Annotated in this window: 65 protein-coding genes; 11 read left to right on the forward strand and 54 right to left on the reverse strand. The window is 23.8% G+C overall.

Annotated features, from left to right (window positions below; genetic code table 4):
* Positions 1-258 precede the first annotated feature (258 nt).
* Entirely contained in the window at positions 259-1194 is a 936-nt protein-coding gene (locus AACK83_RS10000; protein ID WP_338958223.1) for a rolling circle replication-associated protein, read from the reverse strand.
* A 562-nt stretch (positions 1195-1756) separates the two neighbouring features.
* Positions 1757-3151 carry a peptidase M17 gene (locus AACK83_RS10005; RefSeq protein WP_338958225.1) on the reverse strand — a complete coding sequence of 465 codons (1395 nt, stop codon included), beginning with the start codon at positions 3149-3151 and terminating at the stop codon, positions 1757-1759.
* 145 nt (positions 3152-3296) lie between these two features.
* Between AACK83_RS10005 and pepF the strand changes: the two genes are divergently transcribed.
* From pepF to AACK83_RS10020, 3 genes are all read left to right on the forward strand, one after another.
* On the forward strand, positions 3297-5135 hold the full coding sequence (gene pepF / locus AACK83_RS10010) for an oligoendopeptidase F (RefSeq protein WP_338958228.1): 1839 nt from the start codon (positions 3297-3299) through the stop codon (positions 5133-5135).
* A 129-nt stretch (positions 5136-5264) separates the two neighbouring features.
* A complete protein-coding gene (locus AACK83_RS10015) occupies positions 5265-6254 on the forward strand; it encodes a GMP reductase (RefSeq protein WP_338958230.1) in 990 nt (329 codons plus the stop codon).
* A 474-nt stretch (positions 6255-6728) separates the two neighbouring features.
* On the forward strand, positions 6729-8123 hold the full coding sequence (locus AACK83_RS10020; RefSeq protein ID WP_338958233.1) for a hypothetical protein: 1395 nt from the start codon (positions 6729-6731) through the stop codon (positions 8121-8123).
* A gap of 144 nt (positions 8124-8267) precedes the next feature.
* Here AACK83_RS10020 and AACK83_RS10025 read toward each other — a convergent pair whose 3' ends face one another.
* Together AACK83_RS10025 and AACK83_RS10030 are read right to left on the reverse strand one after the other, a co-directional pair.
* Positions 8268-9230, reverse strand: a complete 963-nt coding sequence (locus tag AACK83_RS10025; protein ID WP_338958236.1) for a hypothetical protein — start codon at positions 9228-9230, stop codon at positions 8268-8270.
* A gap of 124 nt (positions 9231-9354) precedes the next feature.
* Positions 9355-9504 (reverse strand): hypothetical protein, encoded by a 150-nt coding sequence (locus tag AACK83_RS10030; protein WP_338958239.1) that lies wholly within the window; start codon positions 9502-9504, stop codon positions 9355-9357.
* Positions 9505-9795: 291 nt separating this feature from the next.
* Between AACK83_RS10030 and AACK83_RS10035 the strand changes: the two genes are divergently transcribed.
* Entirely contained in the window at positions 9796-11415 is a 1620-nt protein-coding gene (locus AACK83_RS10035) for a DEAD/DEAH box helicase (protein ID WP_338958240.1), read from the forward strand.
* Between the two features lie 11 nt (positions 11416-11426).
* Here AACK83_RS10035 and AACK83_RS10040 read toward each other — a convergent pair whose 3' ends face one another.
* From AACK83_RS10040 to AACK83_RS10050, 3 genes are all read right to left on the reverse strand, one after another.
* The gene (locus AACK83_RS10040; RefSeq protein ID WP_338958242.1) at positions 11427-11813 is read right to left on the reverse strand and encodes a hypothetical protein; all 387 of its coding nucleotides are present in this window, start codon (positions 11811-11813) and stop codon (positions 11427-11429) included.
* 23 nt (positions 11814-11836) lie between these two features.
* Positions 11837-12457: a ribonuclease H family protein gene (locus AACK83_RS10045; RefSeq protein WP_338958244.1), complete on the reverse strand. Its 621-nt coding sequence runs from the start codon at positions 12455-12457 to the stop codon at positions 11837-11839.
* Between the two features lie 159 nt (positions 12458-12616).
* Positions 12617-13585: a BspA family leucine-rich repeat surface protein gene (locus tag AACK83_RS10050; protein WP_338958246.1), complete on the reverse strand. Its 969-nt coding sequence runs from the start codon at positions 13583-13585 to the stop codon at positions 12617-12619.
* Between the two features lie 547 nt (positions 13586-14132).
* Here AACK83_RS10050 and AACK83_RS10055 point away from each other — a divergent pair.
* From AACK83_RS10055 to AACK83_RS10065, 3 genes are all read left to right on the forward strand, one after another.
* Positions 14133-14282, forward strand: coding sequence for a hypothetical protein (locus AACK83_RS10055; RefSeq protein WP_281748502.1), 150 nt, complete (start codon positions 14133-14135; stop codon positions 14280-14282).
* A gap of 82 nt (positions 14283-14364) precedes the next feature.
* Complete coding sequence (locus AACK83_RS10060) at positions 14365-14691, forward strand: hypothetical protein (RefSeq protein ID WP_338958249.1); 327 nt, start codon at positions 14365-14367, stop codon at positions 14689-14691.
* Positions 14692-14912: 221 nt separating this feature from the next.
* Positions 14913-15362, forward strand: a complete 450-nt coding sequence (locus AACK83_RS10065) for a hypothetical protein (protein WP_338958251.1) — start codon at positions 14913-14915, stop codon at positions 15360-15362.
* A gap of 57 nt (positions 15363-15419) precedes the next feature.
* On the opposite strand, the gene secA is transcribed toward AACK83_RS10065, so the two are convergent.
* The 10 genes from secA to AACK83_RS10115 form a co-directional block, all read right to left on the reverse strand.
* Positions 15420-17804: a preprotein translocase subunit SecA gene (gene secA / locus AACK83_RS10070; RefSeq protein ID WP_338958253.1), complete on the reverse strand. Its 2385-nt coding sequence runs from the start codon at positions 17802-17804 to the stop codon at positions 15420-15422.
* Between the two features lie 335 nt (positions 17805-18139).
* Positions 18140-18481, reverse strand: coding sequence for a hypothetical protein (locus AACK83_RS10075; RefSeq protein WP_338958256.1), 342 nt, complete (start codon positions 18479-18481; stop codon positions 18140-18142).
* Positions 18460-19974 carry a hypothetical protein gene (locus AACK83_RS10080; RefSeq protein ID WP_338958258.1) on the reverse strand — a complete coding sequence of 505 codons (1515 nt, stop codon included), beginning with the start codon at positions 19972-19974 and terminating at the stop codon, positions 18460-18462. The genes AACK83_RS10075 and AACK83_RS10080 overlap by 22 nt, the downstream gene beginning before the upstream one ends.
* A 158-nt stretch (positions 19975-20132) precedes the next feature.
* Positions 20133-20813 (reverse strand): DNA alkylation repair protein, encoded by a 681-nt coding sequence (locus AACK83_RS10085; RefSeq protein ID WP_252319372.1) that lies wholly within the window; start codon positions 20811-20813, stop codon positions 20133-20135.
* Between the two features lie 28 nt (positions 20814-20841).
* On the reverse strand, positions 20842-21558 hold the full coding sequence (locus AACK83_RS10090; RefSeq protein ID WP_338958263.1) for a hypothetical protein: 717 nt from the start codon (positions 21556-21558) through the stop codon (positions 20842-20844).
* Positions 21559-21660: 102 nt separating this feature from the next.
* Positions 21661-23718, reverse strand: a complete 2058-nt coding sequence (locus AACK83_RS10095; protein ID WP_338958265.1) for a PTS transporter subunit EIIC — start codon at positions 23716-23718, stop codon at positions 21661-21663.
* A 47-nt stretch (positions 23719-23765) separates the two neighbouring features.
* Positions 23766-24311: a hypothetical protein gene (locus tag AACK83_RS10100; protein ID WP_338958267.1), complete on the reverse strand. Its 546-nt coding sequence runs from the start codon at positions 24309-24311 to the stop codon at positions 23766-23768.
* 105 nt (positions 24312-24416) lie between these two features.
* Complete coding sequence (locus AACK83_RS10105; protein WP_338958200.1) at positions 24417-25322, reverse strand: hypothetical protein; 906 nt, start codon at positions 25320-25322, stop codon at positions 24417-24419.
* A gap of 11 nt (positions 25323-25333) precedes the next feature.
* Positions 25334-26272, reverse strand: a complete 939-nt coding sequence (locus tag AACK83_RS10110) for a hypothetical protein (protein WP_338958277.1) — start codon at positions 26270-26272, stop codon at positions 25334-25336.
* A gap of 335 nt (positions 26273-26607) precedes the next feature.
* Positions 26608-27726, reverse strand: coding sequence for an Mbov_0401 family ICE element transposase-like protein (locus AACK83_RS10115; protein WP_338958279.1), 1119 nt, complete (start codon positions 27724-27726; stop codon positions 26608-26610).
* 298 nt (positions 27727-28024) lie between these two features.
* On the opposite strand from AACK83_RS10115, the gene AACK83_RS10120 reads away from it, so the two are divergent.
* Both AACK83_RS10120 and AACK83_RS10125 read left to right on the forward strand, forming a co-directional pair.
* Entirely contained in the window at positions 28025-28435 is a 411-nt protein-coding gene (locus AACK83_RS10120) for a hypothetical protein (protein ID WP_338956698.1), read from the forward strand.
* Between the two features lie 24 nt (positions 28436-28459).
* Positions 28460-28666 (forward strand): hypothetical protein, encoded by a 207-nt coding sequence (locus AACK83_RS10125; RefSeq protein ID WP_338956696.1) that lies wholly within the window; start codon positions 28460-28462, stop codon positions 28664-28666.
* Positions 28667-28745: 79 nt separating this feature from the next.
* Here AACK83_RS10125 and AACK83_RS10130 read toward each other — a convergent pair whose 3' ends face one another.
* The 31 genes from AACK83_RS10130 to upp all read right to left on the reverse strand — a co-directional run bounded on the left by AACK83_RS10130 (position 28746) and on the right by upp (position 51188).
* Complete coding sequence (locus AACK83_RS10130; RefSeq protein ID WP_338958282.1) at positions 28746-30773, reverse strand: hypothetical protein; 2028 nt, start codon at positions 30771-30773, stop codon at positions 28746-28748.
* Positions 30715-31965: a hypothetical protein gene (locus AACK83_RS10135; RefSeq protein WP_338958285.1), complete on the reverse strand. Its 1251-nt coding sequence runs from the start codon at positions 31963-31965 to the stop codon at positions 30715-30717. The genes AACK83_RS10130 and AACK83_RS10135 overlap by 59 nt, the downstream gene beginning before the upstream one ends.
* An 18-nt stretch (positions 31966-31983) precedes the next feature.
* Positions 31984-32106 (reverse strand): hypothetical protein, encoded by a 123-nt coding sequence (locus AACK83_RS10140; protein ID WP_255495924.1) that lies wholly within the window; start codon positions 32104-32106, stop codon positions 31984-31986.
* A 4-nt stretch (positions 32107-32110) separates the two neighbouring features.
* Complete coding sequence (locus tag AACK83_RS10145; protein WP_338956685.1) at positions 32111-34390, reverse strand: hypothetical protein; 2280 nt, start codon at positions 34388-34390, stop codon at positions 32111-32113.
* 3 nt (positions 34391-34393) lie between these two features.
* On the reverse strand, positions 34394-36091 hold the full coding sequence (locus AACK83_RS10150) for a hypothetical protein (RefSeq protein ID WP_338958287.1): 1698 nt from the start codon (positions 36089-36091) through the stop codon (positions 34394-34396).
* 191 nt (positions 36092-36282) lie between these two features.
* Positions 36283-37287, reverse strand: a complete 1005-nt coding sequence (locus AACK83_RS10155) for a hypothetical protein (protein WP_338958289.1) — start codon at positions 37285-37287, stop codon at positions 36283-36285.
* A gap of 18 nt (positions 37288-37305) precedes the next feature.
* Entirely contained in the window at positions 37306-37683 is a 378-nt protein-coding gene (locus AACK83_RS10160; RefSeq protein ID WP_286641354.1) for a hypothetical protein, read from the reverse strand.
* A gap of 16 nt (positions 37684-37699) precedes the next feature.
* Positions 37700-37888: a hypothetical protein gene (locus tag AACK83_RS10165; protein WP_338956674.1), complete on the reverse strand. Its 189-nt coding sequence runs from the start codon at positions 37886-37888 to the stop codon at positions 37700-37702.
* Positions 37889-37906: 18 nt separating this feature from the next.
* Positions 37907-38095: a hypothetical protein gene (locus AACK83_RS10170; protein WP_338956672.1), complete on the reverse strand. Its 189-nt coding sequence runs from the start codon at positions 38093-38095 to the stop codon at positions 37907-37909.
* A 16-nt stretch (positions 38096-38111) separates the two neighbouring features.
* The gene (locus AACK83_RS10175; protein WP_338956670.1) at positions 38112-38930 is read right to left on the reverse strand and encodes a hypothetical protein; all 819 of its coding nucleotides are present in this window, start codon (positions 38928-38930) and stop codon (positions 38112-38114) included.
* A 1-nt stretch (position 38931) separates the two neighbouring features.
* The gene (locus AACK83_RS10180) at positions 38932-39177 is read right to left on the reverse strand and encodes a hypothetical protein (protein ID WP_338956669.1); all 246 of its coding nucleotides are present in this window, start codon (positions 39175-39177) and stop codon (positions 38932-38934) included.
* Complete coding sequence (locus AACK83_RS10185) at positions 39177-39431, reverse strand: hypothetical protein (RefSeq protein ID WP_338956667.1); 255 nt, start codon at positions 39429-39431, stop codon at positions 39177-39179. Before AACK83_RS10185 ends, AACK83_RS10180 begins: the two co-directional genes overlap by 1 nt.
* 103 nt (positions 39432-39534) lie before the next feature.
* On the reverse strand, positions 39535-39660 hold the full coding sequence (locus tag AACK83_RS10190; RefSeq protein WP_338956665.1) for a hypothetical protein: 126 nt from the start codon (positions 39658-39660) through the stop codon (positions 39535-39537).
* A 140-nt stretch (positions 39661-39800) separates the two neighbouring features.
* On the reverse strand, positions 39801-40094 hold the full coding sequence (locus AACK83_RS10195) for a hypothetical protein (protein ID WP_338958291.1): 294 nt from the start codon (positions 40092-40094) through the stop codon (positions 39801-39803).
* Positions 40084-40521, reverse strand: a complete 438-nt coding sequence (locus AACK83_RS10200) for a hypothetical protein (protein WP_338956661.1) — start codon at positions 40519-40521, stop codon at positions 40084-40086. Before AACK83_RS10200 ends, AACK83_RS10195 begins: the two co-directional genes overlap by 11 nt.
* 3 nt (positions 40522-40524) lie before the next feature.
* Entirely contained in the window at positions 40525-40932 is a 408-nt protein-coding gene (locus AACK83_RS10205; protein WP_338956660.1) for a hypothetical protein, read from the reverse strand.
* Positions 40933-40948: 16 nt separating this feature from the next.
* Complete coding sequence (locus tag AACK83_RS10210; protein WP_338956657.1) at positions 40949-41101, reverse strand: hypothetical protein; 153 nt, start codon at positions 41099-41101, stop codon at positions 40949-40951.
* A 14-nt stretch (positions 41102-41115) separates the two neighbouring features.
* On the reverse strand, positions 41116-41259 hold the full coding sequence (locus tag AACK83_RS10215; protein ID WP_338957035.1) for a hypothetical protein: 144 nt from the start codon (positions 41257-41259) through the stop codon (positions 41116-41118).
* A gap of 733 nt (positions 41260-41992) precedes the next feature.
* Positions 41993-42502 carry a hypothetical protein gene (locus tag AACK83_RS10220; RefSeq protein ID WP_338958294.1) on the reverse strand — a complete coding sequence of 170 codons (510 nt, stop codon included), beginning with the start codon at positions 42500-42502 and terminating at the stop codon, positions 41993-41995.
* Positions 42503-42577: 75 nt separating this feature from the next.
* Positions 42578-42928 carry a hypothetical protein gene (locus tag AACK83_RS10225; RefSeq protein ID WP_338958296.1) on the reverse strand — a complete coding sequence of 117 codons (351 nt, stop codon included), beginning with the start codon at positions 42926-42928 and terminating at the stop codon, positions 42578-42580.
* 340 nt (positions 42929-43268) lie between these two features.
* Complete coding sequence (locus AACK83_RS10230) at positions 43269-43499, reverse strand: hypothetical protein (RefSeq protein WP_174480957.1); 231 nt, start codon at positions 43497-43499, stop codon at positions 43269-43271.
* Positions 43500-43504: 5 nt separating this feature from the next.
* Positions 43505-43822 (reverse strand): F0F1 ATP synthase subunit epsilon, encoded by a 318-nt coding sequence (locus AACK83_RS10235; RefSeq protein ID WP_174480958.1) that lies wholly within the window; start codon positions 43820-43822, stop codon positions 43505-43507.
* 14 nt (positions 43823-43836) lie between these two features.
* Positions 43837-45399 carry a F0F1 ATP synthase subunit beta gene (gene atpD, locus AACK83_RS10240; RefSeq protein ID WP_338958299.1) on the reverse strand — a complete coding sequence of 521 codons (1563 nt, stop codon included), beginning with the start codon at positions 45397-45399 and terminating at the stop codon, positions 43837-43839.
* Positions 45400-45416: 17 nt separating this feature from the next.
* The gene (gene atpG / locus AACK83_RS10245; protein ID WP_338958301.1) at positions 45417-46268 is read right to left on the reverse strand and encodes an ATP synthase F1 subunit gamma; all 852 of its coding nucleotides are present in this window, start codon (positions 46266-46268) and stop codon (positions 45417-45419) included.
* A 27-nt stretch (positions 46269-46295) separates the two neighbouring features.
* Positions 46296-47879: a F0F1 ATP synthase subunit alpha gene (gene atpA, locus AACK83_RS10250; RefSeq protein ID WP_338958303.1), complete on the reverse strand. Its 1584-nt coding sequence runs from the start codon at positions 47877-47879 to the stop codon at positions 46296-46298.
* An 11-nt stretch (positions 47880-47890) separates the two neighbouring features.
* Positions 47891-48433 carry a F0F1 ATP synthase subunit delta gene (locus AACK83_RS10255; RefSeq protein WP_252319360.1) on the reverse strand — a complete coding sequence of 181 codons (543 nt, stop codon included), beginning with the start codon at positions 48431-48433 and terminating at the stop codon, positions 47891-47893.
* 12 nt (positions 48434-48445) lie between these two features.
* The gene (gene atpF, locus AACK83_RS10260; protein WP_281749184.1) at positions 48446-48973 is read right to left on the reverse strand and encodes a F0F1 ATP synthase subunit B; all 528 of its coding nucleotides are present in this window, start codon (positions 48971-48973) and stop codon (positions 48446-48448) included.
* A gap of 33 nt (positions 48974-49006) precedes the next feature.
* On the reverse strand, positions 49007-49300 hold the full coding sequence (gene atpE, locus AACK83_RS10265) for an ATP synthase F0 subunit C (protein WP_281749185.1): 294 nt from the start codon (positions 49298-49300) through the stop codon (positions 49007-49009).
* Between the two features lie 26 nt (positions 49301-49326).
* The gene (locus AACK83_RS10270) at positions 49327-50133 is read right to left on the reverse strand and encodes a F0F1 ATP synthase subunit A (protein ID WP_338958309.1); all 807 of its coding nucleotides are present in this window, start codon (positions 50131-50133) and stop codon (positions 49327-49329) included.
* Positions 50134-50490, reverse strand: a complete 357-nt coding sequence (locus AACK83_RS10275) for a hypothetical protein (protein ID WP_174480965.1) — start codon at positions 50488-50490, stop codon at positions 50134-50136.
* 53 nt (positions 50491-50543) lie between these two features.
* Positions 50544-51188: a uracil phosphoribosyltransferase gene (gene upp, locus AACK83_RS10280; RefSeq protein ID WP_308699596.1), complete on the reverse strand. Its 645-nt coding sequence runs from the start codon at positions 51186-51188 to the stop codon at positions 50544-50546.
* Between the two features lie 449 nt (positions 51189-51637).
* Here upp and AACK83_RS10285 point away from each other — a divergent pair, with 449 nt between their 5' ends.
* Positions 51638-52045 carry a hypothetical protein gene (locus tag AACK83_RS10285; RefSeq protein WP_338958313.1) on the forward strand — a complete coding sequence of 136 codons (408 nt, stop codon included), beginning with the start codon at positions 51638-51640 and terminating at the stop codon, positions 52043-52045.
* A 70-nt stretch (positions 52046-52115) separates the two neighbouring features.
* Here AACK83_RS10285 and AACK83_RS10290 read toward each other — a convergent pair whose 3' ends face one another.
* The 5 genes from AACK83_RS10290 to AACK83_RS10310 form a co-directional block, all read right to left on the reverse strand.
* A complete protein-coding gene (locus AACK83_RS10290; RefSeq protein ID WP_338958315.1) occupies positions 52116-52712 on the reverse strand; it encodes a hypothetical protein in 597 nt (198 codons plus the stop codon).
* A gap of 82 nt (positions 52713-52794) precedes the next feature.
* Positions 52795-53493, reverse strand: a complete 699-nt coding sequence (locus tag AACK83_RS10295; protein WP_338958318.1) for a hypothetical protein — start codon at positions 53491-53493, stop codon at positions 52795-52797.
* A gap of 51 nt (positions 53494-53544) precedes the next feature.
* A complete protein-coding gene (locus AACK83_RS10300) occupies positions 53545-53802 on the reverse strand; it encodes a hypothetical protein (protein WP_338958321.1) in 258 nt (85 codons plus the stop codon).
* An 83-nt stretch (positions 53803-53885) separates the two neighbouring features.
* Complete coding sequence (locus AACK83_RS10305) at positions 53886-54494, reverse strand: hypothetical protein (protein WP_338958323.1); 609 nt, start codon at positions 54492-54494, stop codon at positions 53886-53888.
* Positions 54495-54530: 36 nt separating this feature from the next.
* Complete coding sequence (locus AACK83_RS10310) at positions 54531-55076, reverse strand: L-threonylcarbamoyladenylate synthase (protein ID WP_338958325.1); 546 nt, start codon at positions 55074-55076, stop codon at positions 54531-54533.
* A 240-nt stretch (positions 55077-55316) separates the two neighbouring features.
* On the opposite strand from AACK83_RS10310, the gene AACK83_RS10315 reads away from it, so the two are divergent.
* Positions 55317-55607, forward strand: coding sequence for a hypothetical protein (locus tag AACK83_RS10315; RefSeq protein ID WP_252319341.1), 291 nt, complete (start codon positions 55317-55319; stop codon positions 55605-55607).
* Positions 55608-55777: 170 nt separating this feature from the next.
* Here the strand turns inward: AACK83_RS10315 and AACK83_RS10320 are convergent, their stop codons facing one another.
* A complete protein-coding gene (locus AACK83_RS10320; RefSeq protein ID WP_338958329.1) occupies positions 55778-57103 on the reverse strand; it encodes a hypothetical protein in 1326 nt (441 codons plus the stop codon).
* Between the last annotated feature and the right edge of the window lie 568 nt (positions 57104-57671).

The raw sequence follows: 57671 nt of genomic DNA on the forward strand, positions 1-57671 counted from the left end.
TAAAAAGTTCTTATATTAATATTTAACTATTCCTGGTAGGGAATTGTAAACCAATTCAAATAAGTTAAATATAATTTAAAAACTAATCTAAAATATATTTACTTATAAGTAGATAATATCATAATTAAATAAAATATCAATAAATATAAAACAAAAAGTAAAGACATTTACTACCTACCAGAACAGCAAATATCTTTACCACAATTAAAGTATAACAAATGTACCAAAAAATACAAATATTACAAAAAAAATATAAAATTAATGTAAAATCCGTTTATTTAAAAATATTTTTTGAATTTTGCTTTTATCAAAAATTTTATAAATAAAATCTAAAATATCATTTTTATTAAATGTATTTTTTAATCAATACCTAAATCGTAAACTTTCTAAACTAACATAATAATTAAAGTCTTTAAAATAATCACAATTTGCAACATAATCATAACTTCCACCAATTAAATTGGTAACACCTTGTTCATTTGGTTTAGTTTTAAATAAATAAAATTCTTTTGCTTTTGCACATGCTTGTACTAATTCTTGTAAACTTAACATTTTAGTTCCGCGAACTACAAGCGGATTTCTACAATTTCTACTAAATGAATATGCTTGAACACCAACATCTTTTTGATTTAATGATTTAATATTTTCTTGTACTTTTGTTACATATTTACTCAAATATTTAACTACAAATTCATTTGTTCCTTTATGTACAACCTTTAAATCAATACCTTTATTATTACCAGCATGTGTTCATCATGTAGTTATCATACTATATGGTATTTTACGATTAAATAATATATGAAAATGAACTGCACCACGCTTTTGATATTCATAAACATAAAAATATCTTAATTCACCCAAATGTTTAGCACGTTTAGGGTCATTTCATCAACGTTTTAAACGTTTAAAGAATAATTGTAAATCATGTTTTGCTTTTTTAATATCAGTTTCATTTTTATGATAAGTTAAAGTTAAAAAACTCAAAACTCTTGCATTATAAAAATTATGTAATGCTTTTTGAACTAATTTACATTTAGTACGAACATTATTATTTCTTAATTTAGTATTATTACCAATATTCTTTATACCTAATTTATTTCTCTCATTTTTTAAAATATCAATAGGCAAAACAACATTCTTAACATAACAAGCATAAAAAATTTTTTTAACATAAAAATTGTATGAAATATTCATCTATAATCAATCCTGGTAGGAATTTTTGATAAAATTGAATGATTTATAAATAAATATAAATCTTTATATATATTATCATAAAAAATAAAAAAAAGTATCAAATTTGACACTTGCGGTGAAAAATGATACTTAACTAAACTTAATATTACTGATTTTTGTTGAGAAAAATTTAAAAATACATATACTTGTCAAGCATTAAGTTATATATGTAATTTTCCTAAAAAATATTATCAGTCTGTTTACTCAAACAATTCAATTTTCCAATTAAATTCAAATATTACTGAAGAAAATTTAGAAAAATTAGTCAAAAATTATTATGAAAAATTTGATAAAAACATTAAAATCTTAGAAAAAATAAATATTAAATTAAATGATACTATTGATACAAGTAATCGATTAAATATTAATAAAATTAATAATTCTCAACTACCACCATTATTAAAAACACTACAAAAAATAGAATCAAATATTATTTCAACACCAATTAACTAAAAATATTGTTAAATAACTTTTTTATAAAATAAAAAAGGAATAATTGTTATGATTATTCCTTTTTATAACTTTATTTACTTGTACTATAATTTTTCATATATTGAACTAATGTTTTAATTAATACACCCATACCACGATCATTTTTATAAGCAGTTCCCGCAATATCTAAATGTAAAAATGGTTTATCTTCACTAAATTCTTTTAAAAATGCAGCAGCATTTGATGAACCACCATATGGATCTTTAGAAAGATTACTTAAATCAGCTATTTTAGATGAACGCATATTTAAAATATTTTGTTGATGAATTGGCATTCTTCAAATTTCTTCATTAGTTTGTTGTGATGATAAATCAAAATCATTAAATAATTTATCATCAGTAGCAAAAGCACCAGTCATATAACTACCTAATGCAACTAGCATTGCACCAGTTAAAGTTGATAATTCAATAATACGATTTGCTTTTCCTTTACGTAAAGCATATGTCATACCATCTGCTAATACCAACCTTCCTTCGGCATCGGTATTATTAATTTCTACAGTTTTACCATTCATTGAAGTAAAGACTGTTTCTACTAAAGTAGCATGACTACCAATCTTATTTTCTGTTAAACAAGCAACAGCTACAAAGTTTATTTTTAATTGTAATTTAGCAGCAGCAATGGCAGCATTACATACACTAGCTGCACCCGACATATCAAATTTCATACCTTTCATTGCTGAAGAAGGTTTTAGTGAATAACCACCACTATCAAAAGTAATTCCTTTACCAACTAATCCTAAAATATCATCGGCATGCTGTGGATCACCTTTATATTCTAAAACAACAACACGAGCATCAAAATTACTTCCAGCATTAACTGCTAATAATAAATTCATATTTAGTTCTGTTATTTCTTTTTGCCCTAAAACCTTTACTGATAAATTTTTAATACCTTTTGCTGCATCTTGAATTTTTTTTGCAAAAACTTCGGGATATAACAAATTAGGTGGCATATCTTGGAAATTACGTGCTAAATTAATACTTTCTCCTTGAATTTCGATTTGTTGTTGTGAAGTATAGTTAGGGAATTTTGCTGTTGAAACAACATTATATTTAACTTTTTTTTCTTCATTGTTTTTACTTTTTAAAGTATATTCTTTAAAAGTACCGAATCATAATGCTTCATATATAGTTTGTAAAAGTATACTTTCATCTAAATTACTCGTAACAAAAGATTTGACATCAATATCCAAATCTTGACTATTATTACTACTAAAATTTACAAAAAAATTATAAACATCATTACGAGTTAAGCCCTTACTATCACCTAAATATAGGTAATAAGTTTTATCTTCAGAAATTAATGTTAATTTATTTTTTTCTTTAGCAATCAATTCATGAGGAACTTTATCAGCAAATACCGCTGTTAATTTTAATTTTAATTCAAGTTTACTACTAACATTAAGTAGAATATTTTTATCCATATTTTCACTCCTAAATGGTAATATTAAAATAATTACAATATATCTGAATTAATATTTTCGAAAATTACAACAAAAATAGATAAGTTAAACAATATTATTGTATTATTATTGTATTGTAATATTACCATAGAATGGAGCAAAAACTATGAAGCGTTCTGAATTAAATGAAAAAGATAAAAAAAAGTACTGCTGAGATTTTAAGCATTTATTTATTAATAATGACTCTTGAAAAAAAGCTTTACCTGAGTTTGATAAATTTGCCAATCAACTTTTAACTTTTAAAGGAAAATTAAATAATATTGATAACTTTAAAAAATATTTAGCAATTAGCAAAGAAATATCAATGTTAGGGTCTAAAGTTGTGCAATATTTACATTATGGAGATTTAGATCAAACTAACTTAGAATTGCAACAATTATCTAGTTTATTTGCGACTCAACAAAGTAAGTTATCGGAAAAGTTAGCATGAATTGAACCAGAAATCAAAACTATTGGTTTACAAACTATTAAAAACTGAATTAATAATGACCCCTCATTAATGATATATAAACATGATATGGAAGTTTTCTTTAAATTTGAAAAATTTATTTTAAGTGAGCACGATGAAACTTTACTAAGCAAAGTTAGCAAATCAAGAAGTGCTGCTGGTGGTTTATATGATAGTTTGGTTTATGCTGATAAACAAAAAACAATGTTTAATTATCAAAATAAAGAACAAGAATTAACACAAACTTTATATTTAGACATTTTAGAAAATAGTAATCCAGTAAAAGATCAACAATTAAGAATTGATATTTCAAAAAAATTTTATGAAGATATTAAAAATAAAAAACATTCATTAGCACAAGTTTATGAAAGCATTTTAGAAGTAGCTGTTGAAGAAATAAAAATTCGTAACAACGATAAAGAAAAAGATAATAAAAAACATTTAACTACTTTAGAATATAGTCTATTAAGTGATGATGTACCATTAATACTATATGAAAATTTAATAAAAACAGGACAGAAACACGCTATTTTAGTAGAAGAATTTTATAATTTAAAACGTAAATTTTTTAAATTTAAAAAATTTTATAGTACCGATACTAGTTTAAAAATGACAACAATACCAACCAAAAAATTCAGTGTTGAAGAAGGTATTAATTCAGTCAAAGAAATTTTAAGTATCTTAGGTGATGAATATTTAGAGCAATTAAACTTAGCATTATTACCAGGTAGAATTGACTATTATGAAGACACAAATAAACGAACTGGTGCTTATTCAACGGGTGGTAATGGCGTAGAACCCATTATTTTAATGAATTGAGATGATACTATTAATTCACTTAATACACTAGCTCATGAATTAGGTCATTCTGTTCACACCCTATTTTCAGAAAAATATCAAAAATATCCAAATGCTGACTATCCAATTATTTTAGCTGAAGTTGCTTCAACAGTTAATGAACATCTAGCCTTTGATTATTTATATAATAAAGCCTCAAATAATCAAGAACGCATTTACTTACTACAAACTCATATTGAAACTGTAATTGGTACTTTTTTTCGTCAAATTCAATTTGCTGAATTTGAATGAGAAGCACATAAATTAGTAGAAAAAGAAGTGCCATTAAACGCCGATATTTTGGCTGATTTATTTGAAAATACAGCTAATAAATATGGACAAAAAGCATTAGATAAATACGAAGAAAAAGCAAAAGGATACTCATGACCACGAATTCTTCATTTTTTCCACTCACCTTATTATGTTTATAAATATGCTACTTCAATTACCGTTTCTTATAAACTTTATGAAGATGTTAAAAACGGAAAAAAAGAAAATTTACTTAACTTTTTAAAAGCCGGTGGCAGCAAATATCCATTAGATATTTTAAAAGATGCGGGTGTTGATTTAACACAAATTGATGTTTATAACCCATTAATTACTAATTTAAAGAAAATGATTAATCAATTATCAGACTTAATTAATAATAAAGATAATTAAATTGCAAAAAAATAATATATAATACTAATGGTGTTTTAGTCCTTTAGCATTTTATTTAAAACGTTATAAAATAATATGTACATATTTTGACTATTACAATTAGTAAAGACTAAGGAGAATAAATAAAAAATGAATGTGAAATTTGATTTTGAAGATATAAATCTAATTGCAAATAAAGGAATAGTTAAATCACGAAAAGAATGTGATACCAGTGTTAAACTAAATGGTTTTACTTTTAAAATTCCAATTATTCCAGCAAATATGAGTGCTGTCATTAACCAAGAATTATGTATTTGATTGGCTAAAAATAATTACTTTTATGTAATGCACCGTTTTAATATCGATCAAATTAAATTTATTAAAAGTATGCACGAACAAAAGTTATATGCTTCAATTAGCATTGGTGTTAAAAAAGAGGATAAAGAGTTACTTGAACAATTAATCAAACTGAATCTAATTCCGGAATTTATTACTATTGATATTGCTCATGGTCATAGTAATGCTATGGAAGAAATGATTAAATTTATAAAAACTACTTTTGCTAAAACAAATACTAAACCTTTTATTATTGCTGGTAACGTTATGACAAAAACCGCTGTTAAAGATTTAGAAAAATGAGGCGCTGATGCAATTAAATTTGGTGTTGGTCCAGGAAAAGCTTGTATTACTAAACTAAAAACTGGATTTGGTACAGGTGGTTGACAATTAAATGCTTTACAAGATGTTGCCAATAGCACCACTAAACCATTAATTGCAGATGGTGGTATTAGATGTAATGGTGATATTGCTAAAGCAATAGCTTTTGGTGCCACTATAATTATGGCAGGAAGTATTTTAGCGGGTTATGATGAATCACCTGGCAAAATTGTTACAATAAATGGTCAATCTTACAAAGAATATTTTGGATCAGCAAGTATTTTTAACAAAGCGGAAGCAAAAAATATTGAAGGTAAAAAAATACTTGTTCCATATAAAGGTTCAATTGCTGATACTTATAAAGAAATGGAAGAAGATTTACAATCTGCTATTTCTTATGCTGGTGGTAAAGATTTATCTGCATTAACAAAATGTGATTATGTTATTGTTAAAGGTACTATTAATAATGGTGATGATCGTTAATAACTTTTAATTTTTCTTTAAAAACAATTCTGGGTACCCAGAATTGTTTTTTATTAAAATAGAAGCAAATCAAACTGCCTATGATGATAATTGAATTCACTGTGATAATTGTTTAATGATATTAAAGAATCTAATAATTAAATTATTTTTAATATTTAAACTACTTTGTCTAAAACTTTTTTTCTGATTTTTTATCATTATTTTATATTTATTTTGATTATATTTCTTTATGATATCATTTTTAATAGTTTTGCTTTTTTAGCTTCTTCCATATTTTTTGCTTTTTAGTTTATATTCAATTATATTTTTAATAAAAAATAAATTAAATAAACTTTATTTAAAATACTAGATAAAAATATATTGTGAAATACGTTTTATTTCTTTATAATAAATATAAAAATTAATATAAGTTTTTTAATCCATTTACTTTCATTTTAAAGTAAATGGTTTTTTTATTTTGAAAGGGATGAAAAAATGATTAATACAGAAAAATTACCTTTATTAAAAAAAAATGAACATATTAATTATAATGGAATTAATAATTCACATATATCAATAAATCACAATGATTCATCTAGTACTGAAAGTATTATAACTTTAAATGATGTTCAAATAACAAATGCAAGAGAAAATAATAATTTAAACAATTTATTATTTGATGGTGATTCAGTACATACTATTGTTAATTTTAGCAATGATTGAAGGGATACTGATGATCGTTATGGTGGAAAAACACAAAAAAGATTAGATATTAATGGTAATTGAGAATATAATACGAAATTTATAACAGGTGATGTTTTAAATGAAAAAATAGCAAATATTAATAATCAATTATATTTAATGAAAGAAATTATATTAAATGATGGTGCAGTTATTTTAGAATTATCAAATTTAAATGAAAATAAAAAAATTGAAACAAAATATAAAATATACAATAATGAAGAAGAAAGAGAATACAATAATAATTTAAATGACTTGGATTTAACTACTTTTTTACCAATAAATAAAGAAAAACCTAATTTTTTTAAAAAATTTTTAAGTTCAAAATATATGTTTTTACCTAATACAATTTTTTTAAATTTTGCTTTCGGATCAGTATTATTATTTGAAGCTAAAAATTATTTTCATAAAGAAAAGTTACCTGAAAATCTTTATCATAATTTTTGAGATGTATTAATGAGTGGTATTAGTGGTGTTATAGTAATGAATTTATCTTATTTAAATTACAAACTTATTTCTTTAAAAAATAAATGAAAATACTTATCTTTTTCTTTAGTAATTGGTGGTATTAGTATTTGAGATCAATTTTTATATTTACATGTTAGTGAAGAAAATTTCAACTTCATATCTTTTATAGAAAGAATAAGTATCTTTTTTACTAGTATTTTAATTGAAGAATTAATTTTTGATAAAATTGCTCAACCTTGCATTGAAAAATTATGACAAAATTTAAAAAATCAAAACTTTTCAAAAATTATTAAATATGGTAGTACTGTTAGTATGCTTCTTTTTGTATCAATTTTTAAAAATATATTAACTGGTCTTTATGGCGAAGAAAAAGAAATAAATTTAGAAAATATTAAAAAAGCACTTCCACTAACACTATTGACAGTAATTCTTGAAAATACTCTTACTTCTTTTTCTTTTTCTTATTTTGATTGATTTTGAACAAAAATTTCAATTGCAAAAGAAATAGCAACCAATAGTATAAAAGGAATAGAAAGATTTGCTAATCAACAAGCACAAAATTATAGTTTTAAAAAATTAATAAAACAATTTAATTTTCAACCATTTAATGCAAACTTAATAAATGAAAGCGAACCGATAGATCATCCAGATTCAAATCAACCATCTATCCAAGTTATGTAAAAGTAAAGTCATTAACTTCTCTTTTGATGAAATATAAAAAAATAACACATTTTAGTTAAAAATATTAACTGAAAAAATACATTATATAATAATAAAAAAGTGAATTAATAATTCACTTTTTTATTATTACAATTATTTAATATATTAAAACGAAGAAGTAAACCCCCTATCATCGTTATATCCAATTTCATTGAAACAGCGATTAGGATCCATTTCATTTCAAGATACAGCATGTCTAGATGTTGAAGGTTGAGATTGCATAGTTGCTTGATTTCTTAATCCAGAAATCTTTTGTTTAATTTCATATAATTTTGCCTTTTTTTGTTGTTTAATTTCATTGCTTCTATTATTATTAAAACGACCACAACTAATAATAACTCAAAATTTATTAGAAAAATTTCGCCCTCCTTTATCTGTTTCTAATTTTTGGATTTCTTTTTCTAATTTTTCTAATTGAGCTTGATATTGATTTAACGTTAATTCATATTTATATTTTTGAAATTGTTTATTCAATCAAATAAAAGGAGATTTTAATAATATTTTTATTTGTGTTTTTATACTTTGTGAATTATAAATTTGTCTTACTGCTGCAATACAACCATTAATTTCAATATTTTTTTTATTTATACTAAAATTTAATTTTGCAATTTTTTTATCTATTTTTGCAATATCTAAATTTCTTCTACTCATACTACGATTTAAATCACAAATATTTTCCATCTTCAATTTTAATCTTATTTTTAATCTTGCATCTAAAACCTCTTTTTCTGATTTTAGATTTGGACATAATCATCAATTTTCTTGTTTTATTGAAAAAAATTTATTTGCTATTTCAAGTTCATTTCTAGCAATTTTACAAAATATTCTTTTTGTTTTGTATGTTCTTCTTTCTAACTTAACAGTTAATCTTGCTGTTTTTAATTTTAACTTTGATAAAATTAATTTTTTATTTAAATCATGAGCATTAAAATTTTCAATTTGCTGTTCTATATTTGTTCCTTCAACTTCCAATACTCTTATTTCACTATCTAATTTCTCTTCTCGTATCATTTCTTTGGATATCTCTTCATCTAATGCCACTATGTTTTCTTTTCATTTTTTTATCATATATGTTGTTTGTAATTGTTTATTTGGTAATTGATTTTTTAATTTTAATATTTCTTCTCTATTTTTTTCTATTTGTTTTTGTATTTCATAAAGTTCATTAATATTTATAATCTTGTCTATTTTTTTAATTTGTTCAAAATGTTTTTTTCTTTCTTTTTCTAATTTTTGTTTTTCAATCTTTAAAACTATTATTTTGTTTTGTTTTTATTACACTATCTATTTTTTTGATTTCTTCTTTAAAAATTTTTGATTCCTTTCTAATTGTTTCTATCACTAACTTCTTCCTTTCTTTTTTATTTAATATAAAAAAAATCATTACTTTCTTAAAAAAATAATAGATTGAAAACTATATTTAGTTTTTCTTTTACATTGTATATAAATATAATAAATTTACATGATATATACATTAATACTATTTTCTATATACAATTCAATAACTTATAATTCTTTTAAAAATAAATTATTAATAATCTAATATTTACTAACAAAAATAAATTATTTTTTAATTTATATTAATTTTATTATAATATTTAATATCATATACAAACACTAAAGTAGGTTAATAATGTTAGAAATCATAAGTTTTAATAATGAACATATTACAATTAAAGTGAAAAAAAATAAAAAAGAAATTTTAAATGCACTAGGTATTATTGATATCAATAATACCAATGAATTTAAAATATTTAATACTCCGTTTGCTCTTGAAATACTACTTAAATATACAAATAATAATGATAAATTAAAAAAAATATATGAACACTCACTAATATCATGAAAAAAAATCCAACAAGAAAAAAACTTAAATGATTATCCAGGTAATCCTAAACTAAGACATTATCAACGTGTTGATGTTGCAATTTTAAAAGCAAATAAAAGATTTGGCTTATTTAATGAAATGCGTACTGGGAAAACACCAACTATTTTAACAGCATTATCAGAAATGAAAACTAATAAAATATTATTTGTTGTTCCTAAGTCAACTATTTTATTAACATGGGTTCCTGAAATTAAAAAATGAACTACCTATAATTGTATTACTATTAAAGATGATATTACTAAAGTGCGAACAGAAAAATATAATCAATTTAAAAATAGTAATAATTGTATTTTAGTAGTTTCTAAAAACACTTTTAAAAATGATATAAAAAATAAATTATTAACTAAATTTGATTTTACATTAGTTATTGATGAAGCACATTTTTTAAGAAACTATAAAACTGCACAAAGTTCAACAATTTTGGAAGTTGCAAATAAAGTATCATCAGTTTATTGTTTAACTGGTACCCCTGCCAATAATCATCCTAGTGATATTTTTGGTATATTAAAAATTATTGATAATAAACTATATAAAAATATTGATTATTGAGATTTTGTTGCTCGTTATTTTGGAATAATTAGAAAACGTATTACCAATTTTGTAACTATTAATATACCAAAACCAAATGTTAAACCACAACTAGCAGCAGAATTTGATTATTTAGTTAAAAAAATATCAATTATGCGCAAACAAATTGATGTACGTAATGAAATGCCAAAAATTATTAAAAATGATTTAATTTTAACTATGCCCAAAGCACAAACCGCAATTTATTATGATACTCTTGAAACTATGAAACAAGAATTATTTTATAATAAAAAATCTAAAATAACTTTTTTACAAATATTTACGAAATTAAGAACTATTTGTTCAACACCTATTAATGAGGGAATGAAAGAATTAGGAGCAAAATTTAATTGACTACTAGACTACTTACATGATAATGAAAATGATTCAATTATTATTTATAGTAGTTTTAGTGATAAAGGAATTAACATTTTAAGTAACATTTTAGATAAACATAAATTAAATCATCAATTAATTACTGGTAAAGTAAATCATGAACAAAGGCTTAAAGCTATTAGTGATTTTCAAAGTAAAAAAGTTAAAATTATTTTATGTAATGTTGGTATCACATTAGATAAAGGTGATGTTATGATTTTTCTAGATCGTGAATTAAACCCAACCGAAAATGAGCAAGCTGAAAGTCGCTTTTTTCCAACTCAATTAAACGATAATAAAACTAGAGAAATTATTAATTTATATTGTGCTAATACTATCGATTTAAAAATTAGAGACATCCTTAATAATAAAATTGATATTAATAAAATAATTAATGATCAAGGTATTAAATTTTTTGAATAATTTTATTATGTTTAATAAACTAAACGAGGATTAAAAACAAGATCTGCATTATTATTAGGAATGAATTGTTCATCATTAATTTCAAGAATATATTCTTGCAATAAAGGCGCAAATTCGTTTGAAGATTGAAAAGAATGAGTGTTATCAATGATTTGTTGACTTTCAAAAAATTCTCTATAATCACCATTATCTTCTTCATCATTTAAACAACAAAAAAGACCTGAAATAAAACCAAAAAGAGCACCAGTAAAACATCCTGAAAGCACTGTTATAGCTGAAGTAATATCAAATTCAAGAATATTTTGTTCTCTTTTTTGATATAGATCAGAAAGAGTAAACAAACTACCTCCAATAATATTTCCTAAACAAGTTGCTAATATTATTTTTTTATTAATCATGTTATTTACCACCTTTTTAACATTTAAATTATTGGTTTAGACATTTTTTTTAAATTAAATGCTTTTCAAGCAAGAGCATCTGCTTCATCATTATATATATTACCACTATGACCTTTAACTCATTTAAAATAAACATTAACATTTTTTGCTATTTTATCATAAAATGCTTTATATGCCTTTGTTTCTACTTTAGTAGTTTTTCATTCACCAGTACATCATTTACTAATTCCAACATAATCATGACAAATTAAAATTGATTTTATATTATTTTCCAAAGCTAACTGCATTGCCTTTTGTGCACCCATTATTTCTCCAGCAACATTTCTTAATTTTGCTCAATTTTCATCATCAAATTTTTCATAAAATATATCTTTTTTGCCATTATTTAAGAAAACAAGTCCATAAGAAAATTGATTAATTTCTTCTTTAAAACTACCATCAGTATATGCTATTACTTCATATTTATAGTGATTTTCAGATTTTATTTGAATTTTATCATCTAAATAATCTTGAGCTTCTTTTTTAGTTGCAAATTTTTTATACTGAGCACCAGCATAACCTCTAATTTGTGTTTCACATTCATTCCAGTTTTCAAATATTCCAATGACTCTACCTTTTTTTACTGCATAAAATTTACTTGCCATAATTATGACTCCTCTATTGTTTATTTTAATTTTACAATAATATTAAATTTTATCTAATTAAAATTACAACTAAAAGCAAAAATATTGCTAATGCTAATTAGCAAGTGACTTTACTAATTAAATAAAATGGCACAAAAAAATATTTATTATTTTAAAATTTTAATTTTTAAATTTGGGTCATTTGTTAGGATCATTTTCAAATCCTGAATTTTTAGCAAATCATCCATGTCATAATACTTCATTTACATTTCATTTTGATAAGTCTTTATTAAATAAAGAAGCTTTATAAAACATATAACCCATATCCACCACTTTTGAAGTATCTCACTTCGAAATATCTTGATTAAATGCCACTGCTCCAGCAAACATACAACGCATGCTTGTAACATCATTTACAATTCATTTTGAAATATCTTGATTAAATGATAAACAATTTCGAAACATATTATTCATATTTGTTACATTATTATCATAGAGTAAATTTGTAATATTACCATTAAATAACGAAGCACCATAAAACATTGAACTCATATCTCTCACATTAATTATATTTCAAGATAAATTTTGATTAAATGATAAAGCACCATAAAACATTGCATGCATAGTTGTTACATTAACTACATCTCAGTTTGAAATATCTTGATTAATTTTTTTTGCTCCAGCAAACATTGAACTCATATTTGTTACGTGTGCAATATTTCAACTTGATAGATTTTGATTAAATGATGAAGCATTACTAAACATATAACTCATATCTACTACATTTGATGTATTTCATTTTGAAATATCTTGATTAAATGCTCTTGCATCCATAAACATATTTTTCAAAGATCTAATTTCTGATGGTAAATGATCAGATACTTTTTCTATTGTTACTGGCATTTTAACAACTTGAATTATTCCTTCTCGATTTTGAAAAAATCCAATTTGAATAACCTCTTTGCTATTTATATTTGATAAATCTACTTCACTCGTTTTCACTTGTTTTCCATCTTTGTCAATGTAAATTGTATCTTGCTGAATTTTATTATCTAAAAATTGAATTTTTTGTGAACTTGTATTTAAGATAACATTAGTTAAATTACCCGTAATTGCTAAAATACTTAATGTTGTTAATAATGATTTCATAATTAATCACCCTCCAAGTTTTCTCCAATAACTTCTTAAAATTTAAGAAGATAAATATATTTTAGTATTTTTTAAAAAAATAAATAAACAATAAGTTATAAAAAAACAAAGCATTACAATTATCTTTAAATTTAAATTAAATAAAAAGTTATCAATGTACTTGCAAAATGTTCACCGATAACTAAACTATTTTTAAATTGAAACTATTTTTTATTATTAAATTAATAAATAAAATAAAATACCGGCACTAATGATATTGCAATTAATAATGATAAATATTTTTTCATAAATTAATCCTCCTCAATTTTTACCAATAACTTCTTAAGTTTAAGAAGATAAATATATTTTACATACTTTTAATTATTTTTTAACACTTTTTTCATAAAATTGTATACTAATAACTTATTAACTAAATCTATTGCACTATTTAAAATAATATAAATTTTAATATATAAAACACTTAAAATATAAAAAAATAATTAATAAAATGATAAAACAGAAATCATGTAAAATGTATAATATAAATTTAAAGGGGGTTAATTAGATTATGCCAATTATTACAACTAAATGCTATATTTCATCATGTGAGAAAGAATATACATTTGACTCTTTATATCGTGATAAATTTATATATTGCAGTGGTAAATGTTATCAACAAGCATTCAATAATACAGTAACAAAATATACACAAAAATAATAAGTTAGTTTTGGAGAGATATTATGAAAAAAGAAAAATTAATAGAATTGATTAACAATAAAATATTATAAGGTTTTTAAAAATGAAAAAAAAGATATTTAAAGAAACTGTTGATGATAATTATTCAACAAAGAAAAGTATTAACTATTATAATAATTGAATGATTATAATTTTTTCATGATTAACAAGTGTAACTTTACTAATTAGTTGAGTTTTATGAATTATTTTCTTTAAAAGAGAAACTACTGATTTATTAATCCTTATTGATAATTTAATCACTAAGAAATTTTTTAAATTCAATTTAACTTTTCCAACTCTGACAATTGCAGTATTGGGTTTTGGTTTCATAATTTTAGGTGTTGTTGCCTTTCCTTTTATTTTTTTAAAAATAATGATTTTATTTCCTTAATATTAACTAGAATTATGTTATGAATATCATTATTTTTTATTATTGGATCAATTTTATTTTTTTCCTTTGGCGGATATGTTGCTTTTTATAAATTTGCTTCTACGATAACTATTCGGAAAAAACTATTTTTCATTATTCCATGAGGATTAGAATTTTTTTATTTTATAGTTTTAATAATTTCTTGTATATGCTTTATTAAAAAAAGTAGAAAAAAGAAATATATGTCACTAGAAGCAAAAGCACTATATTCACAAAATGAAATTAATCAAAACATAACTTCTTCAACAAATAATGAAGAAGAAGAAACAATATGAACACCACAACAAATTGAAGAAGTATGAAATAAAGGAGAAATTATTAATAATTTTAATCCACAATTATACCGTCGAGATTATGCGGGTGCCTTAATGTTTTGACATAATTTTATTGCACAACCGAAGCTTAATGATCCAATTGAAAGTTTAAATTGAACTATTGTTTATGAACGCCCCACCACAGCAGATGGAACTAATTATATTAAAAATTTAGTACCCATGAATAATAGTAATGCTGTTACTAAAGGTAATAATTTCCCCCATTGAACAACTTCAGTCACTTATGACAGTAAAAAAAATAAAAACATATTTAAAAAGAAGTCATGAAAACATAAAGAAAAAAATCAAATAGAATAAAAAAACATATTTAAAAAACTAAGTATTTTAATACTTAGTTTTTTAAATAAAGATTGATTATCCAATTTTAGTTTTAGTTTCAACATTACTTGCTAATACTGTATCCAATACATCTTGACCACCACGGACCTGATGTTGTTCTGGATCAATGCTATGTAACATAATAATAACTTGATGAGCAACATTGATTTTCATACGATTAAATAATTTTGAAGCTTCCTCAATATAAGCTTGTAAGGGATTTAACTGCGCATAACCACGCAAATGGATTCCTGCACGCAGTTTACTTAAAGCATCAATGTGATTAGTTCAATATTGATCAAAAGTTTGTAAAATAACACTATTTTCAATTTGTTTTATAATAACATCATTTAACTTTTCTCTTTTTTCAAGATAAAAATTATAAGATTTTTCAACAATTAAATCAATATTTTCTTCAGTACTTAATCGATTTAACTTTTCTGCTATTAAATCATTAGGCTTAATTAATTTATTTTCAATACCTTTAACTAATTCATCATAATCAATAAACTGTTCTCTACCAACAACTTTATTAAAAATATTTAGTAAATCACGTGCTACTGTTCTGTGCATATTTTTGATTAAATCTAATAAATCATCAGCAAGTAAAATATTATCACGTTGATGATATGTAGCTTCACGATGCTGAGCAATAACATTATCATAATCTAATAAGTTTTTTCGTGCATCAAAATTCATACCTTCAATTTTTTGTTGTGCTCTAGTAATTGATCTAGTTAACATTTTTGATCTAATATAGTCTTCACCTAAACTTGCAAAAGCTTTTTTTAATTTTTCACCACCAAAACGTAACATCAAATCATCTTCAATTGAAACATAAAATCGTGAAAATCCAGGATCACCTTGTCTTCCGGCTCTTCCACGTAATTGATTATCAATTCTTCGTGCTTCGTTTCTTTCGGTACCTAATACAGCAAGGCCACCAAGTTCAATAACACCCTTACCAAGTTTAATATCAGTTCCACGTCCTGCCATATTAGTTGCTAAAGTAATTGATCCTTTTTCACCAGCTCTAGCAATAATATCAGCTTCACGAGCATGATTTTTAGCATTTAAAATCTCATGCTTAATTCCTTCCAAAGTTAACATATTAGCAATTCGTTCTGATACATCAACATTAGCAGTACCAATCAAAATTGGTTGTCTTTTAGTATGTCGTTCTTTAACTTCTGCAATTAAAGATTTAAATTTAGCATTTAATGAAGCAAAAACATGATCGGGTTTATCTTCTCGAATAATTGGTTTATTAGTAGGAATCTTAATTACTCTCATATTATAAATTTTTACAAATTCTTCTTCTTCGGTTTTAGCAGTTCCTGTCATACCACTTAATTTATTATATAAACGGAAAAAGTTTTGATAAGTAATAGTAGCTACTGTTGTTGTTTCTTGTTGAATTGTAACATTTTCTTTAGCCTGTAAAGCTTGATGAAGTCCATCACTATATACTCTACCAGGCATTAATCTACCAGTAAACTGATCAACTAGCACAATTTCGCCATCTTTAACAACATATTCTACATCTAATTTGAAAACATGATTAGCACGAAGTGCATTTTGAATATGATGAAATAATTCCGAGTTATCAATATCAAATAAATTTTTTAAATTAAACTGTTTTTGAGCTTTATTAACACCCGTTACTGTTAATGCAATTTGACGTGATTCTCAATCAATTTTATAATCTTCAGGTATTAAAGTTTTTGCAAAAACATCTGATGCTTGATATAAAGGAGTACGATTTTTTGAACCACCAGAAATAATTAAAGGTGTTCTTGATTCATCAATTAAAACAGAGTCCGCCTCATCAATGATAGCATAATTAAGCTGACGTTGAACTTTTTCTGGATAAACCTTAACCATATTATCACGCAAATAATCAAAGCCTAATTCCGAATTAGTTGTATATGTAACATCTTTTAAATACGCTTCACGTTTTTGATTAGTAGAATGATCACGAAGACTAACGCCAATAGTAATTCCCAAAAATTCTAAAATTGGTCGATTTAATTCAGCATCTCTTGCCGCCAAATATTCATTAACAGTAATAACATGAACACCTTTACTACTTAAAGCATTTAGATAAATTGGCATCACAGCAGTTAAAGTTTTTCCTTCACCAGTTCGCATTTCAGCAACATCACCATTATGAAGAACAATACCACCAATTAATTGAACAGGATATGGATGTAATCCACTAATTCTTCGTGCTGCTTCTCTAATTGTCGCAAAAGCTTCAACTAAAATATCATCTAAAGTCTCACCTTCTGCCAATCTGGTTCTGAATTCAACTGTTTTATTTGCTAATTCTTCATCTTTAATTTTTCTCATTGTTTCATCAAGGCTAATTATTGCCTTAACTTGTTTATTAATTTTTCGTAAAATTTTACGATCTCACATAAAGTAAATCACCATTTTTTTCTTTATTATTACTTATACTTATTATTACTTGTAAAGTAATAAAATCTTTATTATTTTAACATAAAAAAACTTAGAAAACTTAGTACCCAAAAAAAAATTGTATTTATATTATATTTTTTTCTTTCTCTTCGAAGTTAGAAAAAATAATTTACTATAATTATTTTAATTACTATAAAAAACTTGATTATTATATGATTTAATATTACTTTTATTAAAAGATTCCTTGTTAATTTCTGATTTTGTAAGTTCAATAAAATTAATTTTAGATTCTAACATTTTATTTAAACTATTTTCATTAAAATTATCTTCTTTTTTTAATTTGATTTTTTTTCTAAGTTGATTTTTATTTTTTTTAAAAATATAAAATAAACTAAATATTGAAGTTGTTGTGAAAAAAAACTAATAACTAAAAATCAAATTTTTTTTAAACTTCATTGATTATTTTTTTTTCTAATTTTCTCTTCTACAAAAATTTGATTTTCTTTAATTATTAATGAACTAGTTTTTAGTTTATTAATAATTGGAATTCTTATTACTTTAAAAAATTTACGTTGGTCAGCTCTAAACCATTGAATTTGCATATCTGTAAAAAATGGAATTTGCTCCTTTGTAAACGATTGAATTTGTTGGCCTATTAAAGATTGAATCTGTTCCATTGTCAACTATTGAATCTGCTCTTTTGTAAAGTATGGAATTTGTTGTTCTGTAAATGATGAAATTTGCTTTTCTGTAAATCAAGAAATTTGCTCTTTTGTAAAAAATGAAATTTGATTTTCTGTCAATGATTGAATTTGTGATAACATAAAAGATTGAATTTGTTCTTTGGTAAAAGCTGCAATTTGAATTGGTAAAAATGATTGAATTTGCGATAACTTAAACGACTGAATTTGAATAGATGTAAGAGACTTAATTTGTAATCATGTCAATGATTGAATCTGTTCCATTGTCAACTCTTGAATTTGTTCTTTGGTAAAAACCCAATTTGTGATGGCAAAAATGATGAAACTTGTTCTTTTGTAAATGATGCAATTTGAATAGCCAAAAATGATTGAATCTGGCTAGGAGTAAAAGCCGTAATTTGTGATGGTAAAAACAATGAAATTTGCTCTTTTGTTAAGGACTGAATTTGTCATGGCATAAATGATGGAATTTGAATAAATGTAAAATATGGAATTTGTGTAACATTAAATGACCTAATTTGTATAGGCGTCAATGCTTGAATCTGAATAGGAGTAAACGCCTTGATTTGATTTTCTGTAAATGATACAACTTGTTTTTCACTAAAATACGGAATTTGCAACGGCAAAAATGCTTGAATCTGAATAGGAGTAAGCGCCTTGATTTGATTTTCTGTAAATGATACAACTTGTTCTCTTGTCAATGACTGAATTTGTGATAACGTAAAAGATTGAATTTGTTCTGATGTAAATGATACAACTTGTTCTCTTGTCAATGACTGAATTTGTGATAACGTAAAAGATTGAATTTGTTCTGATGTAAATGATACAACTTGTTCAATTATTGATGAATTATTTTTTTGTTTATTAAAAGTTGAAATTATTTTTCTTCCAAAAAATTTACGCTGCTCTAATGTAAAAATTTGTTTTTGTTCTGGCGTAAATGATGCAATCTGTTTTTCTGTAAATTCTGGAATTTGTTCTTTTGTAAAAGCAGAAATTTGCAACGGTGTAAACGTAGGGATTTGTTCGATTGTAAAAAGAGGAATTTGTTCTGGCGTAAATACAGAAATTTGCAATGGTGTAAACGCAAGGATTTGTTCTGGTGTAAAAATTGGGATTTGTTCATATGTTAAATACGGAATTTGTTCTGGCGTAAATGATGCAATCTGTTTTTTTGTAAATGACTGAATTTGTCATAATCAAAATCATTGAATTTGTTTGGGTCTAAATGATTTAATTTGTTCTGCTGTAAAAAGTGGGATTTGTTCTGGTAGCAATGATTGAATTTGATATTTAGATAAAGCTTTTATTTCATGATCTGTTAAAATTGATATTTTTATTGAAGGTATTATTGAAATCATTGTTGTACTAGATTCTACTTGTAAAGTCTTAAAAAATGAAATATTACTATTAATGATAGGTTCTTCTTGTAAAAGAGGTTTAACAATCAATGAATAATTATTAGGCATGTGCTTTTCCTTTCCAAATAAAAACCCATTTACTTTAAAATAAAGTAAATAGGTCAAAAACTTATATTTATATTTTAATATTTTTCTCTATCTATTAAGTGAATCTTACACTATTTTAAGAATATTATTATAAATATTATTTATAAGCAATTTTAATTTTAATGTTCATCAATAACAACAATTATTTTTTGACTAACATTGTTAATTTTAATAAAATCATTAATTTTTTGTGAATTAACTCGTTTGGCATTACGCAATGCTCAACCAATAGAACGTATTAGATAAAAATTTGTTGTTAATAACAATGGCTTAATTAACGCAAATAGTAAATTAAAATCAGTATTTTCTTTAAACATTAATTGTGATTGAATTGCTATTCTTTGAATTCAAAAATTACTATCATTTATTAACTTAAATAAATATTGATCTCTAACACTAATATTATTATTGCTAAATATAAGAACACCAATAATATTATCAAAATAATCAGTAGTATCTCATCAAATATTATGTTTAATTATCGATAAAAGCCAATCTAAGTCATTAAAACTTAAGTTTTTCTTTCATCAAAGATTTAAAAATTCCATTGCTGTATATTGAAATTCACGATTTTTTTGTAAATATAATGTTTCAAATAACTGTTTTTTATTTACTAACGATAAATTTTTATTTCATTTATTTAAAAATAATTTTACTAATGGTTTTCGTTTACTAGTTAAAATTCCATAAAATTCAAAATTATTGATTAAAAATTTTTCTTGTTTAATTTTAGTATTGATATTAGCATTATTAATAAAAATTGTCGTTAATATTTTTATTTCTTCATTAAATTTTTCCATATATACCTTTCTATCTATATAAAATATTTTATCTTAAAAATATTGAAGGGAAAGTACTCATTAAAATAATCATTATTATTGCTAAACAACTAAATATGCATAATCTAAGAATATGACGAAAATGTTTTTTATTTAAATAATTAATTGTTTGATTTAAATACATTAAATTTCATTTATTAATTGGCAATTGATAATAATCCAAAATAGCGATTAAAATTGCATGTCGTTTAAATGATTTACATTTTTTATAGTATTTAATATGGAATGAAATTTCATTTCAATGCTTAAAACTAAAAATATTATTAAGATCCATTAGTTCCGAAACAATTTCTTCGGGTGTAAAATCAGCATTTGCTGCATAAAAAGATTTGAATTGCTTATTTTGTTTAATTCAATATTTAATCTCATAAATAATCATAAATAATGCAATTACTAATACCATTACCACTGTTAAATCTTTAAATATATTTACCCCATACAATAATTTTCGAAGTTCAAAACTAATTTTTTGATCAGTTTTATCAATAACAGTTAATAATATTGAAAGAATTATTGAAAATATTGATAAAAACAATGCTAATATATCCATAATTCTAATTTTTTGTGTACATTTTAATTTAATATATTTAAATAAATCTTTAACAACAATATTAACATCAATTGTTAATGTTAAATTTTGTATATTTGTTTGTATTTCTTCATACCTAGCTTCTTCTAACTTTTCTTCATCATCATCAAAAAACATAGTTTTCCCTCCATCCTATATCATAATTTTAACATTATCCGTAACTAAAACTAAAAAATGAACAACTTAAAAAGTTGCTCATTTTTATATTTTAGTAATAGTTTATTTTGGAGTTCAAGTTTTTAATAAATCATTTTTAATATTACCTACTTGTGGCCCATAAATTACTTGAATAGCTGTACCTTTTTTAAAGATACCAACTGCACCAGTTGATTTTAAAATATTATCATCAACTTTAGTTTCATCAAAAACTGTAACACGCAATCTTGTAGCACAATTGTCTAATAATTTAACATTACTTCGTCCACCAAGACCTTTAAAAATATTTTCTAACATATCATTATTTTTATCTTTATTAGTATCAGGTGTTAATGTTTGTTTCTTTGTCATTTCTGCTTGTAAAGTTTTATGAATAGACTCTGCACCATCAAGATAAGTAATTTCAACTTTATTGGCAATTACTTTAATATTTTTAGTTCCACTTAATCTTAATAAAGCTTTTGAATAAATATTTGCATCTTTTAAAGTTGCAACTAATACTTTATCTTTAGCGTTAACATCAATAATATTTAATGCTCCACCAAGTCCAAGTAATAAATTTTCTACTTTTGTTCTACCTTTTTTTGAAGACTTATCTAAAGAACTTTCAACACTTTGTAAAGCTAAGTTGGTTGCTAATTCTCCTTCTTCACGACCTAAAGTTTTGTAATTTCTTCACTTAATAATGTAATAGAACCCAAAGAAATAAGCAGGTGCCATAATTAATCCAGTAGCAAATACTCAATAGAAGCCTGTTTCTTTACCAAGAATACTTGGTAATATTCCAAAGAAAGAAAAGTCAATAAATCCAGCAGCAAAACCTTGACCAACAACTATATTTAATAAATACGCCATCATAAAACTAATTCCTGCCATAAATGCATGGAAAACAAAACATAATGGTGCTACAAATAAGAATGAAAACAACAATGGTTCTGTAACTCCTGTTAAGAAAGAAGTTAGAGCAGCAGATCCTAAAATACCACCAACCATTTTTTTATTTTCTGGTCGTGCTAACATTCACATAGCAAGCGCTGCAAATGGATAACCATATTGCATATATGCAAATCGCCCACTCATAAACATTGTTCCTGGTGTTTGATTCATGTGTCCTACTGCATTAGAAGCAAATTGTCCAAAGAAAATATTGTACGCTCCTACAAATGTGTCAGATCCATTAGTTCACGTACCACCAATTCCAGTATATCAGAAAGGTGCATATTGAACGTGATGCAATCCTGTTGGTATTAATAAACGTTCAGTAATTCCAAAAAACATTGCAATAAATGCTCCACCAACTGTTGGATGAAAATTATCACCAGTTAACTGTCCATCAGTAAGTTGACCTGTATTCATACCAGCTGCTAAGCCATTACCAATTTCTCTAAAAGCAATTAATAACATTGGTCAAATAAAGAAAAAAGCTAATCCCATTCCTATTCCAACAAAAACAGCTAAAATTGGCACAAAACGTTCACCACCAAAAAAAGCTAATACTCTTGGCATACGAATATTGTATGAATGATTATGAACAACTGATACTAATCAACCAACAAGAATGCCACCTAAAACTGAAGTATCAAACGTAGGAAATAATCCTAAGACAGAAGAAAATAAACCAGAAGATTTACCACTTTCTGGAGTAATCTTTGCACCTTCACCTAAACCTCATGGATCAAATCCCAACATTCCTGTTTTAGGATTTCAAAAAAACATGCCACTAATAACTGAAGTCATAACAATAAAAGTAATAAATCCAGAAAGAGCAGCTACACCTTTACTAGCTTTTGCAAAACCAAAAGCAATAGAAATAGCAAAAATCAATCCTAAATTAGCAAAAACAACGTTTCCAGCTGATTGCATAATTGAAAAAATATTAATAATACCAACAAGACTATCATGATTAGGTAATTGCTTTAAAGCACTAGCAACTCCACCACCAATTCCTAACAATAAGCCAGCTATTGGTAATGTGGCTATTGGTAAAACAATGGCTCTTGATAAGTTTTGCATTTTACCAAACATTTTGCCACCTAATTTATTAAAAGTTCCTTTAAAAGTAAAACTAGGATTTTTCTTATCCTCAGGAGTTGTTTGTTTACTATGAAAAAATTTACTCATTTTCTCACCTCCATTCTATATTGTTCTATACAGATGAGAATTTTATTCTATACCAAGTAATAGGGGGGCTTTGCCCCTCGTTGCTTCGCAACTCACCCCAGCGGGGCTAAACCCCGCGGCCAACCAACCAAGGTTCTGGTTGGCTCCGACCAATAATATAGGTTTAAATTTTTCAAAATACTATAATTTTTATAAAAATGGATTTGTTTTTTTGAAAATTTATCAAAATTTTCTTTTTTTTCTGATTTTATTTTTAATTCTTGCATTTGTTTTTCAATTTCTTTTTTAAGTCTTCTGTCTTCTTCTTTTTTTTGTAATTCCATTCGTTGTTGTTCTCTTCTTATACGTTCCTTCTGTTCACATTCTCAGGCTTTTTCATGAGCTTTTTGTTCTTCTGCTTTTCTTCTTTCACGGTCTCTTTTTTCTCATTCTTCTTTGACTCTTGCTTCTTTTTCAGCTCTTTTTAGCTTTTCTTTTATTTTTTTTTCTTCTTTTTTCCTTTCTTGTTGAAACTCATTATATTTCTTCATATCTTCTTTTTTTTGAGCTTTAGCTTTATCATTAAATTCCTTATATTGTTCATTTTTTTTCACATAATTTAATCACCTTTCTTTTTCAAAATAAAAAACTCATTTATTTTTAAAATAAAATAATGAATTAAAAACTTATATTAAGTTTATGAATTTATTTTAGCATCTTTATTTATTTTTGTTAGAATGTTTATTTCTATAATAACAAGCACGACATACAGTATTTTTAGTTTCTTTCTTTTCAGTCTGTAATATATTATCCAACTTATCTAATCCTACTGCTTTAATATCATCAACAGTAAAATCTAATGCTTGTGACTGTTCATAGTCTTTAACACTACTTAATTCACTCTTTAACGAATGAATATAATTTAAAGCACGACTATTATATCTTTGTAAATAAGACTTAGGAAATCATAAACTAAAAGTCATAGTTTCACCACTATAACTGGGTGGTAATCCACCACGTTTAATTATTCGCTTTGTTTGTCTTTTAGATAAAACAATTTTATTATAATCATCAACATTAGTATAAATATTAAGTTTAAACTTAACTAAAAATAATAAAATACGCATTCTTTTAACTTGAACAATATACTCTACTTTTTCACGTGCTTGTTTTGGTATTCTATCGGGGTGTTGTTCAATCATATACATAATTCCATTAAAATTATGACCTATCAATTTACAAAACATTCCTAAACTTTCCTGTGTTTCTTTAAATTCGGGTGACAAATCATTACTATTAATTTTTAAACCTAATTCATCAAAAACAAGCATATCATTCTCTTTAAAAGCATAATTACTATTTAATTGATTAAACTTAAAAACATCATCATAAGAACAGCGATAACTATATTCATTACGTACTTTAATAGGAATAGGACTAACTACCCTACCCTTATGTTTTTGTGCTAAACAACAAGCAAGGGCAGATTTACCAGTACGTGGTGGTGCTGAAATAATATAACTACCTACACGTTGTAATATCTTTATATTTTTTCTAGTTATTAAAAATGGATATAGTATTATTAATAATAAAATTCCTAAAAGGAAATAACCATATCAAGGCATTATTTCAACTCCTAACCAACTAAAAATCCTACTGCTTTTAAAAATACTCATAAAGTTAAAACTTGTTCTAAACCACTAGTAAAATCAACATTTAAAACAGAACTAATAGTATCATCAAAAATACGTCTCAATAATCCATCAAGTTTAGTAAAAAATTCTCTTAATGGTTCAACTGGTAAAACTTTACCAACAACACCATAAAGTACTCATCTAAAAGCATTACGCAAATGACCAAAAACATCATATCAACTAACACGCTCATACTCAGGGTTAAAAGGACTATTTGGTGGAACTGGCATAACTTTTTCACTTGAAAAAATATTAACTTGACCAAGATTTAACTGTGGTGACATATAAGAATATGAATCGCCGTGAACATCAAAAAATACTGTTAAATGTTTTAAATTTGGTACACGAATAGGCAAAGTAACAAAATTATATAAATGTTGCTGATAAATATTATTATCAACCTTACCTTTAAAAACATACTTTGTATCACCAACATAATCTAAAAAACTAAAAGTAAAATTAGCAGTAAAAGTTTTAAAACGTTCATATTCAAAATAAAACATAAATCCTTGAATATAAAAACTCAAAGGTTTATCAATTTCAAAATTTAACTGTGTTTGAAAATTTATAACTCTCCTATCGTTATTAACAAAATTCAAATGATTAGTATTCTTTTCTGAAACATAATTATGATTAAACATAATACGTGAAAATTCATCCAATTGTTTTCTATTAAAAGTATAAACGCCAGACCCCATATTTATCTGTTGTTTTGGAACACCAACTGTATCACTATAATAAGAACATATATAAGTACCCTGATTACCAATATATTCACCACTAACTAATTTTAAATCCGGTTGGTCAATGTCAAAATAAGCAGAATTTCATGGAATTGTTGCTCAATCATTAAAATCATTATACTTAACGTGTTTAACCATTTCTTTTGTAATATCATAATTAACAACATTAGGGTCATTTGAAACAATTAAACTAGTTGGTGCTTGAACAGAAGTATTTACAACAAAAAATATTGGGACGGTAACAAAAACGGAGGATATAATTACTTTTTAAACATTTCTTTAAAATTATAGACAAGAAATAATTGTAATTATATGCAATTGTAAGTAAATATTACTACTAAATTAAATTAATTTCAATTAAAATACAAATATTAAAAAATCAATAAGAAAATTTAATATAAATACACAACAAAAATTCTTATTAACTTTTAATTAATAAGTTTTTAATATTTTAATAAAAATAAAAATTTTGATTATGTTTTGGAATTTACAAGATTACACTTAAAAATAACCATTTTAATATAAATATCTATGCTATATGTTCTATTACCAAGCATTTCTTTTAAAATATATCAAATATTACTTTCAGCAAAAGTACCAATATTTCATTTTGCACCTTGATTTTCAATTCCTTGTTTATTATTTTTAAAATATTGTTTTTTTAATTTTTTATGATTTTTTAATATTTCATTCATATACTTTATTAATTCATCATATTGACCATTTTCAATAAAGTTTCTACAAGTATTATATTCTTCAAAATATTTTCCTTTGTTTCCAGCAATAATTCCTACATACAACTTTTTAACTAAATGGAATTTATCTAAAACAAATTGTGCATCTAAATAATTAGCAACATCTTTAATTCATTCTGCACTATCTCCACAAATAATGATTTTTGCTTGGTCAAAATTTTCAAAAAATCTATTTCCTTGTTCTAAAATAAATTCAGCAGTTTTTTGAACTCCAATTGCTGTTTTTGTTGGTCTTATTATTACATCTACTCTTTTATTAACTAATTTATGATTAACATTATCTGTACAAAATAACACTAAACGCATTGAATATTTACCAGAATTTCGTTTAAATTTTCAAAACTTTCGATGTCTATCATCAATACTAATATAAATAAATTGATTTGGTTCTAATTTTATTTTAGGAACATCTAATTTACTAACTTGATATTCTTGAAATAATCTACTAATACTTGTTGTGCTAAATTTTGTTTGTTTCATAGTATGTAAAATGTCAATATACCTTTTTCCATCTGCAAAATGTTCAATAACATTATTTTTGATATCTTGACAAGTCCTTTTGTATTTAGGTAATTGCAATTTTTCATCTAATAAACAAATAGGAACTCATTTTTTTAATTGTTCATCATAATATTTATAATCACGACATTTATAAGTAACAAGACCATTGATAGTATTTCTAGTTCTTGTTTTAATTTTAACGGGGATATATTTTCTATCTCTTTCTTTTAAGATTCTTCAATCTGTTTTTTCTCATTGATTTTTTACATCATCTCTAAATGATTGATACATTCTTTTTGTTGCTTCTTTTAAAGTTCATAAATAATTAAAACTCATATTTTTTCTCCTAACTTTTTTTAAATTTTAAATTTATTGTAAATATATTTAAAAAATTAATTTACTTTTTTATTATAAACATATATAAGTGTAATTTAAAATTAAATCAAAACTTTTTAAAAAACGACTTTCATATTTAAAATATAATAAACAATTTCAATATAATTAATAGTATAGGTATCATAAAATAAACGCCTTTAATTTAAGTTTTATTTTGCATTTAAAAGCATACTTGTAAAAATAATCAAAAATAGTACAATTTAGAAATAAAATTAAGAAAAAAGGAGTAATTAAAATAATGAATATTATTGAAGAAGAATATAATTGAATTTTTAATTTTTTAGAAAAGGCAAATTCAAGAGAAACAACTGAACAAATATTTAAAGAAAAAATTGAACTTGCAAAAAGTACAATTACTGATATGAATAATGAAATAATAAAAATTAAAAAAGAACCAAAAATAAAAAATTTTTTTATTACAATTTTTACTTTTGGAAAAATTAATAAAAACAAAGAAAATAGAATCAAAATTATGCAATTAAATGAAAAAATAAATAAACTTAAAAAAGTGATTATAAAATGAGATTTATTTTTTGAAAAAAAATGAAAAAATGAAAATTGTCAAAAATGAGTAAATAGTATAAATAATAATCAAATTCAAACTGATGAAAAAAGTAATTATTGCTCAAATAGTCGTACAGTTTTATAAAATTTAAAAAAGGAGTAATTTAATATGAAAACATGAATAAAAACAAATTTAAGTAAAATAACATTAGCATTAGCACTAACTGGTGCAGTAAGTGGAGTAACTGGTTTAATAATTGGTTCAATAGCACAAAATAAAACTAGCGAATTAAAGTATTTTTTAAATAATGACCACACAGCAGTTTGAGGTAATACTACAATATGAGAAGAAAATGTGGGGGGGCTAATAAAATAAGACTATACTTTAATAATAAACCCGAAAAAAAAGATGATATAGTATGAAATGGCACTTATCCAAAAGGATATTTTTGAAATTAAATTTCTAAATTTATATAAGAAATATTTTCGTTATATTTATCAAATAAATTAATATTTTTTAAATTAATTTCTTGTTTATCAGTAATTAAAATTAAATCATAACTTCCAGCACCGAATATTCCACTAATTTCAATTCGATTTAAATTATTAATCGGATTTTCAATTTGTAATTCTAATTCATTATCATTATTAATTTGTGATATTTCTTTATAAAATTCTAATTTAGAAAATAATTGAGATTTATTTGAACCATATAAATTTAAAGCATTTTCAATTTTAATCTTATCAATAATTAATCTTGTAAAATACTTACCATATTCACCATTACCAAGCGTTCAATCAGCAGGAACTAATGAAGGTATATTATTACTTTCTAGTTCATTTGTTATAGATAATCAATTAAATTGATTATCATCTAATCTAAATAATTCATTTTGGCTAATATCATTACTTTTTAATTTAATATTATTAATATCTGTAAAATCAAAATAATGAGATTTTAATATTACTTTTACATCTTTAAATTCTCAAATATCTTCACTACTAGGATGTATTGGATTTGATTTTAATTCAAAATAATAAGGTAATAAAATTTTATTATCATCGTTTAAACCTTTATTAATTGACATAATTGAATAAATATTATTTGATAACATAATTACTAGTTTCTTAAAAATATGAACTTGTGGTAAATTTATATAATTTGGATAATCCAATTTTCATTGTTTAAATAAGTTAGTTATTACTTCTTCGGGTTTTTGTCCTTCAAATTTTGCTCTTAACGTTGCAATTTTAGTTTTTAAATTATCAGGAGTAAAACCAACAAAATTTCTATTATAATTATATGTATAAGTTAGCATATCTAATAATACTTTTTGTAAACTATCAACTGTTGGCGTATCTTGTATTTCAATTTCTATATCGTCAAATCTGTTATTGGTTGCAACATATTGATAAAATTGGCTTTCAGCTGGGAAATTTCAAACTTCTTTATCTTTTAATTCCTTTTCTTTCTTCAATGGTCACTGACCATTTCAAACAGTACCCATTTCATATCCCAATCAAGCATTAGTTACTCTTGCGTTATTAATAATTTCTTTTCTTGTTTCAGTTCCACCACCAATAGCAATTAAATCTAAAACTGATTTTTCTTGTCCTATAAATTGCTTTGCTAAATTTCATGGTAATATTTGTTCACTAAATCATTGTTGTAATATTCTAACTTTTGGTTGAGTTTCAATAGGCATTGATAACAGTGGAAATGCTATCTTATCTTTGACAAATAACTTTGGGTATACTTCCATATTGTCAACTTCACCAAGTACCTTTATATTACCGAAAATCATACTTCTAGGTGCTTTAATTTTTAAACCAGTAACTTTGATATCTTTGTCTAATGGTTTTTGTAATTTAATAATAATTGGATAACCATCTCTTGTTTTAAAATCTTTAATTTTAATAATAGTTATACTTTTAGTACTTCTAGTTTTTGGATTTTGATAAGGTTGTGAATAATTATTAATGATATATAAATTATCAATATTATTTTCAGTTAATGGTTCATTAATACTAACTGCATATAACTTAAATTGATTTAATAAATTTATTTCTTGAAATATTAAATTTTTAATATCAGTCATACTATATTCAATAGTATTATCATTAATATTAGTACTTGCTCTTTGATTTAATTGCATAGTAAAGTCTGATGTTTCAACAGCAGTAGTTTTTAATACTTTATCAATATCAATAAAACCTATTTTAATAGTATTTGCTGAAAATTTTAAACTATTATTTTCATTATTTTTAAATAAACGTGCAATTTCATAAATATAAATTGTTCTTTTTTTAAATTCATCATATGCTCTATTAATATCAGGGTCACTAGTTGCACGCATCATATTAGTAAAATCATAAGGGATATTATCTATTAAGTAATCATTTTCTACATCTGCTTGATTAAGTTTAGTTTGCTTTTGTTTCTGTGGAAACTTGGTTTGTGGTTTGTTGTCTTGGTTGTCCATTGTTTTCTCCTATTAATTGGTTATTTTTGGGATTAAATAATTTTAATTTAACTGTTAAATTATTAATTTCTTGTTCATCATTAATATTAAATGTTTTACTAATTAATAAATCTTTATCAACACTTACTAATAATTGAATAAATTTAAGAATATCAATATTAAATTGTCATAATTTTTGTTCAATATAATTAATGGTTGAAATATTTACAGCTGTACTTTCGGGAACTGATTGTTGTGCTGATTTTTTTTGACTTGGAATGTGAATACCACAACGTTTAAATATTTCATTAACATTTCAATCGTAGATATCAGTTAAGTTTTTACCTTTAAAATTACTGCTTGTCATATTAATATTTTCATTTTTTTCATTATTATCACCAGTAGTTTTTCAAATATAGTTTTTAGTAACTAATATTCTTACTGCTTCTTCCATTGAAGATTGAACATTACCATAAGTTTGGTCAAAAATAAACTTCGGTGAGTTTAAAATACAATCTAAAACAATTTGTTCATAAATAACATCTAGTGCTTTAATTTTATCCATTACTTTATCACAATCTGCTAACTCATTTGCTTTATTTCGCATAATTGCTATTGGTATATAATTAATGTTTAATGTTTGTTCTTGTGATAAATTAGGATTATTAATGTATGATTTAAAATCTAATTTAGTTTGTTTTTTAGTATCATTAATACTATAAATTGCACGATTAATTGTTACTTGTTTATTATTTAATGTATAAATTTCAAATAATCTTACTGTTTGTGCATTTTGTTCATAATTATCATAAAAAATAGTACATTCAATTAATTTACCTGTAATATCATAAACTCTTTGTTGGATATCTACTACTTGAAAATATAAATTATCATTAGCAATATAAATTAAATAACCACTAATTCCTAATTTGCTTAATTTAAAAATAGAATTTCAATTTTTACGATAAAATTCTTGTTGCATTAAATATTGTGTAATAGTTTCATTATTAATTTCTAATGGAGCATTATATAAATTAGCATTATTTTCTGCTACAAAATCAGTAAAATAAGTTTCATGGTTAAAATCATTAAAACCAAAATAATTTAAAATAGAAGCATGTATACTTTTATTTTTATTAGTTAAAAATTTTAATTTTTCACTTTGATTATCATTAATATTATTTTTTTCTTTTCTTTTAAATAAACTTAGCATAATATTCACCACCTTTCTTTAAAATATTTGATTAATTTTTAATATAATTTTTACAATAATGAATATAATTAAACCAGCAGTTGCTGATGATAGAATTACTCCAATTAAACCTAAAATAATTTTTATAATTTTAAAAAACATAATATTATTCCTGTAATTCTTCTAATTTTCATACATTACCTTTTAAATTACCTTTTCCACTATAAATAGTAATCAATTTAGCATGTTGAACTGATAAAATTACTATATTAACACTATCATTAAAGGTTTGTATTGGTACACCAGCAATTTTGTTATCCGTTATAATAAATTCTTGAATAGTATAAACTGGATTATATATACTTCAAGAATAATAAACTCTATAATGTTTATTAACTATAAAATCATAAGTAATTTGTCAATTATCTCATTTATTTTTTTCTCTTGTTCCTACATCTTTTCATTGTTGATTATTTGGACTTGGTGTTGGATTATCTGGTAATTCAATATCTCAACAATTTTCTTCAACTTCATTTGTTTCTAAACTTTTTGAATTAATTTTTATTTTTGGTGTAACATCAACTTTAATTGTATTTTGTAATTCTTCTAATGAAAGAATAGCACCATAATTAATATCTCCACCTTTTAAATATAAACTACAATTAAAACTACTTTCTCTAACAGTTAAAGTTAATATTACATCTTCATCTTTAATTTTAAATTTTGCAAGTAAATAATCTCCACCTAAATAATTACCAGTTTTAAATTCTACTTTATGCTTTATATTTGCTTGATTTACTGGTAATTCATCTAATGTTATAATTACTCTATATACAGTATTAAAATTAATTTCAAACGTATCTCATTCACGATTATTTTTACTTTTACTTATTACTTTTCATATTTCTTTATCTTGTTTTTTATCAATATTTGCTTTATTTTCATTAATAGCACCAGCAACAGTTTTATTAATAGTTTCTAAATTAGGGATTTCTTGACTTACAGCATTCAATTGAAATGCTACTGGAAACTTTTTTTCTGTGTCTTCTAATTTTTTATCTACTTCTTCTTTTTTATAATAATCAGTTAAATCGATTTTACCACCACTAGCACTAATTTTATTATTTTCATCAATAGTTATATTAGTACCTGCAATTAATTTATCTTGTTTTTTATCTAATAAATTATTAGTTTCTAGTTTTGTGTAATAATCACGTTCAGTATTTTCTTCTGCTATAAATTCAGTTGGTGTTCCAGTACCTTGATATTGATATATATTATGAATTATTGGTGTATACTTTTTTGTGCTATTAGCAACAATAAATTTTATTAAATTATCATCATATAATAACATTACTTTGTCAATATTAACATCAATTTTTTCAATTATTATTTGTCTATTTTCTATTTGATGATTAGTAATTCTTATATTAGATTTAGTTAATTTATTATTACTTATAATAAGTTGTTTACTATCGATAAAATAATATGTTCAATCAATAATATATCATATATCTGTTTTAATATTTTCATTTTTAACTTTTTTTCATAAAGGACTAGTTTCAATATTAAATCAATTATTTTTAATATCATCAATATTTTGTTTATTAATATCAACTTTATTTTCTAATAATTTAATACTATTTTCATTAGTAGTAATTCTTTTTTGTTGTTTAGCAGAAAAGTCAGCAGTCGCAGCATGAGTAAAATCACCAATTTGTGGATTATTTTGTAATGCTTCTGGTGGTAATGTACCAATTTCATCAGGTCAATCTAAAATCATTGTTTCAGTTTTTGGGTCATAATCAGTTGCAACATAACCTTTATTTATAAAGTTTGTAACACGACCCCTATATATCTCATTTTCGTTATCATTAACTAAATCATCATATAATTTTATTTGTTTTGATAATGTAAATTCTTTTTGTTCTTTAATTAATTCATCAACTTGATTTCTAGTATAAAATACTTTTAAGTCAATTTTTTCAATATCTATTTCATCTTGATTATAATTTGAAAATACTTGTTTTAATTCTGTTAATCTTGCTCATATTTTCATTCTACTTGGTGCTAAATCTCAAACATTAATTGTAGGAATACTACTTGCATTAAATGATGTACCATTATTGAATTGAATAGTAGCATCAACATTAAATTCAATTGGTGTACGATTAAATACTCAATGTTCAACCATTACATAAACCATATCTCTTAATGTTTCTTTAATTAATTCATCTTTAAAACTATCAAAAGGAAATTTAGATAAAATAAAATCAAGATAAGCATTAATATCATTTTGAGCGCGAATAGCAAAAGTTGTAAATCAGTCTTTGACATTAGGTCATGTATTTATATATTGAGGTGGAGTTTCTGTAATTTTTCCAGTTAATGGATATCAGTTATTATAATTTTCAAGACTGACATCAGTTCAAAGTTTATTAATCATAATTTATCATTCCTTAAAAAATGCTTTTTTATAATATTTAGTTTTTGTTTTAGTTTTCCTATGTGATATATGGATAATTTCTTTTTGTAATTTTTTCTTACCTTTTTCTACAACTTGACTATATGCAAATTTTTCTAAATGATGTAATAGTCCAGTACCAAATAAAGTATTAACTGAAAATTTTAAACCAACACTTTTAAATGATTTATTAATATTTTCAATAGGATTATTAATAACATTTACTACTTTATGATAAGTTCTAATAGTTCTAAATATTTCTCTATATACTTTAAAACTATCTCTAATTACTTGTTGCACCACTGGTGGAGCAAATGCTATTGCTTTTAATCATTTATTACGATTAACACCATAACCAATGTATCAACCACTATATCAACGATATCAATGAAATGGATGTATTTGAGTAACAAAAGTTTTTGCTTTAAGAATACTATCAACAACTGTAATTGGTTTATACTTAGGATTACGATGATAAATAGTAATTGCACATTTGTCTAATGATAAAGGTTGAATTTTACAACCCATAAATACTGGTGAATTTAGTGGAATTAATTGTGCATGTTTAATTGCTCTTTTTTCTGCACTAGTAAATAAATCTGTTGCTTTTTCTTTTAATTTATTAATTTTTTCAAATGCTTGTTTTTCTAATTTTTCAAATTTTTCTTGTAATTTATATATACTTTCTCGTAATTTTTCAAAATATGGTGTATCTTTTCAAAATTTATTTAAACCTTTTTTTAAATAAAATCTAATATCAAAATACTTAAAAATTTTATTTGCATTTAAAACAATTTTATGAATTGAACTATTTTTAAAATTAAATTTAATAGCATTAGCACGAATTTTTTGTAAATCTAAAATTAAAGTTTTTCCATATCTATTCTCTGTATGTATTGTATGAACTAAATTTAATCAATCATGTTGGTTCATTTTTAATACTTCTTTTAATTCAGTATTATATTTTTTTAAAAAGTTATTTGCTTTTTCAATATCTTTAATTTTAAACTTTGGAGTTAATTGTGGACTTAATTTTATTAATGTATTTTGTAATGATAAATATTCTTTTATTTGTTGTGATTTTAAAGATTTAAAATTATTTTTAAATTGTTTTTCAGCAACATAACCTAAATTTTGTGTTATTGTTTCACGATTAGGTACCAAACTATAATTAAATAAATAACGTTTATTACCAATGATTTTATCTGTTAAAATTTCTTTTCCACTTACTTGACTAATAATTTCTTGTAAATTTTTTGCTTCTTTAACACCAATTTGTTCTAATGTTTTAGTTTTTTGTGCTAACTTAATAAATTTAGTAGTACGATAACCACGACTAATTTTATTAATTCCAACAAATGCAGGTAATATATTAAAAAAAGTATTTAATGGTGTTACATTTCCTTTTAAATAATCATAAACTTGATTAATAGTAAAATCAGTTAAAAACTCTACACCAACAGCACTAATACTAGCAAGTAAATCACTTGCACCTAATCCAAGTGCTATACTTTCACTTAAACCACCAGTAAAAGGAGCAAGTGCTACTGCTATTACTTGTACACCAATCATTTCTAAAATTTCTCATCATCAACTTTTATGTTCTTGTTGTTGACTTGTTCTAGTATGTTTTGGTTTATTTATGTTTAAAAGTATTGCTGTACTAGTTGTACCAATTGGCATGATATTAATTTCCTTTATTTAAGAGTTATTTTAATTGGATTTGTTGTTCCTTTATAATTTAAGTCATTAACATTTGCAGTAATAGTTATATATAAGTCACCTACTTTTTGTTTTTGATTACTTACATTAGTTTTTCCTTGTGCATCACTAAAATATTTAATAGTTGGATTTGTTAAATTAGGATTTAATGTTTATTCATTAGTACTTTTTATTTCTGTATTTAATTCATTGTTATTGTTATTAACATTTGCAGTAATATTTGTTGTTAAAACTGTAATTTTAGTTTTTAAATCATTTTTTTCTGTTTTAATAACTCCACATAACATTCATCTTGATGTTGTTTCATTATTAGAAATATATGGGATTGCTTCTCCAACAACTTCACCAGCAACTTTATATGCTCTTCCTGCTTTAGCATCTTTAATAAAATCTACATAAATAACTGTATTTTCTATCATGTATCTTTTCATCGCTCTTGGTGTTGCTAAAACAAAGGTCATTAATTGTTGTTCATTTTTATCATTAGTAAAAATCATATAGTCATCAAGAACGATTTCACATAATACGCCTTTTACATATAAATTATTTCCATTTAAACGTAATTGTTGTGCCAACTGATTATCGGTAATTAAACCTTTATTATCTGCTAAATAAACTAAACTATCATAAAGACCATTAGTAATAAAAAATTTACTATTTGCAATATTTCTAAATTGAAACAAAGTATTTCAAGCAGATAACATCGATTTTAAATAGTCTACTGGTGTTGTATCTTCAATATCGATTTTAGTAGCAAATTTTGCAATTGCTTGTGTATCATCAATTGCCAATTTATCTGCTAAATCATTTGCAACTTCATATTGCATACTATCTAATAAATTTTGTCCATTATTTGCTTTTAAATCTACATCTGCAATAATTTCTCCTGCAAGATATTTTTTAGTTATTTTTTTACTAATTTTATCTGTATCAACATATGGTAATTCATATCTTTTACTTTTATCATCCCAAGCAATAATTTTTACTTCCGGTTTTTTTGGTTTTTTAAAAATAAACTCAATATTTACTGAGTCAACAATTTCAGTAGGAAAAAAGTTTGCCCATGGACTATTTGAAATTTTAAAAAACTCTATAAATTCTGGTGCTTCTACTAATCTCTCTGTATTGTCTAAATTTTGATTAAATGGTACTGACATTTTATTTCTTCCTTTCGTTTATAAATAATTTTTCTTTTTATAATTAATTAAAAAATTTTCTTTATCATTTGTTTTATTATTAATAATTATTTGTTTATTGCCACCTGTATTAATTGTTTGTTTAAATACCGGTTGTTCTTTAATCATTTTTTTAATAGTTTCTTCAATTTTTGAATTTTCTATATTACTTGTTTTAAATTTTAAATAATCATAAAATTCAGTTTTAACTTGATATTTTTTAAATATATTAATCATTTCTTTTTCTTTAATTTCTTGATTAAGTTTATTTAACTTATTTTCTGCTTCATTAACTTTATTTTCTATTTCTTGTGAAGAAGCATTATTTTCAGTTAAAGGTTCAGTTGTTTGTTGAACATTATTTTCATTTTCTAACATTTACATCACCACTTTTTTATTTATTTTCTTTATTAATCTTTTCATTTAACTTTGCTAATTTTTTTTGATGTTTAATAATTTTGTTATTTGCTCTAACATGTTTTGGAGTTGTGATAAATCTTTTTAATAAAACAATAATTTCTCTGCAAATTAATGTTCCAACGCTTGTTCCAATAATAATTAATTCATGTATAAATTCTTTCATTTCAATATTTTCCTTTCATTAATTAATTTTTTGATTTGTATCTAATTCCATTACTAATATTTGATAATCCTGAATATAAGCATTTTCTAATATATGATGTTTATAATTTCTATGAAAATTAATAGCATTTTCAATTGTAGAAAATAATTTATATTTTGTTTCAATTCCATAATTAGTTTTATATTTTAATAAATAAGCATATTTCATTTTAATATTCTCCTTTTTATAAATGATAATAATTTTCATCAAATTCTAAATTTGCATTAACATTAACTTCACTCATATTATCACTACCATATTGACTAGTTGTTTCACTATTAATTGAAAATCTATTATCATTATTAATTAAATGTGCTATTTCATTTGTAAAACTAGTTTCTTGCATTTCTACATCAAATTTTCTTTCCATAGGTAATAAATTATGGATAATTTCACTTGCACCAGCAATTATGGTAGGTACTGCATAAGCATTATTAAAATCATTATTTATCCCCATTGCAACACCACTTGAAATTAAACCACCACCAGTAGCCATATTACAAATTTTTCTTATTGTTTCAAATTTATTAGGTATTAATTCTAGAATTCCACTAATAAGATTTGAAATACCATAAGCATTTAAACTAATATATGTATCTCAATCCATTAATGACTGATTTTCTTGTTTATTTAATAGTAATCATGGAGGACCTTCTGTTGTAGTTGTAGTAGTTACTGGAATTGGTGTTGTTGGAATAATAGGATTAATATTATTTTCAGTTCATTTACTATAATTTGCTAATCCAATTGTTCCTAAACCTAATAAGATTTTTTTAGAACTATTAATTAATTTAGTTTTAGTATTTGGTCTTTGATTTAAATTTCATATATCTAAACCTAATTTTTTACCAAATAATAAACTATTAATTGAACCCAATATTGAATTATCTATTACTTGACCATAATAAGCACTTGTACCTATCATTGCACAAATTGGGCTTATACCAGTTCTTATTAATTTAGTTAAAGTATAATTTGATTGTGTATTTTCTATACTTGGCATTTTATTCTCCTTTAATTTCTAATTTTTTAACTGTTACTTTAATTCAACCTTGATAAACATCATTATCACCAACTATTAATGCAACATTACTTTCGGGATCAGAAACAATTATGTGTTTTGATTTAACATTTGGATATTGTTTTAAAATAATTGCTCTAATATCATTACTTGTATGAATTGCTTTTGGAAATGGTGATAATATTTCAATTTCATCTTTATTTTCAAACAAAGTAGGTAATATTATCATTAATGAAGTTCTCCATTTTCTATAAACTCAATTAATTTATAATAAGCAGTAAGTTTACCTGCTTCTTTTAATGAATCACATAAACAAATACTAATTTGCTTATTCAATCAGATAATTAATTTTTCATTATATTTATTAATTACTTTTTGTTTAAACTCTTCTCTTAATTTTTCTATATTATATAAATGTTCTTCAGTTATTTCTTTATTACGTTTTTTATTATATTCATTAATAATTTCTTGGTCTTTATTCACTATCTATTTCTCCTTATTTTTATTTAAATTATTAACTATTATTTCTAAACATGTCATACATCAATTTTTACTTAATCAGATTCTTTTATTACATTTTTTACATTTATTCATTATTAAATTCACCATTAATTATTTTTTGCAATAAAATATCAAGTATCAAATCTATTTCTGTACCGTTATAGAATTTTTGTTGTTTTTTAATATAATTAATTAATTTTTCTTTATTCATTATTTAGTCCTTTCATTAAATTTTTATGTTTTTCAATGATTTCATTATGTTTTTTTTAGTTCTTCTTTATAACTATCACTTTCAATAATTTTTAAAGTTTCTTTTATTTTTTTCATGTATCATTCATCAAAATTCATTATTTATTCCTTTCATTTTTTAAATCATTTAACATTAATTGAACAAAATGCACGATTTTTAGGAATATTTAAAGTATTAAAGATTTGACCAGTTACTATAATTTCATCATTTTTATTTAATAAAATACATCGTTTATAAAATTTTGGGTTATTAAAAATTAAAGTAACATAGTTTAATCCATTTCATTGACCACGAACAGTATAATATAATTGTTTATTACCTTTTTCATGATATTTTACTTCAATAGTATTACTAATTTTTACTGTTAATTTAACGTAATTTTCTTTATTTTTCATTTTTATAATTCCTTAAATAATATTGAATATGTTTATAAGCATCTTGTTCATGTTTTGTAAATTTTATATTTCCTTTATAATCTTCTATTTTATGTTTGTTTTTTGGTTCATTTTCATGATAATCTCAGTTCATAACATCTTGTACTAATATCATTAAAGCACCAATAACTTTTGGTGTTGCTAATGGATTAATTAATAACTGTTTTGAACTTAAAAAGAAATTTTCTACAATAACTAATATTTTTTTATTTTTAAATTGTTTTTTAATTAATTTAAAATATTCTTTATATATATTTTTACTTTCTAAAACTGTTTTTGCTTTAAATGTTTCATTAAAAATAATATTATTAGTTTCATTTGAGTATATAACAATTCCATTATTACCAATACCAGCAGGGTCAATACCAATGATTAATTCGTATTGCATTTATTAATCATCTCTACATCAATCACAAACATATCCATATGATTTTGTATAATCTAAATGTTTTTCAATATTATAATTATCTTCATATTTTTTAGTATTATGTTGTTCTGCTTCTAATTCTGTTTTAAAGTGATAAAGCATATTGATTTTGTTATCTTCATATAATTCATTACATTCAACACATCTTTTTCTTCTTTTTTTAGTTTTATTCATAATCAAAATATCCTTTTCAATTATTTTTGCTGTTTGTTTAAGGTATTTAGGTAGTTTGTGATAACAACTGTTACATATTAAATAAGGTATTGGTCAATTTTTATATTTAATAGTTTTAGTAGAATTATTAATACAATCTTTTCAAACTTTATTTTTACAAATTCTTAATTCACATTTTTTATTTTCATTAATATTCATAACTTTATTTATTTCTTTAATTTTTACTTACAGTAATTAATAAAATTATTAATCCAATTAAAGTTGAAATTAAAGAAATAATTATTTTTATTTTTAATCACTTTTTTTGATGTTCTTTTGCTATTTTGATTTTTTGTTCTATTAATTCTTTCTTTTCTTTTTCTTCCATTTTTACTTTCTTTTCTAATATATTCTGTTGCTTGTAGCATAAAGAATATATATTTTTATTTTTATATTATTAATACTATTAGTTTTATTCATTCCAGAAATTCTGGGCTCAAAAATAAATTGTGAAATTTTAAAAAGAAATCGAGGCATTCGATTCAATATTTATTTAATTTGTGTTAAACAAATTAATATTTTAATTGAACCGGCACCGCTCAATTTTTTTTACAAGTTTGAAATTTATTTTCTCGCCCAAAAAAATTTTCAAAAAAAATAAAACCAACGCTTGCTCACTGGGGAGTGGCAAGGTTGGTTAAATAAAGAATAGAATTAATATAGTAGGTTCCCTAGTAGGTCTATATATACTAGTTTCCAATTCGCTCCCACCCCAAGAATTACCATTACTGGTTAGTATATTTTATTAGGTATCACTCCACTTTTTATTTATCCATGCAAGTCCACATGTTTTGGCCACTATTTTTAACAACTGTGTTGTGGTTCACTGTTTTAATTCCCTAACACGTGTTGATAATAGCGTTAAAGATGGTTATTAATTATTAACTTTTTCCTACTTGGTCACTGCGTGTAGTAGATATTTAAAGGGTGCTAATAATAAAAATTTTAAAATTTTACAATTACAAAAAAAGACAAGATTATTTCTTGTCTTTTTCCTTTGAGAATAATTTTTATTTTATCTTATAAAATCTATATTTTTTAAAATACGTCGAATATAAATTTAAGGGTAAAAGAGAATTTAATTTGTCTATCATCATTTTTAAATGGTAATGTTGGAAAGAATTTATTTATCTAGTAATTCATCTTCCTACTTTTTTGGGAACTCCCGTATAAAAACAAATGTACCAAAAAATACAAATATTACAAAAAAAATATAAAATTAATGTAAAATCCGTTTATTTAAAAATATTTTTTGAATTTTGCTTTTATCAAAAATTTTATAAATAAAATCTAAAATATCATTTTTATTAAATGTATTTTTTAATCAATACCTAAATCGTAAACTTTCTAAACTAACATAATAATTAAAGTCTTTAAAATAATCACAATTTGCAACATAATCATAACTTCCACCAATTAAATTGGTAACACCTTGTTCATTTGGTTTAGTTTTAAATAAATAAAATTCTTTTGCTTTTGCACATGCTTGTACTAATTCTTGTAAACTTAACATTTTAGTTCCGCGAACTACAAGCGGATTTCTACAATTTCTACTAAATGAATATGCTTGAACACCAACATCTTTTTGATTTAATGATTTAATATTTTCTTGTACTTTTGTTACATATTTACTCAAATATTTAACTACAAATTCATTTGTTCCTTTATGTACAACCTTTAAATCAATACCTTTATTATTACCAGCATGTGTTCATCATGTAGTTATCATACTATATGGTATTTTACGATTAAATAATATATGAAAATGAACTGCACCACGCTTTTGATATTCATAAACATAAAACTATCTTAATTCACCCAAATGTTTAGCACGTTTAGGGTCATTTCATCAACGTTTTAAACGTTTAAAGAATAATTGTAAATCATGTTTTGCTTTTTTAATATCAGTTTCATTTTTATGATAAGTTAAAGTTAAAAAACTCAAAACTCTTGCATTATAAAAATTATGTAATGCTTTTTGAACTAATTTACATTTAGTACGAACATTATTATTTCTTAATTTAGTATTATTACCAATATTCTTTATACCTAATTTATTTCTCTCATTTTTTAAAATATCAATAGGCAAAACAACATTCTTAACATAACAAGCATAAAAAATTTTTTTAACATAAAAATTGTATGAAATATTCATCTATAATCAATCCTGGTAGGAATTTTTGATAAAATTGAATGATTTATAAATAAATATAAATCTTTATATATATTATCATAAAAAATAAAAAAAAGTATCAAATTTGACACTTGCGGTGAAAAATGATACTTAACAGATAAAAATATTATATATAATAGTAAAAACAACAATAAAATAAATAAAAACGATTTTTTTACTACTATAATAGTAATTTCGGAGAAATTTTATAATATATATAGGTATTATCAATAACTACTATAAATTTTAATAATATATTGTAATTAAAAAAATAGTAAGTATTTTAAAACACTTACTATTTTTATTTTTTTAATTTTAAGTATTAATTTAAATTAAACCAAATATCTAAACCAATAAATTTAATAATTAACGTACCAATACAATAAGTAAAAACTAAAGTTGTTAACATATATAAAATTCATGATTCTTTTATTCTTTTATGATCAAGAAATTTATTAAAAGGAATTGCTTTTACAGCAAATCCGCTAGCAATAAAACTAAAAAGATAAATACTTATTTCAATTATTCATTTTATTAAATGTGAATCATGCATATTTATTAACCTCCACTAACCCTTTTAATACGCTCATCAAATACCTTTGTTTCTTGCTCTTTTAAAATTGATGTATATTCAACTTTATCACTAATAATACGAACCATATGTAAATCAGTTACCAAAAGTCCACCAGAAATCGTTAAATTACGAATTTTTTCTTTAATTTTAAATGACATTTTCGATATTTGAATATTAGCAATCAAAGGTGTATGCCATTCAAGAATACCAACATAGCCTTCAGTTGTTTTAACATTAACTCACTGTACTTCTCCATCGAAAAAAATACCATCAGGAGTAATAATTTTAAGATTTAATGCCATACTATCACCTTCAATTATCTCAATTTCTTTGCCTTTTCAATTGCTTGTTCAATAGTTCCTACATATAAAAACGCTTGCTCTGGTAAATCATCACATTCACCATCTAAAATTTGTTTAAAACTATTAACAGTTTTACTAATCGGAATATAAATACCATTTAAACCCGAAAATTTTTCAGCAACATGAAATGGTTGTGAACAAAAATTACGAATTCTTCTTGCTCTAGCTACTATTTTTTTATCTTCTTCACTCAACTCATCCATTCCTAAAATACCAATGATTGGTTCTAATTCAGAAAAACGTTGAATTGTTTCAATAACTCTTTGCGCAACATCATAATGCTCCTGACCAACAATAGCAGGATCTAACATTCTTGATGAAGATTGTAAAGGATGAACAGCAGGATAAAGCCCTAAAGCAGCAATATTACGATCTAAAACAATTTTGGCATCCAAGTGAGTAAATGTTGTCGCAGGAGCTGGATCAGTTAAATCATCAGCTGGTACATATACTGCTTGTACAGATGTAATAGAACCACGTGTTGTTGATACAATACGTTCTTGTAAAGCACCCATTTCTGTCGATAATGTTGGTTGGTACCCTACTGCTGAAGGCATTCTTCCTAATAAAGCTGATACTTCACTACCAGCTTGTGTAAAACGAAATATATTATCAATAAATAATAATACATCTTGTTGTTTTTCATCACGGAAGTATTCAGCAATTGTTAAACCAGTTAATGCAACACGCATTCTAGCACCTGGTGGTTCTGACATTTGACCAAACACTAAAGCAGTTTTACTAATAACACCTGACTCTTGCATTTCATAATATAAATCATTACCCTCACGTGTTCTTTCGCCAACTCCTGAAAAGACAGAAATACCACCATGTTCTTTAGCTATGTTATTAATTAATTCTTGAATTAAAACTGTTTTACCAACTCCAGCTCCACCGAATAAACCAATTTTTCCACCTTTAGCATAAGGTGCTAATAAATCAATAACTTTAATTCCTGTTTCTAAAATTTCAGATTTTGATTGTAATTCATCAAAACTAGGAGGTGTACGATGAATAGGATATTTTAATTTAGTTTTAAGTTCTTTACCATCATCAATGACTTCACCCAATACATTAAAAAGTCTACCCAAAACTTCTTCACCAACAGGAACACTAATTGGTATTCCTAAATCAACTGCTTCAAGACCACGTAGTAATCCTTCAGTTGGACCCATTGAAATACAACGAACACTATCATCACCAATATGTTTTGCAACTTCAACAATTAATTTTTGACCATTATTATCAATACTAATAGCATTATTTAAATTAGGTAAACTATTATCATTAAAACGAATATCAATAACTGGACCTGAAATTTGAACAATTTTTCCAATATTTCGTTTAGTTGGTAATTGTTTACTAGTTTTAACACTTTCTTTGCTATTAACTACTTTTTTAGTCACTTTTGCTTTTACTTTAGCAATAACTTTAGTGTTATCTTTTTTTAAAGAATTTTTATCACTAACATTTTTTTCTTTAATTGTTATAGATTTTTTACTAGTTGCATTTTTCATTTTAGTTTACTCCTTTATTATGATGATTGGGCATCAGCGCCACCAATAATTTCTGAAATTTCTTGAGTAATAGCACCTTGACGTGCACGATTATAACTTACTAATAATTTATCTTTCATTTCTTTGGCATTATTTGAAGCATTTTCCATTGCTAATCTTCGTAATGCTTGCTCTGACACTTGTGATTCTACTAATGCACCATAAACAATGGCACCAACATATAAAGGAATAGCACTATTAATAACAGTATTAGCGTCTGGTTCAAAATCAGTTTGAATTAAATTACTTTCTTGATTAGTTTTAATAGAAACAATTGGTAATAAATCAATAATTGTTGGAATTGTTGTTACCGTATTTACATATTTTGTATATGCAATTTTAATAGCATCAGTTTCTTTATTATTAAACTTAGAAAGTAACAACAAAGATATCTCTTGCGACTCATTATATGATGATTGAATGTTAATTTCAGTATAAGATTGCATAATTTTACAATGATGATTAGTAAAGTATGAAACTCCTTTACTACCAATAACAACTATTTCATCTTGTGGTTGATATTGTTCTAGTACTAATTTATTTAAATTATTATTAAAACCACCACATAATCCTAAATTAGAATTAAAAACAACTCATATTGTTTTATTAATAACTTGATCCTTTGTTTTTAAATAAATTGAATTACTTAATTTAGGTATTAGTTGATTGAATGTATCATAAACTTCAGAATAATAAGGTTTAATCATCTCAATTCTTTTACCTACTTTTTTTAATTTAGCTGTTGATACTAGTTGCATTGCTTTAGTAATTTTATAACTAGTATTAACAGATTTAATTTTTTGTCTAATTTGTTCCATGCTTTGAGCCATGATATTTCACCTTACCTTCCTAATACATTATTTGAATGTTTTAATTAGTGTTTCCCATTCTTCAAGACTACCATATATTTTAGGATTATAGTCATTTAGCTTATTAGTCAAATTATAAACAACCTGCATAATGCCTTGACTAATGCTCACTTGTAACTCTTCACTAAATGCTTGATCTTGCTGTAACTTTAAATAACTTTTTCGTTGTTGTTTTTGAAAATAAGTTATTACTTCCTTTTTAAAAGAATCCATCATTTCTACTGGTAATCATTTAATTGCCTTATTTTTAATTGCTAATAAAATAATTGCTTGATCAATTTGATTTAATGGTTCATTTTGTTTTTGTTTTAAAATTTCAATGGCACGTTTACCATGTTCAATAACAGCTCTAGTATTTTCATCTAAATCAGAACCAAATTGTGAAAAAGCTTGTAATTCACGAAATTGTGCTAATTCTAATTTTAATGTTCCACCTGCTTGTTTTATTGCTTTAATTTGTGCTGATGAACCTACCCGTGAAACTGATAAACCTACAGCAACTGCTGGACGAATTCCGGCATTAAATAATTCTGACATTAAAAAAATTTGACCATCAGTAATTGAAATAACATTAGTAGGAATATATGCAGAAATATCACCGGCTTGTGTTTCAATAATAGGTAAGGCAGTAATACTCCCACCACCATGTTTTTCATTTAATTTAGCTGCACGCTCTAATAAACGTGAGTGAAGATAAAAAACATCTCCTGGATAAGCTTCTCTTCCTGGTGGTCTTCTTAATAATAAAGAAATAGCACGATAGGCCACTGCATGTTTACTCAAATCATCATAAACAATTAAGACATCTTTACCTTCTTCCATTCATTCTTCGGCAATAGTTACTCCTGTATAAGGAGCAATATATTGCAAAGGAGCAACTTCACTAGCAGTAGCAGCAACAATAGTTGTATACTCCATTGCCCCTAGTTGTGTTAATTTATCAACAATTTGAGCAACAGTTGAAGCTTTTTGACCAATAGCAACATAAACACAAAAGACATTTTTACCCTTTTGATTAATAATAGTATCAATAGCAATCGTTGTTTTTCCAGTTTGACGATCACCAATTATTAACTCTCTTTGACCTTTGCCAATCGGAATCATTGCATCAATTGATAATAATCCTGTTGCTAAAGGTTCTGATACAGATTTTCTAGTCATCACACCCAGCGCTATTCTTTCAATCGGTCTAGTTTTCGTAGTTTTAATTGGACCTTTACCATCAATCTTTTGCCCTAGTGCATTAACAACTCTTCCTAAAAGCATATTACCAACTTGTGTTTCAACAACATTACCTGTTCTACTAACAATATCTCCTTCTTTGATACCTGTGTCATCCCCCATTAAAGTAACACCAACAGCAGTTTCTTCTAAACTCAAAACCATACCATAAATATTACTTTTAGGAAAAAATACTAATTCACCATTAACAGCCTTATCTAAACCATGAATTAGCGCAATTCCATCACCGACAGTAACAACAATGCCTTCCTCATTAGCACTAATTTTTTTACCATAATTTTTAATTTGGCTTTTTATAATTTCTGAAATTTGATTAACATTTAAGGACATTTGTTTTACCTCTATTCATGACTTAATAATTCTTGTTTTAATTGATCAATTTGACCTTTAACGGAACCATCAAAAACTTGATTCCGTACTTTAACTTTAATACCGCCAATTAATGATTTATCAATCTTGTTAACGACTTTAATCTTATGTTTAATGACTTTCTCAATTTTCAATTTTATTTGATTTATTTGTTGGTTTGAAAGTTCTATTACTGAATAAATAATGCCATAGTTTACATCTTGATATTCATTACATAATTTGCGAAATTCTTTTAAAATGAAACGAACACACTGGAAATGATGTTCATCAATCAACAAAAAGAAAAAATTTAACATATATGGTTCAATATGATTTTTAAAAGTTTCACTAATAATTTGTTTACGTGTTTCAATAGTTATATTACTACTACTAGTAATATCAATAAATTCTGGATAAGTAGTAAAAATATCAATTAATTTATTACTTTCTTCAGCAAATTGAGTAATTTTTTTTATTTCTCTTGCTAATTGAAAAAGACCATTACTTCATTGATTAGCTAATCCTTCATCTATCATTTAACTTCACCACTATTCCAAATTCTTAATAAAATCAGTAATTAATTGTTCATGTTTTTTAGCATTCATTTCAGCACCAATAATTTTTTTAGCTGCTTCTAATGCTACTACTTTGATTTCTTCGTTAATCTTTGCTTCTGCCTCTTTACGAGCACGAACTAAATCACGATTTGATTGATTAGTAATACGCATACTCTCTTCTTGCGCTTTATCAATAATTTGTTTACGCTTATTGTAACCATCATTTTGTGCATTAGCAATAATTTCCTGAGCTTCAATTTTAGCAGCTTTTAATATTTGACTAGCTTCACCACGATCTTGATTAGCTAATGATTGCTTGCAAGCAGCATCATCAAGTTTTTCTTTAATTACTAAATGTCGCGAATGTAAAGCCTTACGAAACGGAGCATAAACTCATCTTCAAAGTACCATTAATAAAATTAATGTTGCAAAAATATGAGCAATAAAAACAGGAAGATTGGGAAATAATTGATTAACAATATCATCACCTGATACTAAATCATTGAAATTAAAATTCATAAAATCACCTACTTTTTAATATTTTTTAATACCTTATGCTACAAATATTAAAATTAGAGAAACAACTAATCCATAAATAGCACCTGATTCGGCAATAGCTGCACCAATAACAAATTGTGTTCTAATTTTAGATTCTACTTCAGGATTACGAGCAACCGCTTCAACAGCTTTACCAGCAGCAAAACCTTGACCAATTCCACTTCCTGCACAAGAAATAGTTGAAATTCCAGCTCCAACAAACTTTAAATTCATCAATCCATTAGGATCAGCTGCTAAATGATTAAAAAAATGAAAGACATGTGTCATTACTGTTGTTAATAATTCCATAATAAATAAATTCTCCTTTTTGTGTTTTATTTTTTTTCCATAATTGAACGTTCGGTATAAATTTCTTCTTCATGATTTATTGCTTGTTGTTTACGAAGTTTTTTTGGTAATTTAATAGTAAGTTCTCCCTTATGAGAACTTCCTTCCTCCATTTGTAACTTCCAATAAACAAGAGTTAAGGTACCAAAAATTAAGGCTTGAATACTTCCAGCAAATAAATCAAAATAAATATGTAAGAATGGTCCAATTACACCAATTAATAAATTCATCTGACCAATAATTGGGATATTACTTCAAATATTAGCAGTTACCCCATAAAGCATTGCCAAAATAATACTTCCACCTAAAATATTACCAAATAAACGAAAAGATAAAGAAATCAAAGGTGCAAATTGAGTAATTAATTCTAGAGGGTTAATAATAAATTTTTTAAAAAATAAAAGTTTCTGAAATTTAATAGCAATATAATATATTCCAATAAAAGTAACTAATGCCATTGATAAAGTAACAGTATACATTGATGACTGTGGTTCAAGACCAATAATCGATAATCAATTACCAATTAAAATATAACCCATTACATATAACAAATAAACTGTCAGGTTTTTATACTTTACACCAAGAACATCAACAACAATTTTTTCAACTGATTTAATTATTAATTCAACAACTAAAACAATACCTCTTGGATCTTCATCAGGCTTCATTCGTTTTACTTTATAATAATAAATATAACTAATAACACTGATAAAGACTGTTGTTATCAAAATTGTTACCAATTGTGGCATAATTTGTAAATAATTCCAACTTTCCAATCCAGCTAAAGTTTCCATTTAAATTCCTTCTTTTAAGTTATTTTTTTGATATACACATAATGTTGCAGTAATAGTAGCAACCATTAATATTGACATTCCGGCAATTATAGTAAAAATATTAGCAAAGTTAAAGAAAATATTCAAAACTATAATTGAACCATAAATTAACATTCTTAATAAGAATCCAAAATATGCTAAGGTTTGTTTTAAATGTATTCCGCTGGTTAATCATTTTGACGATAAATATAAAAAGCATAACCCAATCATACTTCCTATAAAACCAATATTAAATCCAGCAATTAATAACCAATGGTTTGTATTAATTATAACAGTTATAATTAATCCTACATTAATTAATAATCAATAGCATAACATTGTAAAAAGTATTGAAAGAAAAAGGTTATTTCTAATTTTTTTCATTAAAATATTTATTTAGTTCCAAAAATTCGATCACCAGCATCACCCAATCCAGGTACAATATAACCATCATCATTTAATTCTTTATCCAACGCTGCTAAAAAAATCTTAACATCAGGATGATTATGATTAATTTTCTTAATAGCTACTGGTGCTCCTACAATGGAAACTAAAGTAATATTTTTAAAACCTACTTTTTTTAATTCTTTAATAGCAGCGTCAGCAGTACCACCAGTAGCAAGCATTGGATCTAAGATAAATACTAATGCATCACTTATATTTTTAATATTTTTGGGATATTTAAAAAAATATTTTTGTGGTTTTAAAGTTTCTTCATCACGATAAAGACCAACATGACTAATAATTGCATTAGGTACTACATACTCAAATCCATTTGTCATCCCTAATCCTGCTCTTAAAATCGGAGAAAGAATGATTGTCTTGGTTAATGTTTTACCAATAACTTTAGTAATGGGTGTTTCAACTTCAATTTCATCAAGAGGAATATCTTTAAATACTTCATAAGCCATTAACGTTGCAATTTCGCTTAAATTCTCTTTGAAATCTTTTTTTTGGGTTAAGTGATTTCTAATTCTTGTTAATTTATCTTGTATTAAAGGATGATTAACAATAAACAGATTTTTACTACTTTCCACTAAAAACACTCCTTTATCTTTAATGCGTATATTTTCAATAATTTAAAATATATACTAATATGAAATTCTACGCCTTTTAATTTATAAATCAATAAAATAACAATAAAAATAACGAAAAAAGATAAAAGATTTATTCAAAAATTATTTTTTTAATTGTTAATAACATTCTTATAGTTCAAAATTAACTAAATAAAAATATAATTTATAAATTTTATTTTAATAACTTTGTTTTTATTTTAAAAAATTATAATCTAAAATATAAATTCAATAAATTTCTTTTATTGATATAGAAAATTATATATTTACAATAAACTATTAATAGTAATTTTTGTCTTATTTTTATCAAAAAAAATCTTATGTTAAAATTAAAAGATAAAACTTCATACAAGTTTTTAAACTATTATTTTAATTTTAAAATAAATAGTTTTTTTATTTTGAAAGGAGAAAAAATGAAAAAAATTCAAAAATACTTTACATATACAGGTGGAATATTAGGTGGTAGTGCAGCGCTAAGTGGCATAAGTTATTTTTATTATGATTTAATTTCAAAAAATAAGGAAGCTTTATATGATCCAGAAGCAGGAATGGCACTCTTTGGAATAATGGTTAGTATAACAGGTTCAACTTTTATTGGAGCATTTTTAGGTTCTAAACTAGGATATGGAATTAGCACTTCCATTTCAAATATTTATGATAAATGTTTTCCAACAAATATTTCTGATATTAATGTTGAAAGTAATAACGAACAACAAATATCTGAAAGAACTCCATTATTAAGAAATAACGATATAACAAGTATTAATGGTGAACAATTACCAATAATTAATCAAAATCATTGTCAATTAACTTTTTCATAAACTTAATAAAAATAAATGTTGGTAATTTACTAACATTTTTTATTTATGATTAAATAACAATAAAAAAAAGTTACTGTTTAACACCCATTTTTTTCATTTCTTCATATAACCTATTATTATTTCTATTATTTCATGTACCAAATTGATGATTAAAAGAAGTAAGCAAAGGATAAGAAAACCCAAGTTCTACTAATTTTTTAATACATTTAAAATAATCTCCTTTTAATGGTAAAACAACTTCAGTAACTTTCTGTTTTCATGGTTGTTTATATTGAATACCACTATAAATATCATTTAATTCAGGAACAATAAAAGCATAAATTCCACCAACACCAACTTCCATAAAATTATGTTTATTTGGATGAGGATATTCAAAAATTTTAATATGCAAAACCAAATGTTCTAGTAAATTACAATAAACTAATCGATCAGCATATTGATATGCAAATGGTGACTTTTGAGCTCATTTGGGAGTAGATAACAAAATTGCTTTATCTTCATCAATATGATGAATATATAAACCTTCTTTTCCCCTTGTTATTCCTTGTGATTTCTTAGACATTGTTGCATCTGAAAAATAATTTTTTGAAATACATCCATATTTATTTTTTAAAAAATTACAAACATTTTCATAATTCATTGTTAATAATTTTTCTACTTCTGACATGCTTACCCCATACTATACTACTTTATTTTTATGATAATAATGAAAATCAAGTTTTCTTTTTTATTACCCAAAATAATATAAATTAATCTTTAACAAAAGCTAAGACAAAACTAAAACTACCATGTAATAAAAAATGATAATCATCTTCAATAGCATTAACATTAATATGAACATCATCAAATGTTTTAATAGATTCTGATAAAGTATGACCTTCTACATTAACAATATAGTCACTATCTTGTTTTGCTGTTGCAACAATAGCATTAATTTTACTTTCAATTAATGATAAACAACGTAAAGCAATTGCTTCACCAAAAGTAGTGGTATTAATTTTAATTTTTTCTTCTTGCTTATCAATATTAACATTACTAATGTCTTTAGCTTTTGATACTAATTTTACACAAGCATTAAAACTACCTTTTAAAAAATTACTATTATTTGAAGCAGATACATTAACAGCAAGTGATTCAAATTTATCAATTTTAGCATACATATCATTATGATTAACAATTGTTATTTTATAATCGGTTCCATTTTCTGGTTTTTTTCCTTCTGGAACTAATTTATTAATTTCAGTTTGTACTTTAGTTTTAAATTTAATTAAAGCTGTATTATAAATATCTTTATTTAATTCAACAGGAGCATTAGTAACTTCCATATTAATATTACTAATATCAACATATTTTTGATTTGCATCATTTACCTTATCACATGCAATAAGTGGTAAAGAAATAATGCTCGTTAAAAACATCGTTTTAAATACTTTTAATATTTTTCTCATAGTTTTTCACCTATTATTCTCTCGAAAAAACTAATCTTCTTAGTTTTAACTTTATATTTCTAAATTATTTTTGATTATTAACTTATTATTATTTTGTTTTCTTGAATATTTTTTATAACTATTTGTTCCAATAAAAATATAGTAAATTAAAATATTAATAGAACCTATTAATACTGATACTAAACCAAAATATAACAATAGGCTAACTTTAAAAGAAGAAAAAGAAAATATAATTCCTAAAGTAATTAAAAAAAAGCCAGTAAATTGAATAAACTTTCAAGTATTAAATTTAAAGTGTTTTTTTGCCATAATTTTGCTCCTAATAATATATTTTGTATAATTATATCATTTTCACAAAAAAAGCAAAATTTTTAATTATTAAATAATAATTGTTATAAACTAATAACATGAACAGCAAAACTAATTGCTTCTTCATATTTATTAAAAAGAAAAAATAAACGTTTATTTTGAAAATTAATTTCAATACCAATATATTTTTGTTTATTTTTTATATAATTATTTTTTTCTCAAAAAAATGTAATACTTTTAACATTAACTAATGGTATTATTTGTAGTTCAAAAGAATCAATAAAATAAAGATTATTTCGTGAAATTAACAAGTCTATTTGATTTAAAGGTATAAAATCTGATGATTTGATAAGATTAATGTCTTTAATTTTATAACGTAAAAATAATTTTTTGGCATCACTATATTCAGTTTTTAAAAGAATATTTTGGCCAGAAATCTTATTAAGATCTTCATACTTTCCCAAAATGACTTTGTCACTATAATAAATATCTTCTTTAATTTTTTCTATTGAAACTGGTAATTCTTTAGTATTTATTTTTTTTAATTTTAAGTATTTATATAAAGTATTTATATCTTTAGTAATTTTTAATATTTTCTTTTGTTTATTTTTTTTAATTAATAAAATTAGTGCAATTAATAAAATCAATATTGTTGTGCATGCAATAATAATTAAAATTATTCATCAATTCATAGTATTATCTCCTTTTTTAATACTGTTATCTAATTATTATCTAATAATTTTATCATTAAAACTATTAAAAATAGTTGATGGTTTATTTGTTAAAATCTCACCTGCTACTCTATACCTTAAGTTAGGCAAGTTTATATTATGATAATCGTTAATTGGTTGTTCATTACTTAAATTACAACTTGTAGCTACTAAAGGGCCTGTTAATTTAATTAATTTTTGAATAAAATGTGAAGCACTAACTCTAATTGCTATTGTCTTTTTATTTATTCAATATGATGTGTTTAAACTAGGTTGTTTTAAAACTATAACAGTAACTTTACCAGCACTAAAATTATTTATTAAAAATGACTGTAATTGATCGCTAATTATACCAATGCTTTTAGCTTGTTCTCAACTAGCAACTAAAATTGGCAGTTCTTTAGTATAATCACGTTTTTTTATTTGATAAATTTTATTAATAGCTTTGTCATCATTAAATTTACAAACAAGACCATAAATTGTATCTGTTGGTAAAGCAACCACTTCGCCATTAGCAATGATTTGACTAATTTCTTTAATTTTATTTTGCTGTAAAGTTATCATGAAAACACCACTATAAATTTTAACTAAATTATACACCTATTATTTTAAATATAATAGTTGTTTCAAAATAATGAATAAAAAACTTATAAATGATATTTGTAATTTAAAATAAACCTTAAAATTACTAATTAAAGATTGGAAAATCATTCATTAATGGTTTAATAAACATCTTAATTTAATATAGATTAATATTTATATTAGATTTTTATTAAATTAAATATAGAAGGAGAATCAAAAAATATGCCCAAAAGAAAAATAGGAATACAACATACTAATGAAGAAATTGAAAAAATAAGAAAAGAAATTGAAGATAATGATAATAAACCATTTATAATAGAAACAATTTGTATTCAAAATATCATTGAAAAAACAATTGATAAAAAATTTAATAATAATGATTTTACAAAAATGATTTTTCCCAATAAAGAATTAGATAGCACTATAAAAAAAGAAATTATAAAATTAGAAACTCAATTTAAAGATGCAGAAATAGATTATATTAAATTTAATTCTCATTTACCAAAAATATAATGAAAGTTAAGATTTATCTTTCTGGTGATGTTAAATAATCATTATTAAATTTATTAAAAATAAATGATTTTATATTTGTTTTTTATTTATACTATTAATTTTATATAAAAAACATCTTTAAACTTATTGTCAAAGATGTTTTTTATATAAAAATGTAAGGGAAATTAACATTAAATTGTCATGATTGATTGTATTATTTTATATATATGACTAATACTTTTAATATTAGTATTAATCATTTTCTTAAATAAAGAAAGTCACAAATTGATTCAATTATAATTTTGAGTATTGTTTTTATTAGTAAATAAAATGAAAATAAAATGAATTTTAAATTTGTTTTGAAATATCAAAGGGTTTTTTATATATAAAAGGATAATAGGGAACTCGTAATTAGGGATAGGTACTAATTGATTTATTAATAATATTTTTTCATAAATATGACTTTTAATTATAGAACATTCATCAATATCTAAAAATTCTAAATTTAAATTATATTTTTTGATAAATGTTTTTTGAAATGCTCACAAAATAGATTTAATACTATAAAATTTTTCTTGGATATAAAAATTAAATACCACAATTGAATATTGAATTCTTTTTAACATTACTCATTTTATTTTTTCATTAATATTTTTTTCTAATTCATAATTTCATGAATTTTCATTAATATTAATGACAGAAATATTCTTATATTTATCTAAATTATAATTACTATAGATATTTACCTTTTCAATTAATATACAAGGTTTTTGATTTAGTAAATGAAGCTTAAAATTATTACTTAAGTTATTTTTTAGGGAAATAATTAAAATATTAGGGAAATTTACTTTTATAAATGAAGTTATTTGAATTTTATTAGCATAGGAGTCATCAATTAAGAATATATATAAGGGAATGTTTCAGTTCTCATTTGCTATAAAACTTTTATGAAAAGTAATCATTAAAAATTTATTTTGTAAAAGATTAAGATTGGGAAAATAATTATTTTTTAATTGCGAATTTATAATAAAAAGGAGTTGTTGCCCTCATTGGTAGTCACTTTCTATTTTAAAAGTATCATCCAAGGCAAAACTAATATCACTATAATAATTAAATTGTAATTTAAATCAATTATCACTAAGAAAACTATTCAAATTACTTTTAAAAGTATTTGAATATAAAGACACCTGATATTCATAAGTAATAAAAGAAAATATTTTTTGAGTAATGTTACTAATTTCTGAAGTTATATTTGGAAATAATTGACTGTCAACTTTAATATTAAGTAAACAAATGAAATTAAAATAATTGGTTTCAAACTTATCAAAATCGATAGCAAACTCTTTAGCAATTATTAATCTAAAATGTTCGACTTCTTTTTTTATACTTAAGTTTAAATTAAATTCAATTTGTTCATCTTTTTCAAGAAAAAAATTAAGTTTAATTTTTCGTACATGAATTGTTAAAAATCATATTAGTTGATCATCATAATATTTTTTATAACCGATATTGATCATTATAATTTCTATTTTTTTGTATATATAGGTTAGGACTTTATCATTAGTTAAGAGAATTTTTTTATCTTTACTAATAAGTTTTATAATAATAATAGCGGTTATAAATCTTAAATGTCATTCATAACCATCTAATTGAAACCCTTTATTATGTTCAAATTTTAATTTTAATCTTAAATTTTGTTCAAAGAAAAAGTTATTCAAGTAAATAATGTCTTTTTTTAAATTATACTTATTTGTGTTACTTATATTGATAAGTCACTCACTACTTAAATATTTTTTTTGTCATACACATATTAAGAACAAATTACTCATTCTAACAAAAGGATATTCATTGGATATGTGGATAAACTGTGTAAGCAAAGTATTTATTGCTATTATTTCATTGTCACCATTAATTACAAAGTAATCTTGCTTTCTGGAAATATTACAATTACTAATTTTTATTAACATTGTATTAATAAAAGTAATATTTCTTTGTAAAGTTCGAAATGTAACATTAAATTTTTCCATTAGAAATGCTATATTAACCGAACAAGAATACTGAAAATATTTTAATATTTCAATGATA

Source organism: Spiroplasma endosymbiont of Tiphia femorata, assembly GCF_964020225.1.
GTDB lineage: Bacteria > Bacillota_I > Bacilli_A > Mycoplasmatales > VBWQ01 > Spiroplasma_E.